Source organism: Aurantimonas marina (assembly GCF_017183135.1).
Taxonomy (GTDB): Bacteria; Pseudomonadota; Alphaproteobacteria; order Rhizobiales; family Rhizobiaceae; genus Aurantimonas; species Aurantimonas marina.
On the sequence record NZ_JADDXW010000010.1, the window covers coordinates 56,386 to 114,056 of the forward strand.

The following is a 57,671-nucleotide window of genomic DNA, read 5'->3' on the forward strand; positions in this document are numbered from 1 at the left end:
GCTGTAGCCGGTCGTCCGTTGGCCCGGCCGCGCCCCCACGTTGAAGGAACGCGCCGCCATGGCCTACGATCTTTACTACTGGCCAACGATTCCGGGGCGCGGCGAATATGTCCGCCTCGTCCTGGAAACGGCTGAAGTGCCCTATCGCGACCTGGCGCGGCTGCCCGACAGCGAGGGCGGCGGCATTGGCGCCATGATGGCGTTCATGGCCGGAGGTCGGGGCCATCGCTTCCCATTCGCGCCGCCCTTCCTCGTGGACGGAGATCTGTTGATCTCACAGACCGCCGAGATCTGCGCCGTCCTCGGCGAGCGTCACGGTCTGGCGCCGAAAAGTGAAGCGGATCGCCTGTTTGCCCGCTCGATCGCGCTGTCCACCGCCGATTTCGTCAGCGAGGCGCACGATACCCACCATCCGATCGGCGTGGGGGACTATTACGAGGACCAGAAGAACGAGGCGAAGCGGCGTGCGGCCCGTTTCCGCGACGAACGCATGCCGAAATATCTCGGTTGGTACGAGCGCCTTCTCGCCACCAACCCCGCCGGGTCGGGCCATCTCGTCGGCGTGCACCTATCCTATGCCGATCTCGGCCTGTTCCAGACGCTTGCCGGCGTCGCTTACGCGTTTCCCAGGCGGATGGCGGATATCGTGGGAGACTATCCGAAAACCGAAGCGCTGGCGGCGCGTGTCGCGGAGCATCCGGCGGTTGCGGCGTATCTGGCGAGCGAGCGGCGCATCGCCTTCAACGAGGACGGCATCTTCCGCCACTATCCAGAGCTCGACGGGGCGTAAGTGCAGCGCAAAACGCCAACGCCCCGGCCGTAGCCGGGGCGCGGAACGCAAGGACGGCGGAGCGCAACGCCCCGCCCTGTTACGTCATCAGTTGGCGAGCTTGGAGGCGAACAGCGCCAGCGCCTTCTGATAGACACCGGCCCGGTTCCAGTCACGCAACACCGAGAAATTCGGCTGGCCTTCCTGATATCCGGCGCCCGGCCGCCAGCCATGCTGACGTAGGAAGTTGGCGGTCGAGGCAAGGACGTCGGCCTTGGAATTGATCAGATCGCGCCGGCCGTTGCCGTCGCCATCGACGGCGAAGCGCAGATAGTTCTTGGCCAGAAACTGGGTCTGGCCGATCTCGCCGGCCCAGGCGCCGCGCATCTTCTCCGGTCGCATGTCGCCGCGATCGACGATGGCCAGCGCCGCTAGCAACTCTTCGGTGAAGAAGGCCGAACGGCGGCAGTCATAAGCCAGTGTCGCCAAGGAGTTGAAGATGTTCATATTGCCGGAATTGGCGCCGAAGCCGGTCTCCATGCCCCAGATCGCGACGATGACTTCCTTCTGAACGCCATAGCGCTGTTCGATCGAGTTCAACAGGCCGGCATTCTGCTGGATGATGCGCTTGCCCTTCTTGACGAAGGAGGCCGGCGCCCGGCGCTGCATGAAGGCATCGAGCGACAGCTTCATCGAATGCTGGTTGCGGTCAAGGCTGATCACCTTGCTGCTGTATTTCGTCGGCATCAGCGCGGAATTGATCGTGCCTCCCGAAATGCCTGCCCTCTGCGCCTCCTGGGCGAACTGCTGCTTCCATTGGTTGAAGCCGCCGGGACCATTGCCGCACTGGGCGGCGAGCGCGGGAGCGGTGGTCACGCCAAGCGCCAGCGCCACCGTTGCCGCAAGCCCCCGGATGGATGTCAGTCGAGCCTTCATGGGGTTTTCCTTGTTCAGATAGATGGATAGCGACCGCCTGGGCTGGCCGCGTGTCGAAGTTACAGGATCAGGCAGACATCGATCCGCCGATAATACAGGCGTAACGCTGACCGGGTTGCCGCCGCTTTCGTCGCCAGGCAACGAAACCATTCAGCTTTTCTTATCCTATTCGGCTATCCTTGCGTAGTGCAGGGAAGCGACAACGTCCTGTGGCGTAACACATCGGACGAACGGAACGTTCCTGCGACGGCCGTGCGGGTCACGCGGCAGCGCGTGGCTGTGGCTATGCGAGGGAACCACCGAAGCGCTAATCCGGCGCCGGCTGCGGAATGGCCGCAACGATCCTCGGGCACACCGGATCGGCCCCTCGCCCTTAACGATTTTTTGCCGGGCCATCTTGCAGATTGCCGGCATGAACGATGCCGACTCAAACGCTCTATCCCATTCACTCAGCGCGCTATCCGACGGCAGGGAGGCGGAACGCTGGCGCTTCGCACTGGAAAGCGCCGACTCCGGGGTCTGGGATGCCGACCTTGTCGCGGGGACATGCTACTACTCGCCCAGTTGGAAGCGGATGCTGGGCTACGCGGCCGACGAGCTCGACGATGATCCCGATTTGTGGCTCGCTTTCGTGCATCCGGCCGACCGGCAATCGGCCATCACCAGCGGCGATCGTCACGTCGCTGGCGAAACGGTACGGATCGAGACCGAGTTCCGATTGCGGCACAAGGACGGCCGCTGGATCTGGGTTCTCGACCGCGGGCAGGTGGTGGAACGCGATTCGAGCGGCCGGCCGACGCGCATGATCGGCGCGCAGACCGACATCACCGCTCAAAAGAATGTGGAGCGCCAGCTGGCGCTGCTCAACGAGCGTATTCAACTGGCGCTCGATGCGGGCCAGGTCGGCCTGTGGCAGTTCGAGACCGAGAGCGGCCGCCTCGTCTGGGATCAACGCATACGCGACATCTATGGCATCGGCCCTGGTCCCGCCGAGGTGCCACGTTCGACCTGGCACGAGCACCTTCACCCGGACGATGCCGCCGCGGCCGAGCGTGCCATCGCGATCACGGCCGAAACCGGCGAGCCAATGAAGACCTCCTACCGGATCGTCAAGCCGAACGGCGAAATCCGGCATCTGCAGGCGCTCGCCCGGCGGGTCCACTATAGCGACGCGCCGCCGCTGCTTGTCGGCAGCGTCTGGGACATCACCGAGCAGGTGCAAAACGCCGCGGCACTCGCCGCCGAAAAGGAATGTCTGCGCATCACGCTTCAGTCGATCGGCGACGCGGTCATCAGCACCGATGTCGGCAACCGCATCACCTTCGCCAATCCCGCCGCGGCGCGCCTGCTGTTCAGAATCGAGTCGACGCTGGTCGGAGCCAATATCGACGATGTCTTTCCCCTGATCGACGAAGAGACCGAGGCGCCGCTCGCCTCCTCGACCCGCCGGGCTGTCCTGTCGCGCCGCACTATCGACCGCGAAGAAAATGCGATTTTTGTGCGAGACGACGGCAACCGGCGGGCGGTCCGCGATCTTGCCTCGCCGATCATCGATCCAGACGGCCAGGTCATCGGCGCAGTTCTGGTGATCCAGGACATCACCAATGCCCGTGCGCTGCAGCGCCAACTCGCCTACGCTGCGCGGCACGACCCCTTGACCGGTCTTTTGAACAGAGGGGCGTTTGAGGAAAACTTGCAGGCCGCCATTGGCAGTCGGGACTGCGCACTTCTCTATCTGGATCTCGATCGCTTCAAGATGATCAACGATACGGTTGGCCACGCGGCGGGCGACGCATTGCTGAAGATGGTCGCGCGCACGCTGACGGGATTTCTGCCGCGCGAGACCGTCGTGGGACGTCTGGGCGGCGACGAATTCGCCGCCGTGGTTCCGGTCGCCGATATGGACGACGCGACCACGATCGCCTCGGGGCTGCTCGCCGAAATTCGTACCCGCCGGCTACATTGGGGCGGCAAACACCACGAGATCGGAGCCAGCATCGGTATCGCGGCGATCGATGATCCGGGGTTGGATCTCGAAACCGCCACCGCGCGCGCCGATGCCGCCTGCTACGCCGCGAAATCCGCGGGGCGCAACCGCGTGTCCGCCTACTCGGCCGGCGTCGGGGCCGCGCAACGCAATCTGGCTCAGATCCAGGTCGCATCTGGCTTGGCCGACGCTCTGGCCGAGCGGCGCCTGGTGGTCTTCGGGCAGGAGGTTCGCGATCTCGACGCCCCTTCCCGACCGGGCCACCATATCGAGATCCTTTGTCGAATGATGGCCGCGGACGGCTCGATCATTCCGCCCGGGCAGTTCATTCCGGCCGCGGAGCGATTTGGCCTGATGGGCTCTGTCGACCGCTGGATCATCGAGCATACGCTTGAAACCCATGCCGCCAGCCTGAGGGCGAACGGCTTGTCGGTCGCCATCAATCTGTCGGCCAATACCCTGAGCGACCCCGAGCTTTGGCCGTTCGTCAAGACAGTCATCGAACGCACCAAGGTCGAGCCGGCCTGTCTCGTCTTCGAGATCACCGAGACGGCGGCGGTCGACAATTTCGCCGCGGCCGAACGTTTCGTCCGCGACGCCCGCAGGGCCGGTTGCCGCATCAGTCTCGACGATTTCGGCGCGGGCTTGAGTTCCTTCGCCTATCTCAAACGCTTCCGGGTCGACAGCATCAAGATCGACGGCGCCTTTGTCCGAAACTTGGCGAAAAGCCGCTTCGATCGAGCGGTCGTCGCCTCGATCGGTACGATCGCCCACGAGTTGGGCGTCGATGTCATCGCCGAGCGGATCGAGGATGCCGAATCCGTCACCATTCTGCGATCGCTCGGCATCGGCTATGGTCAGGGATTTCTCTTCCACCAGCCGCAGCCGCTCGACGAGCTGTTGCAGGCGCGACAACAGAACGCGGATATTCGCAGAGCGAGTTGACGGCCCATCCTGGAGCTGTGATGCGAGCAAGGTGGGCGGACCAGTACGGTGGAATAACCAACGAGCGAATCCAAGCATCGCGCGACCGCGTTCAGTGTCGTTTGATGCTCTAGTGCGCGGTCAGAACCGGCACCGTGGCTTTGGCGATGATGTGGCGCGTCGTGCCCCCGAATATCATCTGTCGCAGGCGACTTTGGGTGTAGGCGCCCTTGATCAGGAGATCGCCGCCCAGCGCCTGCACGTGCTCCAGCACAGCTTGGCCGGGCGAGGCCTCGCCGGCGCGCGTGGTCGCTTCGGCTGGGATGCCCGAGCGTGCCAGATTGCGCGCCAAGCTCTCGCCGGGCGGCCCGTCGACGTCCCAACCTTCCACCGTCAGAACGATCACGCGCTGCGCCTTTCGCAGGATCGGCATGGCCAGCGCTACGGTTCTGGCGGTTTCCGTGCTGCCATTCCAGGCGATCACGACGGTCTTGCCGATCGTCTTCGCTCCCGACGGAGGCACCAGCAGCAGCGGCCGGCCACTTTCGAAGAGCGCCGCCTCGACGGTTGCGACCCGCGTCGGCTCGCCGGCCGCGTTCGGGCGACCCAGCACGATCAGGTCGAACAGCCGACCGTAACTGCCGATATGCATGTCCGTCGCCAGTCGCCCGCCGGCCCAGCCGGAGGAGGGTGCGGTCGAACCGTCACTAGCGGTCGAACCGTCACTATAGGAAGGCACGCCGGCCTGGCTCATGAACTCATCGAAGGCGCGACGAGCCGTGTCCATGAGTTCGTGTTGCGAATCGAGGTCGAGCGGCGGCGAGGCGACGATGAATTCCGCCGAAACGACCTCCGGTACTTCGGGGCGCAGCGCGATGCCCTCAATGTAGCTACCGAACATGTCGGCCACGAGACGCGCCGTCCCCAGCACCGGCCACATCCGGCCATCCGAATTGACCGGAACGAGAATGTTCCTCATGGCACTTGTCATTCAACGCTGGAGCATCGGACCAAAAAGCGGAATCCGGTTTTTGGATAACTCCGATGCTCAATCAAAGTGTTAGCGCATCCTTTGTGCGTCCCGATGGACGCACGGCGCGCTAGAGAGCAGGCTTGAAATCCGCAGACCACGGGCGCCGTCCCGAGTGTCATTGTCCGCATGTGAAATATACAGGCAATACGAAATCCAGGAGTGGCTAGGGAGAGCCTTCTACGACTTTAGCGGCTCATCAGCCACTCCCGGAAACCTGTCAGTGAGAAGCCGCTACGCGGGGACCCGAACATCAGCCCCGGCGGTTGTCGCGGCATCGTACATAGGTGGTTCCATGGAGACCTCCCGGCGTCTGATACGCAAGGAAAAGACTACGCCCGCACCTCGCGGCGTCAAGGGAATTTTTCGCCGTTTTGCGCCGATTCGCGACGGCCGGTCGTGATCGCACCGCCACGGAGCCTGGAGCGACCTGTGATCGGCACCCGTTCGCAGGGCCCGCGACCGCATCGCCGGGGCGTCCGAAATTTTGAGGGTCTACCCCGTTTGAGGGATGCGGGACGGACGTTTTAATGCTGGAATAGCATAGTTCTTCGGGAGGCATCAGCCTCGCGAAAGCTCATCGCTCGCCGTCAACTGCCCCAAGAAACGGCGAGCGATGATTTTGATTCGCGCGTCCGCTCCCAACGGCTGCGGCGCTGTGGGCGCGCCCGCCCTCGCCACCCGCCGGCAACCCCGTCGCCTTGGAACGAGGCCGAAATCGGCTGCGCCATCCGATGGACGATGGCGAGCCGGATCGGTTCACCCGCTTCAGATCGTGAGACCGTGAATTGCCCGTCCTCAGGCTAGCGCGTATGTTCGACCCACCGGATTGTCCGGCACGGGCCCGGGCCAGCTCGTCGCGTTGCGCCTGGCCCCTCCGACAGGGAGGTCCTTCGAAATGAAATTCCTCGTTCTTGCGGCGGCGGCGGCAGTGGGCTTTGTCAGCCCGGCCTTCGCTTTCCAGTGTCCCGCCGACATCGCAACCATCGATCAGGCAATGGCGGCCAGGCAATTGAGCGATGCCGACCGCGCCAAGGTCAACGCTCTTCGTGAAGAGGGCGCGCGACTGCACGCGGCCGGCTCGCACGCACAATCGGTGCAAAAACTCGCCGAAGCGAAACGGATGCTGGGCGTCCAGTAGCGACGCTCCCGCCTGCAAGCGGGCGGACGGGGGAAAAACGCCCGCGACCGTTCGACAATCAGGCGATCAGCCGCCGAACAAGCGCCGGAAGATGGAACGGTCGCTCGCCCGCCCGGACCCGACCCGTCCCTCCACCGTCACACCCGGCGGGGGTGGGCCATCGGAAATCACGACGCCCTCGCCGCCAACGGCAGCGGGCGGAACGGGCGCACCGGCCTGATTGTAATACTGATCCTCGCGGACCGGCATCTCGGAATCGTAATAGCGATCGTCGCCGTAACCGCTATCGGCGGTGAGCGGCGCCTCCGCCTCGCCGATCCGATAGTCGCCGGGCAGCGGTACGGCCGGCAAGCCTTTATGGGCGGCGGTCATGAAGTCGTGCCAGGCCTGCGCAGGCAACGAGCCGCCGGTGACCTTCTGCATCTTGGCGCCATTGTCGTTGCCGAGCCAGACGCCGGTGGTCAGATTGGCGGTGTAGCCGAGGAACCATGCGTCCTTGTAGTCCTGGGTCGTGCCGGTCTTGCCGGCCGCCTGCCACCCCTCGATCGCCGCCTTACGGCCGGTGCCGCCGGTGACGACGCGGGTGAGCATGGCGTTCATCATGCCGACGATGTCCTCGGAAACGATGATCGGCGGGACCTCGGCGCCGCGCTCCCACAGCACCTTCCCGCTCTCGGTCGTGATGCGGTTGACCAAGTGCGGCGTTGCCCGGTAGCCGCCATTGGCGAAGGGAGCGAAGGCGCCGGTGAGTTCCAGCAGCGAAACTTCCGAGGTTCCGAGCGCGATCGATGCATTGTCGACCATCGGTGACTTGATGCCCATCCGCTGGGCGGTCTCGATCACCGCCGGAGCGCCGACATTATCCACCAACCGCGCCGCGACCGTGTTCAGCGATTGGCGGAGCGCATCGGCGACGGTGACCGGACCCCGATAGCGATTGTCGTAGTTCTGGGGTGTCCAATTGCCGATCTGGACCGGCGCGTCGTCGATCACCGTCTCGGGACGCCAGCCGTTTTCGAGCGCCGTTTCGTAGACGAAGGGCTTGAACGAGGAGCCCGGCTGCCGTTTGGCGTCGACAGCACGATTGAACTGGCTCTGGGCGTAGTCGCGCCCACCGACCATGGCGCGGATCGCGCCAGTGCCGTCGATGGCGACCAGCGCGCCTTGCGAGACATTCTGCTTGGCGCCGTCAACGGTCTGCCGGATGACCTTCTCGGCGGTCTTCTCGAGGCCGAGATCGATCGTCGTCTCGGCAATGACATCCTCTGCCACGTCACCGATGAGATCGCGGATGTCGCGCATGACGAGGTCGGCGGCATAGTGCTCGGCGCCGGTCCAGTAGCTCTTGGCGGTGGTCGGCTTCTGCGCCTTGGCGTCGGCGTATTCGGCTTCGCCGATGAACCCGGAGTCGCGCATCGCGGCCAGCACAACTTCGGCGCGGGCCTTGGCCGCCGCCGGATCACGGGCGGGCGACAGACGCGAAGGCGCCTTCAGCAGCCCGGCCAGAAGCGCCGCCTCGCCCAGATCCACCTCGGCCGCGGATTTGTTGAAATAGCGCCGCGCCGCCGCCTCGACGCCGGTCGCGCCCGAGCCGAAATAGACCCGGTTGAGATACATTTCGAGGATCTGGTCCTTGGTGAATTTGGTCTCCAGCCACAGCGCCAGGATCGCCTCTTGGATCTTGCGCTGGATGGTCTGTTCCGGATTCAGAAAGATGTTCTTGGCGAGCTGCTGAGTCAGCGTCGAGCCACCCTGCACCGTCTCGCCCGCCGCCATGTTCTCGCTGAAAGCACGGACGATGCCGACCGGATCGATGCCCCAATGTTCGTAGAAGCGCCGATCCTCGATGGCGATTACCGCCTGCGGGATGTAGGGGCTCACTTCATCGAGCGAGACCGCCTTGCCGCCGGTCAGGCCGCGATTGGCCATCAGTTCGCCGGCGACCGACACGATCTTGACGTTGGGGGGGCGATCGGGGATCGCCCAGGCTTCCTGCGGCAGCTTGACGGCGAAATAGCCGACCACCGCGGCGACGGCCAGGCCGCCGACGAGGCCGAGCATCAGGAACAGCCGGAAGACGTGGCCAAGGAAGCCGCGTCGGCGTCGTCCGCCTCCCGATCCGCTGGAGCCGCCGCCTTTCGACCGCCGCGCGGTAGAAGCCGGCTTGGCCGAACGGGTTTTAGTGGGTGCGGCCTTGTTGCGAAGTTTACGGCGGGCGTCGTTGGAAGCCGTCGGAACGGCCCGGTCGTCGGCGCTGACGTGGAAGTCGTCCACCTCCGGCCCGTCGAAGGTCGGTTCGATGCGCTCGTGCCGTCGTGCCATTCAGCCCAAAGCCCCTTCGGCGAAGATCATGCCGCCACGGCGACGGCCCACCCTCAATCATCCCCTTGCTCGCGGGAATGCAGTCTAATTGCGGCGATTTAACGGGGCGTTAAGCAATTCGAGCCGCCGCCTTGCGGCGTGCGCGCCTAGAACAGGTCGAGCGAGAAGCGGCGCGAGATGCCGAGGCCGAACGTGTACTGGTCCTCGTCGCCGGCCTTGACGATCGGCGAATCCTTGGCGTCGCCGACGAGGCGCTCATAGGAGGCGTCGGCGTTGAGGAACCAGCCGGTAACGACCTCGTAGCGGGCCGAGGCAGCGACGCCGACGCTCTTGAAGCCGCCTTTGGGCGCGTAGGTAGTGAAGCGGCCGCCGGAGGCGAATGCCTCCGAGGTGGTGACGCCGAAATAGGCGTCCATATAGTCGCTGGAGGCAAAACTCGCGGTCGGACCGGCCTTGAGGATGAGGCGCTCGCTCGGCCGCGCGATCACATTGGCGCCGATGTCGCCGACGAGACCCTCGCCGCCACCGAAGGCATAGCGCGCCGCGCCGTAAATCTCGGCATTCTCCCATTCATAGCTGGCCTTGAGGCCGACCTCATAGGTCGCGTCGACATTGTTCAGGCCGGTGAGGGCGGGAAAGTCCGAGGCTTTGCGCTCGCTGGTGTAGCCGAAGGAGGGGCCGATCGAGAAGCCGCGACCGTCCTTGCCGCCGAAGGCGCCGATGCCGGGAATGCTCAGATATTCGACGCTGACGATCGGCACCGGGGTGATTTCGTAGTGCTCCGAGCCCTCGTATTCCGGCGAGACGAAACCGGAAATGCCGAGCTCGAAGACGAAATCCGCGTCGCCGTAATCATAGGCGGCCGGGGCAATTGGCGCCGGGTTGGGATCGTAGGGGCCGGCGACGTGGTCGGCGGCCGTGGCGGCGAGGCTCGAGCCGAAAACGAGGGCAATCGCCAGGGCGCCGGTACGCACGATCATGTCCTGATACTCCAGCCATTCGCGCCTCATTTTGCCGTGGTGGCACCGGGCACGTTATGCCTTTCTTTCATACCGGATATCCGGCGATCGACAATGCCGTCCGACGCGGTTTTCGGCTTCCGGCGCTATTTCCGTTCCCGCCGTTGCGCGGCGACCACAGCGGCGGTTTGTCGCGCAGTCGCATCTTTGCTGGGAGCGGCAATCCGTGCCCTGTCAACGAAAAGGGCGCGGCAGCCCCCTCGGCGCCGCGCCCTTCGCTGGTCCCCCGCTCGTCATTCGAAGCGCATGCGCTCCGCGAGTGCGGTATCCCCGTGATCACTAAAATTACGCGCGATCCGTTAACGACTCGTTAACCCGCCGCCCCGCCGAGCGCCGCAAGCACCCGCGCCCAGGAACGCTGGCCCTTGTGGAAGGAGGTCATCTCGTACTTCTCGTTCGGCGAATGGATGCGGTCGTCGCCGCAGCCAAAGCCGATCAGGAGCGATTCCATGCCGAGCCGGTCCTTGAACTCGCCGACCACCGGGATCGAGCCGCCCATGGAGATCATCACCGCCGGGTTCGGCCATTCGTCCGACAGTGCACCCCGCGCCTTTTCGAGCCAGGGCGAATCGAACGGCAGCTGGATCGCCGGCGAGCCGCCATGCGGCGCAAATTCCGCCGTGCAGTCGGCCGGAAGACGGGAGGTGACGAACTCGCGGAAGGCGGCGCGGATCCTGGCCGGATCCTGGCGGAAGACCAGACGGAACGAGACTTTCGCGAAGGCCTCCGCCGCGATCACGGTCTTGAAGCCCTCGCCGGTGTAGCCCCCGGAAATGCCGTTGAATTCGGCGGTCGGCCGCGCCCAGACCTGCTCCAGCACCGAGCGGCCCTTTTCGCCGGCCGGCACCGACAGGCCGACCTGACCGAGGAAGTCGGCCTCCGAGAAGTTCAGACCGTCCCAGATCGCGCGAACGTCATCCGGCAATTCGTCGACGCCGTCATAAAAACCGGGGATCGTCACCCGGCCGTTTTCATCGTGGATCTCGGCAAGGATCTTCGCCAGCACGCGGATCGGGTTCTGCGCGGCGCCGCCGAAATAGCCCGAATGCAGATCCCGGCTCGCCGCGTTGATCGTCACCTCCTCGCCGACGAGGCCGCGCAGGCCGGTCGAAATCGCTGGAGTCTGGCGGTCCCACATATTGGTATCGCAGACGAGCGCGACGTCGGCCGACAACTCCGCCCGGTTGGTGTCGAGAAAGGGTTGCAGCGAGGGCGAGCCGGACTCCTCCTCGCCCTCTAGGAAGATCGTCACCTTGCAGGGCAGTCCGCCGGTCTCGGCCTTATAGGCCCGGCAGGCCTCGATGAAGGTCATCAACTGGCCCTTGTCGTCGGCCGCCCCGCGCGCCACGATCCGCTTCGTGCCGTCGGGCATTTCCCGGACCGTCGGCTCGAAGGGCTCGCTCTCCCACAATGCCAACGGATCGACCGGCTGCACGTCGTAATGGCCGTAGAACAACACATGCGGCGCGCCGGAAGGCCCATCGTGATGGGCGACGACCATCGGATGTCCGTCGGTATCGCGCACCGAGGCGTCGAAGCCGATCGCGTCGAGATCGCCGGCCAGATACTCGGCCGCGCGCCGGCAATCGGCCGCATAGGCCGGATCGGTGGAGATCGACGGGATTTTCAAAAGCTCGGTGAGCCGGCCGAGCGCCCGGTCGAGATTGAGGTCGAGGCAGGCGAGCACGCTGTCGAGATTGGCCATGGATATCCCGTCGTTGGAGAAAGCGCCGAACGAAAACGGCCGCTACCCCTCTCGGGTCACAGCCGGTCGCCGGACGCGGTCGTCAGGACGCTATCGTTACGGGAGCGGGACGGTCGGGATCAAGGCCTCAGACGAACGCCGTGCCTCTGTCACTCCACCATCGCGCCGGGGCCAGGCGTCGCGCCGGGCGGGCACTTGCCGAGGATGATCATGCCGAGCACCTCGTCCTTGGTGACGTCGCCGGTCTTGGCGCCGCCGACAATCTGGCCGTTCTTCATGACGATCACCCGGTCGGCGAGATCGAAGACGTCGTGGATGTCGTGGCTGATCAGGAAGATGCCGATGCCGTCCTTCTTCAACTCCTTGATCAGTTCGCCGACCTGCGCGGTCTCCTGCGGCCCGAGCGCGGCGGTCGGCTCGTCCATGATCAGGATCTTGGCGTTGAACAGGATCGCCCTGGCGATCGCGACCGACTGGCGCTGGCCGCCGGACAGCGCCTTCACCGGTTCCTTGAAGCGGCGGAAATTCGGGTTCAGCCGGCCCATCACCTTGCGGGCCTCGGCCTCCATCGCCGCGTCGTCGAGCGTGCCCCAAGCCGTCAGGATCTCGCGGCCGAGGAAGAGGTTGGCGGCCGCGTCGACATTGTCGGCCAGCGCCAGCGTCTGGTAGATCGTCTCGATGCCGTAGGCCTTGGCGTCGCGCGGGTTGGAGATCGCCGCCTCCTCGCCGCGCACATGGATCGTCCCGGCATCGCGCTTGTAGGCGCCGGAGAGGATCTTGATCAGGGTCGACTTGCCGGCGCCGTTGTGGCCTAGCAGCGCCACCACCTCGCCGGGATAAAGGTCGACCGAGGCGCCTTCGACCGCGTGAATGCCGCCGAAGGCGATCGAGACGTCGCGCATGTCGATCAGCGCCGGCCCGCTGCGGTCGACGGCGCCGGGGTGGCCGGGGCCGTGATCGGTGATGGCCTCCATCGTCGTGCTCATGCGGCCCTCCTGCGGTAGGTGGTGTCGATCCAGACGGCGATGACGAGGACGATGCCGACGACGATCGACTGCAGCGGCGAATCGACACCCAGAAGCACCATGCCCGATTGCAGCGACTGCATGACGAGGGCGCCGAGCATCGCGCCGATGATCGTGCCGGCGCCGCCGGCGAGCGAGGTGCCGCCGATCACCGCGGCGGCGATGACATAGAGTTCGTCGAGCGTGCCGAGGGCGTTGGTGGCGGCGTTGAGGCGAGCGGTGGAGATCGCCGCGCCGAGAGCCGCGAGCGCGCCCATCAGCATGAACACTTTCATCAGTACCCAGCGGGTGTTGATGCCGGCGAGTTCCGCCGCCTCCGGATTGCCGCCGATGGCGAAGACGTACCGGCCGAAGCGGGTGCGGCGGGCGACGAAGGTCATGACGATGCCGACGACGATGGCGAGCAACACCGGCACGGCGACGCCGTAGCCGATCTGCAGGCCGCCCTCGGGGATCTCGATGCCGTTGGCTGTGGCGTAACGCCGGGCGATCGCCGACGGCCATTTATAGGCATTGACGATGGCGGCGGCGCCGAGGATCGCCACGAAGGCAATCGCGCCGATCGTCGCCTCCGCCCAGATCGGCCGGAGCGGGAAGCCGAAGCTGAGGCGTCGGCGCCGCGCGACGACGAGCGAGAGGGCGACCGCGACGCAGGCGACGAGCGCCAGCACCCAGGTCCATGTCTCGCCGAGCGAGCCGGTGGCGCCGCCGCCCATCAGCCGGAAGGTATCGTCGAGCGGCGCGACCGTTCGGCCGGAGGTCAGCCACCAGGCGCCGCCGCGCCAGACCAGAAGGCCGCCGAGCGTGACGATGAAGGCGGGGACACCGAGATAGGCGATGACGTAGCCTTGCAGGCCACCGATCGCGACGCCGACGAGAACGCCGCCGAGAAGCGTGATGAACCAGACGAAGGGGCTGTCGAAACCGAGGAGACCTGGCAGGATCTGGGCCTGCAGCGCCGCCATCGCCATGCCGGTAAAGCCCAGGATGGAGCCCACCGACAGGTCGATGTTGCGGGTGACGATGACCAGCACCATGCCGGTCGCCATCACCGCGATCGACGAGGTCTGGACCGTGAGATTCCACAAGTTGCGGGGGGTCAGGAAGATGCCGCCGGACAGGACGTGGAAGACCAGCCAGATGACCAGCAGCGCGCCGACCATGCCGAGCATGCGCGTGTCCACCTCGGTGGCGCGGATAAAGCCCTTGAGGCCGCCGCCGCCCGGCGTTGCCGCCGCTCCGGCTGTCGTCCCCGATGCCGCTTGACTCATGGCCGCCTCCCTCGCCTAGCAGCTCATCGACCCGTCAGGGCACGTCGAGTGCTCGGCTCCGCCAAACTGTGCAACGAATTGCGCTGGATAGAAAGCCGCCGGCGGCCTCGCCGCGCGCCTTCACGATCGGTGGCCGCCGCCCTCGCGGACGGCGACCATGTCGCGTTTTAGCCGCAGGCCGGAGTGGAGCCCGCTTCGACACCCTGGCAGACGACGTCCTTCGACACCCAGCCGGCGTCGATGATCGTGTCGAGATTATCCTTGGTGATCGCGACCGGCTTGAGGAAGATCGACTGCATCTCGACCCCCTTCGGTCCGCCGCTGAACGCTTCCACGTCCGCGACCTCGTTCATGGCCGTGCCCCCGGCGAGGTCGAGTGCGATTTCCGCCGCCCGCTTGCCGAGTTCGCGGGAGTCCTTCCAGACCGAGACGGTCTGGGTGCCGCGGGCGATTCGATTCAATGCGGCATGGTCGGCGTCCTGGCCGGAGACCGGAACCGAGCCGGCCAGACCTTGCGCCTCGAGCGCCGCGATGGCGCCGCCGGCGGTGCCGTCATTGGAGGCGACGACCGCGTCGACCTCGTTGTTATTGGCGGTCAGGATCTGTTCCATGTTCTGCTGGGCGTTGGCCGGCAGCCAGGCGTCGGTATAAGCCTCCCCGACATTCTTGATCTTGCCGGAGTCGATGGCTTCCTGGAGCACTTCCATCTGGCCGGAGAACAGGAAGTCGGCGTTCGGATCGGCCGAGGAGCCCTTGATGAAGGCGTAATTGCCTTCCGGCTGCACCTTCTGCACCTCGCGGGCCTGGATACGGCCGACCTCCTTGTTGTCGAAGGTAATGTAGAAGGCGTCCTGATTTTCGATCAGGCGGTCATAGCCGACCACCGGAATGCCGTTGTTGACGGCGCTTTCGACAGCGGGGCCGATGGCGTCGGAATCCTGCGCGAGGATGATCAGGGCATCGGCGCCCTGCGAAATCAGCGATTCCACGTCGGTAAGCTGTTTGGAAGCCGACGACTGGGCGTCAGCCGAGATGTAGCTGGCGCCGGCCGCTTCCAGCGCTGCCTTGATCGCCGCCTCGTCGGTCTTCCAGCGCTCTTCCTGGAAGTTCGACCAGGACACGCCGACGGTCTTGCCTTCCTGGGCGGAAACCCCGCCCACGGCAGCCATCGAGAACACCGCGCCAGCTAGCGCGAGCTTCAGAATTTTCATGAAATCCTCCCGGCGCATTGGCGCCCCACGATCAGACCGACCGGACCGTTCTCCCGACCGGTCGAGACTTTTTCCAAGCCTCGTAAAAAATCGTGACAGCAAATCTCATCCGTGTCAACGTGCCAGTCGAGGAACCGCGCGATCCCACTAGGAGAGCGGAGGCGCGGCTGGGAGGACAGGCAGGAATATGCTCGCGAAAACCGATGCGGACGACGTGCGCGCGCACAATCGCCGCGCCGTCCTCGACCATCTGCGACGGACCCCGGTCTCGACACGCAAGGCGATGAGCGCGGCCACCGGCCTGTCGGTCTCGGCCGCCTCCGCCATTGCAACGGCGCTGCTGCGGGCCGGGCTGATCGTCGAAGTCGACGAGGATGAGCGCGCGGCGCGGCGCGGCCGCCCGGGTCGGAGCCTTGCACTCGACGGCTCGGCCGCCAGCGTCGCGGTTGCGAAAATCGCCGTCGGCGAGGTGGCCGTCCGCGTTTGCAACTATCGCGGCGACCTGCTCGGAGAAGCCCAACGGGAGTGCGACATCTCCGGTTTCGGCGAGGACGATATCGTGCGGCTATTGGCCATGCTGCTCGGCGAAGCAATGCTCGGATTGGCGGGAAACACGATGCCGCGAAACCTCATCGTCGCCGTCCAGGGAAAAACCGACAGCAACGCCCGGCGCATACTCTGGTCGCCCGCCTTGAAAGCCCGCGACCTCGACATTGCCGGCCCACTCACTGCCCTGACCGGGGTGCCCGTCGGCGTCTTCAACGATTGTTCGCTGATGCCCGAGGCGTTCCGCTGGAAACCGGATTTCGCCCATCGCGATTTCGCCACGCTGTTCATCGGCGTCGGCGTCGGCATGGGGCTGCGGCTCGGCGGCACGACCTTTCGGGGTCAACGCTCCTCGGCGGTCGAATTCGGCCATATCAACCACATTCCCGGCGGCGCCCTCTGTCGCTGCGGCAATCGCGGCTGTATCGAGGCCTATGCCGGCGACTACGCGATCTGGCGGCGGGCGAATGGTCGCACGGACGAAATCTCGGCGGGCCGGGTCAGCGATGCCGATATGCACGATCTCGCCGCCAAGGCCCGATCGGGCGAGCCCGCCGCGGCGCGTGCCTTCGCCGAGGCCGGCACCGCGATCGGTTACGGTCTCGGGCGCATGTTCACGCTGGTCGATCCCTTGCCGGTCGTCTTCACCGGCTCCGGCGCCCACGCGATGGACTTGCTGGAGCCGGTGATCCGCGCCGGCATTCGCGACAGCGCCATCGACGGGGTCGGCGCCGACATGCCCTTCACCCTGGCCGACAACGTGGACGAACTGATCTTCGGAGCCGCCACCGCCAAGGGGCTGGCGGCGTGCGACGATGAATTCGCCCGAGCCGGCAACGTCGAAACGAGGGAGGCCGCCTGATGAAGCCCGTCACCCTCGCGACGCTCGGCCTCGCCCTGGCGCTCCCGGCCGCGGCGCAAGAGCCCGCCTGGAGTGAAAACGCCATCAAGCAGCGGATCGACCCGGCGAGCCTGACCGGCTCCCTCTCCGCCGAAGCCCTGCGCGAACTGGCGCAGCAAGGCCGCGCGCTGTTCGAAGCGCGGTTCACCATCCTCGATGGCGCCGGCCGGCCGAACGCCACCCAGGCGATCGTCCCGACAGCCTCCCGCCGACCCGCCGAGCAGGCATTCCAGCGGCTAGCCGGGCCGGACGCCAACGCCTGCGCCTCCTGCCACAACGAACCCGTCACCGGCGGCGCCGGTGGATTCGTCACCAATGTCTTTGTCTCCGAAGGCTTCGAAAGCGCCGATTTCGACACGCTCGATCCGCAATTTTCCAACGAACGCGGCACCAATCATCTGTTCGGCGCGGGCCTCGTCGAGCTACTCGCCCGTGAGATGACCGCCGACCTCGTCGCCACGCGGGCGGAGGCGCTGCAACAGGCGCGCGCCTCGGGCGAGCCGGTGCGCATGGACCTCGCCTCGAAGGGCGTTGCCTTCGGCCGGATCACGGCGCTTCCCGATGGCTCAGTCGACCTCGCGGGACTCGACGGCGTCGACGCCGACCTCGTCGTGCGACCTTTTACCCAGAAAGGCGTGATGACGTCGCTCCGCCAGTTCACCGTCAACGCGCTCAACCATCATCATGGCATGCAGCCGGACGAGCGCTGGGGCGCCCGCTGGACCGGGACGGCGGATTTCGACGGCGACGGCGTCGCCGACGAAATCGGCACGGGCGAGGTTTCGGCACTGGTCGCCTTTCAGGCGAGCCTGCCGCCGCCGCGCGAGACCGCACCGGACGATCCGGCGTGGCGCGAGGCCGCCGCCACCGGGCGTCAGCGCTTCGCCGATCTCGGCTGCGAAAGCTGCCACCGCCCGTCACTACCGCTGCAGAGCCTCGCCTTCGCCGACCCCGGCCCGGTGGATATGGCCGGCACCCTGCGCCAAGGCGATGTGGCAACCCCGGCGGTCTACGACCTCGCGCTGTTCGATTGGGCCAAGACGCTGCCCCGCAACGACAAGGGAGAGATTCTGGTGCCGCTGTTCGGCGATCTCAAACGCCACCGCATCGCGGACACCAGAACCGCGGCGCTCGGCAACGAGACGCTCGCCCAGCGCTTCGTCGAACGCGACGTGTTCATGACGGCCGAGCTTTGGGGGATCGCCGATACGGCCCCCTACGGGCATCGCGGCGACATGACGACGCTGGACGAGGTGATCCGCGCCCATGGCGGCGCGGCGAGCGGCAGCGCCAAAGCCTATCGCGACCTGCCCGAGGCCGAGCGCTCGGCGCTGATCGCCTGGCTGAAGACGCTGAGGATCGAACCGTGAGCCGCCGCCTCGCTCACAGGGGACGGGGCCTTGCAATCGGTCTCGCCGGGCTGCTCGCCGCCGTCTCCGCCCGTGCCCAGGAAAATCCGACGCCGTCCTTCGCCGGCGATACGCCGGTGTTTCAGGAAGAGGCGAAGGCGGCCGGCATCGACCATGTCTATGGCGGGCCGTGGGAGTTCTTCGTTGGCGGCGGCGGCGCGGCCTTCGACTGCAATGGCGACCGCTTTCCCGACCTCTTCCTCGCCGGCGGCAAGGGCGAAGGCGCGTTCTACGTCAACCGGTCGAAGGCCGGGGGCGCGCTCGCCTTCGAAACGGTCGCCCAGAATCTCAACCCGAAGGATCTCGCCAACGTCACCGGCGCCTATCCGCTCGACATCGACCAGGACGGCCGCGAGGATCTCGTGCTCTTGCGGGTCGGCGGCAACATCCTCTTGAAGGGCGGCCCCGACTGCCGCTTCGACAAGGCGAATTTCGACTGGAAGTTCGATGGCGGCCGCGCCTGGACGACGGCGTTCTCGGCGATCGTCGAGCCGGGCGCGCGGTTTCCGACCCTCGCCTTCGGCAACTATGTCGACCGCTCAGCGCCGGGCTCCCCCTGGGGCACCTGCGCCGACAACGTCCTCACGCGTCCCAGGGAGGGCGAAGCACCGGACTATTCGGAGCCAACGGCGTTGACGCCCGGCTATTGCGCCCTGTCGATGCTGTTCACCGACTGGAACCGCTCGGGCCAGCCGGCGCTCAGGATCACCAACGACCGGCAGTATTATCGCGGCGGCGAGGAGCAGCTGTGGCGCGTCGAGCCCGGCCGGGCGCCACGCCCCTATCGCAGGGCCGACGGCTGGCAACATTTGACCATCTGGGGCATGGGCATCGCCGAGGGCGACATCGACGGCGACGGCACCCCGGAATACGCCCTGACCTCGATGGGCGACACCAAGCTGCAATTCCTCGACCGCGAATTCGAGGACGCACCGACCTATCGCGACGAGGCCTATGAGCGCGGCGCGACCGCCCACCGGCCCTACAAGGACGACGCGGGCAAGCCGTCGACCGGCTGGCACGCGGGCTTTGCCGATTTCAACAACGACACCGCGCTCGATCTCGTCATCGCCAAGGGCAATGTCGAGGCGATGCCGGATTTCGCCGCCTATGACCCGGACAATCTCCTGATGGGCGGCTTCGACGGCCGCTTCACCGAGCGCGGCAGCGAGGCGGGCCTCGCCCTGCCGACCAAGGGGCGTGGGGCGCTGCTCAGCGATTTCAACCTCGACGGCGCGCTGGATCTTCTGGTGATCAATCGCGGCGATCCCGTGAGCCTGTTCCGCAATCTCGGCGCCAAGGCCGATTTCGGCCAACGCCCGCCGGGCAATTTCCTCCAGATCGCGCTCGGCCAGAAGGACGCCAACCGGGCAGCGCTCGGCGCGAAGCTCGCGATCCGCGTCGGAACGAAAACCATCAACCGCACGATTCAGGTCGGCGGCGGCCATGCCTCAGGCACGTCCGGCTTCGTCCATGTCGGCCTCGGCACCGCCGAGCGCGCCGAAGTGCGGGTGCAATGGCCGGACGGCGAATGGAGCCATCCCTACCGGGTCTTCGCCAACAATTTCGTGCTGATCGACCGCGGCGCGGCGGACGCCCGCTACTGGTATCCCGACGCCGACCGTCCGGCGCCGCCGCGCCATGCGACCGCTGCCGCCCGCCGGGAGTAGCCCTCACCCGCCGAGCGGCGGGGCGGTGGCCAGCGACACCGACTTGATCTGGGCAAAGAGCCGGTCGCCGACGGCGAGGCCCAGCCGCGCCGCCGAGCGCCGCGTCACCTTGGCGACGAAACTCAGCTCCGGCGCCCCGTCGAGGGCGAGCACGAAGGCCAGGCTGGCGGCTGCGGCGGTCGGTTCGACCGCGACGATCCGCACGGCGAGCGTGTTGAGGATGGTCGAAAGGGTCGGGATTTCCCGCGACAGGCTGACGTCGCTGGCCTCGATGCGCAGGCGCCGCAGCCCGCCGATGTCGTCGGGCCCGCAGCCGTCGACGAAGACCCGTTGGCCGCCGAGATCGAGTTCGGCCAGCGCGTCCGCCGCGTCAAACGCCACTACGCGCGCCGGCAGCACCGAGGCCGCGTGCGGATCGCGCACGAAGCCGAGACCGGCGTCGGTCAGCGCCATGTTGAGCGGGCCGCTGGCGCGGACCCGGCCGGCTTCGAGCACCACGATCCGGTCGGCGAGACGTTCGACCTCCGCAATGTCGTGGCTGATATAGAGGATCGGGATCCGCAGCCGGTCGTGCAGCGCCTCGAAATACGGCAGGATCTCGTCCTTCGCCATGCGGTCGAGAGCCGCCAGCGGCTCGTCCATCAACAACAGGCGTGGCCGCGACAGGATCGCGCGGCCGAGCGCGACGCGCTGGCGTTCGCCGCCGGACAGCGTCGTCGGTGAGCGGTCGAGCAGCGGACGCAGGCCGAGCAGGCCGACGATCTCGGAAAACTGCCCTTCATCGAGGCCGCCGACGCTGCGCCGCGCCCCATAGACGAGGTTTCTGGCGACCGTCAGATGGGCAAACAGGCTCGCTTCCTGGAAGACGTAGCCGATCTCGCGCCGGTGCGGCGGGCGAAAGGTCCGTGCATCCTGCCAAGTCTCGGAGCCGACCACGACACGGCCCGTAAGCCGGGTGAGCCCGGCAACGGCCCGGAGCACCGAGGTCTTGCCCGAGCCGGACGGGCCGAACAGGGCGGTGACGCCGGAGGCCGGCAGATCGAAGGCGACGTCGAGCGCGAACCGCCCCAGCCGGCCCGCCAGCGCGATGTCGATGCGGGCCGTGTCCGCTTTGGAGCCATCATGGGTCGTCACGGCTGCGGCTGCCCCATCCGCCGGCCGATCAGCGTCATGGTCAGGATGACGAGGAAGGAAAACACCAGCATGCCGCCGGCGAGGATATGCGCCTCGGTCCAGCGCAGGGTCTCGACGTAGTCATAGATCGCGACCGACAGCACCTTGGTCTCTCCCGGAATACTGCCGCCGATCATCAACACGACGCCGAACTCGCCGACGGTGTGGGCGAAGCCGAGCACCGCGCCGGTAAGGAAACCCGGCCGTGCCAACGGCAACGCCACTGTCAGGAACCGGTCGAGCGGCGCGGCGCGCAGCGTCGCCGCGACCTCCAGCGGTCGCTCGCCGATCGCCTCGAAGGCGTTGCGGATCGGCTGCACGACGAAGGGCATGGAATAGACGACCGAGCCGATCACCAGCCCCTCGAAGCTGAAGGCGAGCGTTCTCACGCCGAGAAGACCACCGAGACCGTCCGGCCCGAGCGCGATCAGAAGATAGAAGCCGAGGACGGTCGGCGGCAGCACCAACGGCAGCGCCACGAGCGTGCCGACGATCTCCTTCCACCGCGCCCGGGATCGCGCCAGCCACCAGGCGAGCGGCGTGCCGATCAGCAACAGGATCAGCGTCGTCGCGGTCGCGAGTTCAAGGGTCAGGACGACCGCGCTGAGGATTTCACCGCCTTCGAACACTGCGTCAATCGCCCGTATCGTAGCCGAACCGGCGAATGATCGCAGCCGCTTCCGGCCCATTCAGGAAAGCGACAAACGCCTTCGCGGTTTTACTGTCCCGGCCATTTTCCAGCAGCACCGCATCCTGCCGGATCGGCGGGTAGAGATCGGCCGGCACCTCGAAGAGCGAACCGCTCTCGTTGCCGGCGACCTGCGCCAGCGCGACGAAGCCGAGTTCGGCATTGCCGGTCTGAACGAACTGGAATGTCTGCGCGATATTTGTGCCACGGACGAGTTTCGGCTCCAGCGCGTCGTAGACGCCGAGTGCCCGCATCGCCGCGACGGCGGCGGCGCCATAGGGAGCGGTCAGAGGATTGGCGATGGCGATCCTGTCGAAATTCCCGGCCTTCAGCGTCTCGGCGCCGGTGATCCGGTCCGGATCGGCGCTGTAGAGGACGATCTTGCCGATGGCGTAGGTGAAGACCGTACCCGGAACGGCGAGCTTCTCCGCCACCGCCTTTTTCGGGCGCTCCACGTCGGCGGCCAGAAACACCGCGAACGGCGCGTTCTGGGAAATCTGCGTGTAGAGCGTGCCGGTCGAACCGAAGCTGAGTTCGGCCGTGTCGCCGGTCTTCGCCGCGAAGGCGGCGGCGATCGCCTTGGCCGCTTCGGTGAAGTTCGCCGCCACCGCGACCCGCACCGTCGCGGCATGGGCGAAGGACGGCACGCACAGCGCGACGAAAAGACCGGCGACGGCCAAAGAGCGGTTCCAGCGACGCAAGCGACATCCTTTGCTTGGGCATGAGGGTGAGCGGACCATAAACGCCCGAACCGCGGCCCGCCAGAGCGCCCACGCCCTCAGCGAGCGGCGAGCGCCTGTTCGATCTCGGTCGCCGTCGGCATCGCCGATTGGGCACCGACGCGGCGACAGGCGAACGATGCCGCCACGACGGCCTGTTCGGCCGCCTGCCCCGCCGCCAGCTTGTTGCAAAGGCCGGCCGCGAAGACCCCGACGAAGGTGTCGCCGGCGCCGGTGGTATCGACCGGCTCCACCGCCAGCGCCGAAATCGCATGAACGCCCTCGCCGCCGGCGACCAGCGCGCCCTTGGCTCCCAGCGTCGCGATAACCACAAGCCCGAAGCGGGCGGCGAGAGCCATCGCCAGCGCGCCGGGCTCGTCCCCGCCGATTCCAGACAGTCCGGCGGCGGCGGCAAGTTCGCTCTCGTTGACGATGAGATAGTCGGCCAGCGGCAGCAGCCGCGCCAGATCGTCGGCATCGAGTTGGGCCGGCACCGGGGCCAGATTGACCACCACGCACCCCCTTATGGCTCTGGCTCGCTCCGCCGCCGCGAGGCTGGCGGCGAGCGGCGTTTCCATTTGCAGCACGAGCACGCTGGACGGGCCAAGCAGACCGTCAGGCAGCGCCGCGGCGTCGAGACGGGCATTGGCGCCGCTCGCCACCGTGATGGCATTCTCGCCGCCGCTGTCGATGCTGATGAAGGCGCAGCCGGTTCGCGCCGGCGCCGTCTGCAGGCCGCTGATGTCGATGCCCTCATTGGCCAGATTGCCGGTGACCGCCCTGCCCAGTTCGTCGTCTCCGACCGCGCCGACCATCGCGACACGGTCGGCCCCGCCCAGAACGCGCGCGGCGGCGACTGCCTGGTTGGCGCCCTTGCCGCCGAACAACTGTTCGTAATCCGGGGCAAGCACGGTCTCGCCCGGACGCGCGATCGCCGCGACCCGGCAGACCAGATCGACGTTCAGCGAGCCGAAGACGACGACGGACGCGGCTTGCGCCGCCCGGTCAGCTTTATCGGCCATAGCCTGTTCCTTCGCTCGCATCGTTCGGGGAAACGCCGCAGGTAGCGGACACGTGGTGCTTCGGCGACCGGCTCCAGCCGCACCGGAAAATCCACCGCGTCATGCCGGGCTCAGGCCCCGTCGCCGGGATGCCGGTGGATCGGATCGACCCAATAGACCTCCTCCGGCCGCTCGACCGGTTCGACGTCGGTGATATTGACGACCACCGCCTCGTTGTCGGAGCGCACGAGCACGCATTCGAGCGGATTTTCGGGATCGGCATTGATCTCCTGATGCGGCACGTAGGGCGGCACGAAGATGAAGTCGCCGGCTTCGGCCTCGGCCACGAATTCCAGCCGCTCGCCCCAGCGCATCCGGGCCTTGCCGCGCAACACGAAGATGACGCTTTCCAGCGCGCCGTGATGATGGACGCCGGTCTTGGCGTCGGGCTCGATGGTGACCGTACCGGCCCAGATCTTCTGCGCCCCGACGCGGGCGTGATTGATCGCCGCCTGGCGAAACATGCCGGGCGTCTGGGCCGTGTTGGAATCGAGCTGATCGCCCTTGATGACGCGGACCCCGTCATGCTTCCAGCGGGACGGGCTCGGGGTTGGGGGACTGTCGCTCATGCTGCCCTCGTCGGCGTGGTTGCTCGGCCGAACGGGACGCTATCTGGAAAACCCCCGGGGCAAAAGCCTCGCCCCGGGGTCCTCTTCGCTGCAAGCCGACCGATTTCGCCGGCGGCCTTCGCCGCTCAGGCGGCGAGCTTGCCGCGGATCGGATAGTCGTTTTCGAGGATGAAGCCGAGCCCCTTCTTCAAACCCTCCAGCGTCGGCCGGGCAAAGGGGATGCTCTGGAAATGCAGGGCATAGATCGTGCCATCCGGGTAGATCATCGCGATACCGGGCTCGGCGAAACGTGCCGGCTCGGAATCCTTCTCCTGGCCGGAAATGAACAGCCCCCATTCGCGGGCGCTTTCCTCGCTGAAGCCATAGCCGATCGGCAGATCGCCGATCGTCCACTCCTGCTTCTGGCGCTCGGCCCGCTGCTTCGAATCCATCGACACGGCATGGACCGAGACGCCCATTGCCTCGAACTCGGCGCGCCTGTCGTTCAGTTCTTCCAGCTGCGTCTTGCAGATCGGGCAATGGACGCCGCGATAGAAGAAGATCACGGACATCTTCTCGGGCGTCGTGGCGGCCAGATCGAGGGCGGGGCCGCCGAGAACCTCCACAGCCAGCTTCGGAGCCTTGTCGCCTGGAATAGGGGTCGAGTGTCGCATGAGAACGTCCTTCTGTTTCAGATGAATCTTGGGTTCGTCGTCCCCAGGAATGCCGACGAAGCGCTGGGGTTGCGCGTCACTTTTTCGTGCGGTCCGGATCAAGCCCCACGACGCTCCGCCCTCGCAAGGTTCGACTGCGGCATCGCAAGCGGCCGTCCACCCCGCAAAAGGGGGCGGCGCATAATTTTTCCGCCTCGGCCGTTACAAATCCCGCCCCCGCCGCGAATAGCCATAGAGTGTGCAGGTTTCTTGCCGCGTCGAAGACGTCGGCGCGGTGAGCCGGGCTGGCACTGCTCGCACGATTTTTCGGGGATCGGCCTCGGAGTCGGAAGAAGGTGGAGGAAATCATGAAATTTCGTTCAAAGCTGGTCGGAAGCCTCGTCGTCGCCTCGGCGCTGACCATGGCCGTGGCCCAGGCGCAGACCCCGCCCTTCGGTCAGGAAGAGGACACCGCCTATGCCCAGAAGGTCTGGGCGGCGATGGAAGAGCTGAAACTTGCCGGCGACGGCGCCATTCACGCCTTTCCCTATGCCGGCACCGACCCGCACGGCATGATGCTCGAGACCTTCTATCTCAACGCCGAGATCGACGGTCAGGCCGGCTCGCTGGTGGTCAAGAACAATTACGGGCCGGAAGGCGTCACCGCCGACCAGGTTTTGGCCGATCCAGGCGGACATCTCGGCGCGGTCACGGTCATGTTCAAGCGCGAGGCCGGTTACGACGCGGAGAACAAGGACTGGTTCTACGCCAAATATCTGCCGGACGGTTCGCTCGACAAGAATCCGAAGGGGACGGAACTTGCCGGCCGGGTCGCCAAGGGCAATGCCGAGGCCGGCTGCATCGCCTGCCATTCGGCGGCTCCGGGCGAGGATTTCCTGTTCACCACCGACCGCGCCGACTGGTAACAAGCTGATCCCGAAGCGCGATCATCACCTACCGGATGTTTCGCGCTCCGGCTCACTCCGTCAGCCCTTTGCGGACGCAGGTTCGGCCAGCCCGAACTCGGCGAGAACCCGTTTCGTGTCCTCGCCGAGAGCCGGCACCTTGCCGAATTCGGGAAGCCGTCCATCGATCAAAAAGCCCGGCGCCAGCATCGTGACCGGGCCTGACGGCGTATCGACCGTCACCGTCCGGTTCTGGGCGTGGTTCTTCAAATCTTCCATATCGGACAGTCGGCCATAGGCGATCTGCGCCGCCTCGAGGCGCGCCGCCATGGCGTCGCGATCATGGCGCGCGAAGATGTCCTGGATGATCGCCTCCAGCGCCGGCCGGTTGGCGACGCGCCGGTTGTTCGATGAGAAGCGCTCGTCGGTGGCCAGTTCCGGTTGCTCCAGCGCCTTGGCGCAAAGATTGACCCATTCGCGCTCGTTCTGGATCGACAACAGGATCGCGCGGCCGTCGGAGCATTCGTAGACCCCGTAGGGGGCGATGGTGGGGTGGCTGAGCCCGTTGCGCGGCGGCGTCAGGCCGCCATAGACATATTGCAGATAGGGAACGTTCATCCAGTCGGAGAGTGCGTGGAACAGCGACAGTGCGATGTGCCGCCCGGCCCCGGTCCGCTCGCGGGCGTAAAGCGCCTGCATGATGCTGGATAGCGCGGTCATGCCGGCGGCGATGTCGCAGACCGAAACGCCGACGCGCGCCGGCCCGTGTTCGTTGCCGGTGACGGAAGAAAGCCCCGTCTCCGCCTGCACCAGAAGGTCATAGGCCTTCAGATGTGCGAGCGGGCCGTCGTCGCCGTAGCCGGAGATCGAGCAGGTGATCAGCCGCGGATAGCGCGCCCGCAGTTCGTCGGGATCGAAGCCGAGCCGCGAAATGACGCCGGGTGCGAGATTCTGGATGAAGATATCTGCCTTGCCGATCAGCCCGGCGAGTCGTTCGCGATCCTCGGCATTCTTGAGGTCCAGCCGGACCGATTCCTTGCCACGATTGAGCCAGACGAAATAGGCGCTCTCGCCATGCACGAAGCTGTCGTAACCGCGGGCGAAGTCGCCCTCCGGGCGTTCGATCTTCAGGACCCGCGCGCCGGCGTCGGCGAGCCGCCCCGAGACATAGGGCGCGGCGACGGCCTGCTCGACGGAAACGACGAGAACGCCGGCGAGATCATTGTTCATTCAGGAGCTCCGCTTCGCTGCGTGATGGCCAGGGGTGATCGATCTCGGCCGATCGTCGCGCCGGGTTCTATTCGAGCCGACCGGCGTAAACCAGAGCCGACGGTCGCCAGCGGCAGCGGGTCGCGACGTCGATCCGGCAACAAGACTTGACCCGCGCGACAATGCCAATAAACCGACAGGCTTACGATTGTCGCGCCGGAACGGGACGAGCGGGCCACGCAACGCTGCTTGGGAGGGCACGAGCATGAGCGACGAAACCACGATCCTCGCGACATTCGTCGCCAGGCTGTCCTTCGACGCGATTCCGCCCGAGGTCGCCCTGCGCGCCCGCCATCTGGCGCTCGATCTGACCGGCAGCATCGTGCGGGCCCATGCCGAATCGGAATCCACCCCGAGCCTCTATGCGACGCTGGACGAACTCGGCCTCGGCGGGCCGGGCGCCGCCAGCGTCATCGGCACCGGACGCCGGCTGGCGCCGCCGGTCGCGGCGCTGGTCAACGGCATGCTCGGCCATTCCCTCGATTTCGACGACACCCACGCCGATTCCTCGCTGCATCCCTCCGCCCCGGTGGTGCCGGCGGCGCTAGCGGTCGGCGAGATGGTCGGCGCGAGCGGCGCCGAGATCGTCACGGCGATCGTCGCCGGCTACGAGGTCTGCTGCCGGCTCGGCAATGCGCTCGACCCGACCAGCCATTACGCGCGCGGCTTCCACCCCACCGCGACCGCCGGCACCTTCGGCGCGGCGGCGGCAGCCGCGCGGCTCTTCGGCCTCGACGCGGACGGTGTCGCCAGCGCTTTCGGCGTCTCCGGCAGTCAGGCGGCCGGTTCGCTGCAATTTCTCGTCAACGGTGCCTGGAACAAGCGCTGGCAGGTCGGCGCGGCGGCGATGAACGGCGTCTTCGCCGCGACATTGGCCAAGAACGGCTTCAAGGCCGCGTCCGCCCCGATCGAGGGCCGGCACGGACTGCTCGTCGGCTATACCGACGCCGCCGATCCGGCCAAGGCAGTGGCCGATCTCGGCACCGTGTGGGAAACCATGAAGATCGGCATGAAGCCCTACCCTGCCTGCCGCTACACCCATGCCGCCCTCGACGGGCTGCTCGCGCTGCGGCGCGAGCAGCGGCTTACCGCAGCCGACGTCCGCTCCGTGACCATCGGCCTGCACCGCAACGGCATCACGCTGACCGGCGATCCCCTGCCGGAAAAGCGCCGGGTGCGCACCATCGTCGACGGCCAGTTCTCCATGCCCTTCGTCGCCAGCGTCGCCCTCGACCAGGGCTCGTTCGGCTGGGACGACTACAGGCGGATCGGCGATCCAGCACTCGACGCATTGTCGGATCGGATCGACGTCGTGCGCGACGAGAGCCTGGAAGGGCTGGGGCATCCCTTCGGCGCGACGCTCCGCGTCGAGACCAGATCGGGCGCGATGGAGCGACGCATCCCCGACCCGTCCGGCGAGCCGGCGACCTTCCCGGACGCGGCCGCCATCCGCGCCAAGTTCATGGCGCTGGCCGAACCGGTTCTCGGCGACGACGCCCGACGTCTGGCCGACAGCATCGAAGGGCTCGATCGCCTCCCAGCCTTCGGCGCGATGCCGCCTTCCAGCGAGGCAGCGGCGTGAGCGCTTCTCCCATCACCGAGGAGGATTTCATCCGCTCGGTCGCGGACGCGCTGCAATACATCGCGGTCTATCACCCGCCGGATTTCATCGCCCATCTCGCCGAGGCGTATCACCGCGAGGAAAGCCCGTCGGCTAAGAACGCCATGGCGCAGATCCTGGTCAATTCCCGCATGGCCGCGCTCGGCGGGCGGCCGATGTGCCAGGACACCGGTACGGTCAACGTCTTCGTCAAATTCGGCATGGAGGCGCGCCTGGCCACCACGCGCCCGCTCGCCGAGCTGGTCAACGAGGCGGTGGCGATCGCCTATACCGACGCGGCGAACCCCTTGCGCCCGTCGATCCTCGACGACCCGATCTTCGAGCGCAAGAACACCGGGACCAATGCCCCCGCCGTCACCCATGTGGAGCTGGTAGCCGGAAGCGAAATCGCGGTGACGGTGGCGGCCAAGGGCGGCGGCTCGGAAAACAAGGCGCGTTTCGCCGCGCTCAACCCGGGCGACTCGGTCGTCGACTGGGTGCTGAAGACGGTAGAGGGGCTCGGCGCCGGCTGGTGTCCACCAGGCATTCTCGGCATCGGCGTCGGCGGCACCGCCGAAAAGGCGATGCTGCTCGCCAAGCAATCGCTGATGGCGCCGATCGACATGACGGCGCTGATCGCCCGCGGCCCGGCCTCGAAGCTCGAGGAACTGCGCATCGAACTCTATGAGAAGGTCAACGCGCTCGGCATCGGCGCGCAGGGGCTCGGCGGCCTGACCACGGTGCTCGACGTCAAGATCGCGACCTATCCCGTTCATGCCGCGTCGAAGCCGGTCGGGCTGGTCCCGCAATGCGCCGCCGACCGGCATCTGAGCTTCACGCTCGACGGCACCGGCCCGGCGGAATTCACGCCGCCGGCGATCGATCGGTGGCCCGACATCGCCCTCGGCCAAGGGGACGCGGCCGTGCCCCGTGTCGACCTTGATGATCTGACCCGCGAGGATGTCGCCAGCTGGCAGGCCGGCGAGACGCTGCTCCTGTCGGGCCGGCTGCTGACCGGGCGCGACGCCGCCCACAAGCGGATGATCGCGATGCTCGATCGCGGCGAGGCACTCCCCGTCGATCTCGATGGCCGCGCGATCTACTATGTCGGGCCCGTCGATGCGGTGCGCGACGAGGCGGTGGGACCGGCCGGCCCGACCACGTCGACGCGCATGGACCCGTACACCGACCAATTGCTGGAGGCGACCGGCCTCTTGGTGATGATCGGCAAGGCCGAGCGCGGTCCGTCGGCGATCGACAGCATAAGGCGGCACGGCGCGGCCTATCTCATCGCCGTCGGCGGCGCGGCCTATCTGGTCTCCAAGGCAATCCGCTCCTCGCGCGTCCTCGCCTTCGACGATCTCGGCATGGAGGCGATCCGCGAATTCGTGGTCGAGGACATGCCGGTCACCGTCGCGGTCGACGCCAGAGGCACCTCCATCCACACCACCGGTCCGGCGCGCTGGAAGCGGCCGGAGATTCGTGTTTCAGGCCGAACGGTCTAGCCGCGCGGTTCGGAACAGCTCAAACCTCCCCAAAAACCACAAGCAATTCGATGAACAGGATGTCTCCAATGAATGCCACGGCGATCGAGAACGAGCACCAGGACATCCGCGAGGCGGTCGCCAGGCTCTGCGCCGACTTCCCCGGCGAATACTGGCGCAAGCTCGATCGCGAGATGGCCTATCCGGCCGAGTTCGTCGCGGCGCTGACTGATGCCGGCTATCTCGCCGCGCTGATTCCGGAGGAATATGGCGGCTCCGGCCTGCCGCTTTCGGCCGCCGCGGCGATCCTCGAGGAAGTGCAACGAACCGGGTGCAACGGCGCCGCCTGTCACGCTCAGATGTATATCATGGGCGCGCTGCTGCGGCATGGCAACGAGGCCCAGAAGCGAGCCTACCTGCCAAAGATCGCGACCGGCGAATTGCGGCTGCAGGCCTTCGGCGTGACCGAGCCGACCAGCGGCACCGACACGAGTTCGATCAAGACCTTCGCCGAGAAGCGCGGCGACCATTACGTCGTCAATGGCCAGAAAATCTGGACCTCACGCGCCGAATATTCCGACCTGATGCTGCTGCTCGCCCGCACGACGCCGAAGGACCAGGTCCAGAAGCGCACGGACGGCCTGTCGGTGTTCATCCTCGACATGCAAGAAGCCAGGAAAGGCGGCATGACCATCCGGCCGATCCGCACGATGATGAACCACGCGACCACCGAGATCTTCTTCGACAACGTCACCGTCCCGGCCGAGAATCTGATCGGCGAAGAAGGCAAGGGCTTTCGCTATATTCTCTCGGGCATGAACGCCGAGCGCATCCTGATCGCCGCCGAATGCATCGGCGACGCCAAATGGTTCACCGCCAAGTCCACCGCCTACGCCAAGGAACGCTCGGTCTTCGGCCGCCCGATCGGCCAGAACCAGGGGATTCAATTCCCGATCGCGCGGGCCTATGCGCAGATGCGCGCGGCCGAGCTGATGGTCCATCGCGCGGCGCAGATGTTCGAGGCGGGCGAGAATTGCGGCGCAGAAGCCAACATGGCCAAGATGCTGGCCGCCGAGGCCTCCTGGGCGGCGGCCGAAGCCTGCGTCCAGACCCATGGCGGCTTCGGTTTCGCCGAGGAATACGACGTCGAACGCAAGTTCCGCGAGGCGCGGCTCTATCAGGTGGCGCCGATCTCGACCAATCTGATTCTATCCTATCTCGCCGAGCATGTGCTCGGCCTGCCGCGATCATACTAGCGGAACGAAAAGGATTGGGGGCAGTATTCCGCCGGCATCCCGCGCCAACTGACTGGAATCGAACATTTCGAGACATCATCATCCAGGGAGACGCAAGCCGATGAGCGAGACGATCGATATCGGCCATCTGAAACGCTGGATCGGCCGCACCGAAGAGGCCGACGACCAGATCGACATAAGACTCGTCCGCTCGTTTCTGGCGACGCTCGACCGCGATCCGGGCGACGTGTCCGAGGGCGATCCGGCACCGCTCTGCCTGCATTGGTGCCTTGCGCCGCCGGTGGTACCCAACTCTGCCACCGGACCGGACGGACACCCGGCGCGCGGCGGTTTCCTGCCGCCGGTGCCGCTGCCCCGGCGCATGTGGGCCGGTGGCGAACTGCGTTTTCTGGCCCCGCTCGTCGTTGGCGACCGGGTGACGCGGCGCTCGCGCATCGAAGCCGTCGAACTCAAGCAGGGCCGCTCCGGACCCTTGTGCTTCGTGACGGTCCGGCATGACATTCTCGCATCCGCTGTCGTCGCCATCGAGGAGCGCCAGGACGTCGTCTACCGCGCCGCCGAGACCGGCGGCGCCACGCCCGCAGGGCGGCGGCCCGAGGCACTCGAGACGCCGAAAGCCGACGCGACCCACAGCTTCGAGCCGAGCCCCCTCGCCCTGTTCCGTTATTCGGCCCTGACCTTCAACGGCCATCGCATCCATTACGATCGATCCTATTGCCTCGAGGAAGAGAACTATCCCGGCCTCGTCGTGCACGGGCCGCTGCAGGCGACGCTGCTGGCACATCTCGCGGCCGAGACGCTTGGTCGGACGCCGGCGGTGTTTTCCTATCGTGGCGTCAAGCCGCTGTTCGACGGCGAAACGATGGGCCTCAACGCGCGGCGCAACGGCAACGGCTGCGAACTCTGGTCGAACGGCGCCGATGGCGCGGCGCGGATGCAGGCGACGGCGTGGGTCTGAACCGCCGAGCGCCCGTCCCTGCGCGGCGTCTCAGTCCGCCATCGTCTCCTGCTCGATCTCCAACGCCGGCTTCGCCCGCCGCCGCTTGCGGAACGCGAAATAGACGGCGGCGAGAAGGAAGAACGCCGTCACCGTGTAGAGTCCGATCGAAATCCCGCTGCCGATGAGGATTGCCGGATCGCCGCCCGAGATCGACAGCGCCCGCCGCAGCATGCTTTCCATCTCGCCGCCGAGCAAAAGCCCGAGTACGACCGGGACCACGGAGATGTCGAGCTTGCGCAGGATGAAACCGAGGACGCCGAACCCGACCATGACGTGCAGGTCGAAGGTGGAGTGGCTGATCGAATAGATGCCGACGAAGGAAATCATCACCACGAACGGCATCAGCGCCCACATCGGGATCGACAGCATCCGGGTGAACAGGCCGACCAGCGGCAGATTGAGGATCAGCAGGAACACGTTCGCCATGAACAGCGCCGCGATCAGGCCCCAGACGATATCCGGCTGGTTCTGGAATAACAGCGGCCCCGGGGTGATATTGAGCGAGATCAGCAGCGCCAGCAGCACCGCCGTCGTGCCCGAGCCCGGCACGCCGAGCGCTAGCATCGGCACCAGCGCCCCGCCGGCGGCGGCATTGTTGCCGGCCTCGGGCGCCGCGACCCCGCGCGGATCGCCTTTGCCGAAGGTGTTGTTGCTGTTCGAATAGCGCTTTTCCAGCGTATAGGCGATGAACGAACCGAGCGAAGCACCCGCCCCCGGCAGGATGCCGGCGACGAAGCCGAGCCCCGAGCCGCGAAACATCGCGCCGAGCGCCTTGCGGATATCCGCCCAGCGGGCGAAGGCGCGTTTGACCGGGATTGCGCCGGCATGACCGCCAGCACCGTGTTCCAAAAGGATCAGCGCCTCGGAGATAGCGAAGAGGCCGACAATCGCGACGATCGCGTGAAAACCGTCATAAAGATGGAAGTTGTCGAAGGTGTAGCGCGGCACGCCGCTTTGTGGGTCGATCCCCACCGTTCCCAGCGCCAGGCCGATCCCAGCCGCCAGCAGCGTCTTGGCGGGATTGGCGCCGGTGATGCCGCCGATCGTGGCGAAGGCCATGACGTAGAGCGCGAAATATTCGGCCGGGCCGAAGCGGATGGCGAACTGGACCAGAAGCGGCGCAAACAGCACGAGGCCGATGGTCGAAGCCACCGCGCCGACGAAGGAGGCGATGCCGGAAATCGCCAGGGCTTCCGGTGCCTTGCCCTGCTGGGCCATCGGATAGCCGTCGAGACAGGTCATCATCGCCGGTTCGTCGCCGGGGATGTTCAGCATGATCGAAGAGATGCGGCCGCCATACATGCAGCCGTAATAGACACAGGCGAGCAGAATCAGCGCCGAGCCCGCCGGCAGTTGCAGCGAGAACGCCAGCGGGATCAGGATGGCGACGCCGTTGACCGGGCCGAGGCCGGGGAGCGCCCCGATGATCGTGCCGATGAAGCAACCGAACAGGGCGAGCCCGATATTCGTCGGGGTGAGGGCTGTGGCGAAGCCGTCGGCGAGAAAACCAAGAATTTCCACGTGATCTCCTTGGCACCGGTCAAGCGGTGACTAGCCGAACAGCGGTCCCATCGGCAGCGGCAGACCGAAAATGCCGTCGAACAGAAAGAACAGCCCGAAACCGATCACCAGTCCGGTGAGAACGGATTGCAACCAGCTTCCGCCGAGAATCCGGGCCAGAAAAACCGCCGCGACGCTTGTCGACAGCGGAAAGCCCGCCGGTTCGAGGACAAACGGATAGGCGATGAGGACCGCCAGCATGGCGAACTGGCCCCAGACATGGGGCCAGCGGAACCAGACCGGGTCGGGATCCGGCTTAACGATCAGAAAGGCGGCGAACAGACCGAGCGGCACGGCGACCATGCGGGGAAACAGGCTGGGACCGGCCGGATCGCCATAGGCTACGACATAGTCGCTGGCGGCGATCCAGTACCAGATCGCGAGGGCGAGCAGTAACGCCCCCGCAATCCGGTCGCTGAGACGAAGGCTCATGGCGGTCCTACTGGATGACACCGATAGCCTTCGAGATCTCGGCGGCCTTGTCCTTGGACTCGCGGACGAAGGCGTCGAATTCCTTACCGCCGCGCCAGATCGGGGTCAGGCCGGACTCGGTCGCCGCCGTCTGCCAGCCTTCCGAATCGTAGAGCGTCTTCATCTTCTCGACCCAGAAATCATAGGCGTCGTCGGGAACCCCGCCGCCCATGTAGAAGCCGCGCCAGTTGTAGCCGACCGCTTCGATGCCCTGCTCCTTGGCGGTGGCGATATCCGGATAGGCCGGAAGCCTGTCGTCGGACATGACCGCGAGCGCCTTGGCGTCGCCCGACTGGATGAAGCCGCCGATTTCACCGATGTCGGTGAGGACGACGCCAATATGGCCGCCGAGCAACTGGGTGACGGCGTCACCGCCGCCGGAGAACTCCACCCAACGGATGTCCTTCAGCTTGTCGGTCGGAACGCCCGCTTCCTGCGCCAGGATCAGGAACCGCAGATGGTCCCAGCCGCCGATCGAGGACGATCCGCCGACCACGATTCCGGCCGGGTCTTCCTTGACGGCGGCGAGCACGGCTTCCAGCGAGTCGTATTCGGAATCCTTGTTGACCAGCACCGTGCCGACATCTGCTCCGAGCATGCCTAGCCACCGCATCTGATCGATGCCGGCCGGGTACTTGTCCTGGGCGATCTGGGTGATGCCGACGGTCGACGTCGCCACGATCAGGTTCGGGTCGTCATTGCGCTTCGATGCTACATTGGCGAAGGCCACCGCGCCGACGGCGCCCGGCATGTTGGTGACCTGGACGGCACCCGGCACGAGACCCTCTTCCTGCAGAATCCGCCCGACCGTCCGGCAGGTGAAATCCCAGCCTCCGCCGGGATTGGCCGGCGCGATGCATTCGACATTCGACGGCTCGAACGCCGCCGCCGGCAAGGCGATCGACGCGACGGCCGCGGCCATCAACAAACGTTTCAAAAACATGACTTCCCTCCCTCAGGCGGCAGCTCTTGCGTCCCCCGCCATGTTGTCGGCTGCATGAGATCATGCCGTCAGCGGCATTTTTACTGCGGGCCTTCCTAGTGGATGACACCGAAGCAAACGACTGGTCAAGGCCGAAGTCGCAACCTTCTATGCTGCGTCGCACATAGAATTTATGCTGCGACGCGGGGCATCAATTGGAAATTTACTTTCCAGCGCACCTTCAGGTATGGAAACCGTCACACCACCGAAACAAAATAGGAGCGGGACGATGGCCGAAACCGGCAATGTGCTTCCCATGCCGGTGCGCGCGGGGAGCCGGGTTGAAATCTGCGAGGTGGGCCCGCGCGACGGCTTCCAGATCGAGAAACAATTCATCCCGACGCAACGCAAGATCGAAATCGTCAACAGTCTGATCGATGCCGGCTTGCGCAAGGTCCAGGTGACCTCCTTCGTCTCGCCCCGCGCCGTGCCACAACTCGCCGACGCTGCTGAGGTTCTGGCCGGGATCGAAAAGAAGCCAGGCGTGATCCTGACGGCGCTGGTGCCGAACGCCCGCGGCGCCGAGCGGGCGGCCGCGACGCAACTCGACATCATGGGCCTGTTCTGCTCGGCCTCCGAAGCGCACAGCCGCAAGAACGTCAACGCCTCTATCGACGAGACGCTGGCCCGCTTCCCGCCAGTGGTTGAGATCGCCAAAGCGGCCGGCAAGCGAGTCCAGGGAGGCGTTGCCACCGCCTTCGGCTGCCCCTTCGAGGGCGACGTGCCGCCGGAATCCGTCGTAAGGATCGCGCGCTTCTACCGTGATCTCGGCATCGTCGATCTTAATCTTGGCGACACGACCGGCATGGCAACGCCAACGACGGTCAAGGCGTTGCTGGCGGCCCTGCGGGAGGGCGTGCCGGAAATGAAAATCACGCTGCATTTCCACAACACGCGCGGCGTCGGCCTCGCCAACGTCATGGTCGGGCTCGCCGAGGGCGTCAACCGCTATGATTCCTCGATCGGCGGTCTTGGCGGCTGCCCCTTCGCGGCGGGGGCGACGGGCAATATCTGCACCGAGGATCTCGTCTATCTGCTCGAGGAAAGCGGTTATGAGACCGGCGTCGATCTCGAACGCCTGATCGATGTGGCCAAGCGAACCGAGACGATCCTTGGCCGCGAGTTGCCGGGCCAGGTGATCAAGGCCGGGCCGCGTCTGACCCGGCACGGCGTCGACGATGTCTCGACGGCGGCGGGTTGAGCGGCATGGAGCAGCCGCTCGCCGGCATTCGCGTCGTCGATCTGACGCGGATTCTTTCCGGCCCGTTCTGTTCGATGATCCTCGGCGATCTCGGCGCCGATGTCGTCAAGATCGAAACGCCTGGGACGGGCGATCACGTGCGCGGCCAGGGAGCCATCATCGACGGCATGTCTTGGTACTTTGCCAGCTTCAACCGCAACAAGCGCTCGATGACGCTCGACCTGAAGCGCGAGGAGGGAAAAGCCGTCCTGCGTAAACTCTTGGCCGAGGCCGACGTGCTGGTCGAGAATTTCCGGCCCGGCGTCCTCGCCGCGATGGGGCTCGACCGCGCCGGCCTCGACGCCATCAATCCGCGGCTCGTCGTCGGCTCGGTCAATGGCTACGGCACCACCGGCCCCTATAGCGAGCGGCCGGCCTTCGATTTTATCACCCAGGCGATGTCCGGCTTCATGGCGGTGAACGGGACGATGGAAAGCGGTCCGATCCGCGCCGCACCACCACTGACCGATCTCATCGCCGGTCTCTATACGGCGCTCGGCATCGTCGCGGCGTTGAGGACACGCGATCGCGACGGCCACGGCCAAGCGGTCGAATCGTCCATGATGAACGGCATGATCTCGATGATGGCCTATCTGTCGGCCGCCCAGCTCGCCACCGGCCAGACGCCGCCGCCGACCGGCAACGATCACCCGATCGCCTCGCCCTATGGGCTGTTCCAGGCGTCCGACGGTCCGGTGGCGGTCGCCGCGTCGACCACGCCGATCCTGCGCCGGTTCCTGGAGACGACCGGGCTGTTGGCGATGCTGGAGGATGAGCGCTTCGATACCAACGCCAAGCGGGTCGAACGCCGCGCCGAGGTCAATGCGATGATCGACGATGCCATGCGTCACGAAAGTCAAGCGGTCTGGATCGCGCGGCTGAACGCCGCTGGCGTTCCCTGCGGCCGGGTCCAGACGCTCGCGGAGGTGTTCGAGGACCCGCAGGTGCGGGATCAGGAGATGGTCCTCGACATCGATCATCCGGGCCACGGCACGGTTCGGATGACCGGCTTTCCGATCAAATTCTCCGACACGCCCTGCGTCATCCGCCATCCAGCGCCGGATCTCGGTGCCGACACCGACACGGTTCTTACCGAGGCGGGCTATTCGTCCGCCGAGATCGCGGCGTTACGGGACGACGGCGTGATCTGACCGCCGTGCAAATGAAAACGGCCGCGTGCCCTTTCGGACACGCGGCCGATTCACGTGAAACAACGGCTACCCTTTAGAGCAGGCCAGCTTCCTTGTAGTAGCGCTCGGCGCCGGGATGCAGCGCGACCGGCAGGTTCTTGGCCGCCTTGGCCGGATCGATGGACTTCGCCGCATTGTGGGCAGCGACCAGCTCCGGCAGGTTTTCGATCAGCTGCTTGGTCATCTGGTAGACCAGCTCCTCGTCGACGTCGCTCGATGTGACCAAGATATTGGTGATCGCCAGCGTCGGAACGGCTTCCGTCTGGCCATCATAGGTGCCGGCCGGAATTTCCGCTGCCTGGAATGGCGCGCCGAGCTTTTCGGCGATGTCGGCTGGAACCGCGACGACCGTGATTGGCAGCGACGAGGCGAGATCGCGGATCGAGGCGACACCGAGGCCGGCCGACTGAAGCGTCGCGTCGAGCTGGCGGTTCTTGATCAGCTCGACCGACTCGGCGAAGGGCAGATATTCGGTCTTGCCGAGATCCTCATAGCTCATGCCCGCGGCCGAGAAGATCGCCCGCGCGTTGAGTTCGGTACCCGAGGCCGGTGCGCCGACCGATAGCGCCTTGCCCTTCAGACCGGCCAGATCGGTGATGCCGGAATCCTTGGAGGCGACGATCTGGACGTAGTTGGGATAGATCGCGGCGATGGCGCGCAGCTTCTCGACCGGCTGCTGGAAGCCGGCGTCGGCGTTGCCTTCGGCGGCGGCCTTGACCGAGTCGCCGAGGGCGAAGGCGATCTCGCCGCGTCCCTGGGCGATCAGATTGATGTTCTCGACCGAGGCCTTGGTCGACTGGACCTGGGTCTTCACTCCCTCGATCTTGTCGCCATAAACCTTGGCCAGCGCGACACCGAGCGGATAGTAGACGCCGGACGTGCCGCCGGTGAGCACATTGATGAACTGCTGGGCCGAGGCCGCGGCCGGCGCCATGGCAAGGCCCGCGACGAGTGCCGAAGCGGCGAGACGGTTGAATAGCTTCATGAAGTGTCCTCCCAAAAAGGGCCACGGCGGCCCGATCGCCGATTTGTAACAGCCGGCGGCAAAACCTCAAGGGCAGTGCCATCCAGGGGCTTCGGCGCCGGGTAGCGCCGCCGCGCGTGGCGTGCCTGCGTCCTCCGCCGAATTGACTTCACGCGCGCCATGTCGGATGTCCTCCCGCAACGCAATATCGGAGAACCCGCATGTCCGACATGATCGACGTCCACGACCTCAAAGTTGCGACCATCCTGAAGACTTTCATCGACTCCGAAGCCTTGCCGGATACCGGGATCGCGCCGGATGTCTTCTGGAAAGGGACCTCGGACATCCTCAACGGGCTGGCGCCGCGCAACCGCGAGTTGCTGCGGGTCCGCGAGGACATGCAGGCCAGGATCGACGACTGGCACCGCGAGCGCCGCGGCAAGCCGATCGACATGAAGGAATACAAGGCGTTCCTGAGCGATCTCGGCTATCTTGTGCCGGAGGGTCCGGACTTTGTCATCGAGACCGACAATGTCGATCCGGAGATCGCGTTGATCCCCGGTCCGCAGCTCGTCGTGCCGCTGATGAACGCGCGCTACACGCTGAACGCGGCCAATGCCCGCTGGGCCTCGCTCTACGACGCGCTCTACGGTACCGACGCGATGGGCGACCTTCCCGAGGGCAAGGGCTACGACCGGGCGCGAGGAGCGCGCGTCGTCACCTGGGCGAAGAGCTTCCTCGACGGCTTGGCCCCGCTCGATCGCATCTCGCATATCGACGTGAAGGCCTATTCGGTCGAGGAGGGCACGCTCGCCGCCACCTTCAACGGTGGCAAGCAGGCGCGGCTGAAGAACCCGGGAGCCTTCGCCGGCTATCGCGGCGACGCGGCGGCGCCGACGGCCTTGCTGTTCAAGCATAACGGTCTGCATCTGGAAGTGACCATCGATGCGACCAGCCGCATCGGCAAGAACGACCCGGCGAACGTCGCCGACATGGTGATGGAATCGGCGATCACCACGATCTGCGACTGCGAGGATTCGATCGCCGCGGTCGACGCGGAGGACAAGACCGCCGTCTATCGCAACTGGCTCGGCCTGATGAAGGGCGACCTTGAGGACAGCTTCGAAAAGGGCGGCGAGACGGTGACGCGGCGGCTGAACCCGGATCGCGACTATGTCGGCGCCGACGGCGCGCCCCTCGCCCTGCCGGGCCGCTCGCTGCTCCTGATCCGCAATGTCGGCCACCTGATGACCAACCCGGCCATCCAGCTCAAGGACGGGAGCGAGGTGCCGGAGGGCATCATGGACGCGGTGATCACGGCGATGATCGCGATGCACGACCTCAAGAAGACCGGCGGCCTCCGCAATTCGCGTTCCGGCTCGATCTACATCGTCAAGCCGAAGATGCACGGACCGGACGAGGTCGCCTTCTCCGACGAGATCTTCGGCCGCGTCGAGGATCTTCTCGGCCTGCCTCGCTACACGTTGAAGATGGGCATCATGGACGAGGAGCGCCGCACCACGGTCAATCTCAAGGAGTGCATCCGCGCGGCCAAGCACCGGGTGTTCTTCATCAACACCGGCTTCCTCGATCGCACCGGCGACGAGATCCACACCTCGATGGAAGCCGGTCCGATGGTCCGCAAGACGGTGATGAAGGACCGCACCTGGATCAAGGCCTATGAGGACTGGAACGTCGATGTCGGCCTCGCCTGCGGCCTCACGGGCAAGGCGCAGATCGGCAAGGGCATGTGGGCGATGCCGGCCAGGATGCACGACATGCTGGCACAGAAGATCGGCCATCCCCAGGCCGGCGCCAACACTGCCTGGGTGCCGAGTCCGACAGCGGCAACGCTGCACGCGACGCATTATCACAAGGTCGACGTGCTCGCCTGGCAGCAGGCGATCGCCCAGAAGGGCCGGCGGGCGATCCTTTCCGACATCCTGACCATTCCGCTGGCCAACCGCGCCAACTGGCCGGAGGAGCAGGTGAAAGGCGAGGTCGAGAACAACGCGCAGGGCATCCTCGGCTATGTGGTGCGCTGGATCGATCAGGGCGTCGGCTGCTCGACCGTGCCCGACATCAACGATGTCGGCCTGATGGAGGACCGCGCCACCTGCCGGATTTCCTCCCAGCACATCGCCAACTGGCTGCATCACGGCGTCGTCTCCAGGGACGAGGTGATGGAAGCCATGAAGAAGATGGCCAGGAAGGTCGACGAGCAGAACGCCGGCGATCCGAACTACCAGCCGATGGCCGAAAATTTCGACGGCTCGATCGCCTTCAAGGCGGCCTGCGATCTGGTCTTCGAGGGACGTGAACAGCCCTCCGGCTATACCGAGCCGGTTCTGCATCGCCGCCGGCTGGAGAAGAAGGCGCGGACGGCGTCCTGACGCTTTCATCGCGACGTGACGGCGCGGGGCGCAAACTTGGCCGGCTCGACTGGGATGTTTGAATGGAAAAAAGGCCCGTCGCGCGGCGACGGGCCTTCGATCTTCGTTGGCAGCGCGATTACTGCTGCGACTTCATCTGCTTCTGCACTACCTGGGTCAGCGCCTGTGACGAGGAAGAAGCGTCGCAGGTAGCGCCTTCGTCGGTCTTCTTGTCCGACGCCAGGACGTTGGCCGTCACGTCACAGACATTTGCCGCGACGCCTACGGGCACTTCGACGGTCACCGGAATCTGCGAGACATCGACGTTCAAGTCCTGGGCGATCTGGCTGACGACCACGTCCCCCAGCGTGACATTGACGAGTCCCTCCGACTGACTGTTGTTGCCGCCGCCGCTATTGCTCTGGGCGAAGGCGGAGCCACCCATGGCGAGCGCGAAGGTGGCGGCGAGTGCTGTGGTCTTGAACATGGAAAGTTCCTTTTTCTCGAATCGAGTTGTCCCTGTCGCCACCTCTAACCCGCTGATAACGAGAGTGTTCCGGCGTCGGAGCATAAATATCACGGCGCCGTGATATGGCCCCCTTACGGACACCGACGCGGCGTATTTCCTTCACACATGCGGCCTCCGATCCTACTTGCGGACGGTCGACGCCGGAGCGTCCGAGATGGCCTTACCGGGACCAGGGTCGGCGATGCATCAACGGACCTCTCTCTGCCTCCAGCCGGAATGAAGCTCCAGCTGACGCGCATGAGAAAGCCGCCGGAGGCACGTCCCTCGAGCGGCTTCGCTGGATGGAATTTAACGGGAGCGGCACGCGCTCCGCCCAGAACTACCGGCGGGTTCGCGGCTTGGCGGCGGCACTGGCGGCCCGGCGAGCACGGCGATTGAGACGCGCCGTCGTCGTCGGAGCGTCCGAATTGGCCGCCGGCTGCACCGGCTCGCTCTTTCGCGATGTGGAAACGCGTTGAGCCGCGGTCTTGGTCGCGGCCGGCTTCACCGCCGCAGCGGACTTGCCCGACTCGCCTCCACTCTTCTTCGCCGCCTCCTGCTGGAGCTTCGGCTCGGCGTTGGAAGCGGCCTTTTTCGGCTCGGCATCCGCGGACTTGGCCGACGGCGCCGCGACGGCGCGCTTGGCCGGCGCCGATTCCGCGAACAGGTTCGGCGCCGCATCGTTCGCCGCACGTCTGGCCTTGGCTTTACGCGCTTTCGGCTTGTCGCTTTTCGGTTGAGCGACCCGGGTCGGCTCGGCGACGGGCTTGGCTTTGCCACGTTTCGCCGGAGCGGCCTTGGCTTTCAATGCCGTGCTCTTCGCGCCGTTGGCGGAAGCAGCCCCGCTTTTGGCCTTCGGGGTCTTTGCGGTGCTGACCTTGGCTTTCGTCGCGGGCTCCGTCGCCGCAAGCGCTGCATCGGCGGCGGCCAGCTTGGCGACCTCGGCCTCTCCGACGATAGCCTTGCCGAGCTTTTCGGCCTTTGCCTCCCGCTCGGCGACGGCGCCCTCGCGCCGCGGCGCCACATCCTTGTGCGGCTGGGTCGCGTTGGCGTGGGTGGTCCCGTGTGTCAGGGCGAAGTCGACGATGCGCGGGCAAATCTCGGCGCGGAAGCGTGAGCCGTTGAAGACGCCGTAATGACCGACCTTCGGCTGCACGTAGTGGACGCGCATGTCGGCCGGGATGTTCGAGCAGAGCCGCTGCGCCGCCTCGGTCTGGCCGACGCCGGAGATGTCGTCGTTCTCGCCCTCCACGGTCAAGAGCGCCGTGCGCCTGATCTTGGTCAGGTCGATCCGCTTGCCGCGATGCATCATCTCGCCTTTCGGCAGCGAGTGCTTGATGAACACCTCCTCGACGGTCTGGAGATAGAACTCGGCGGTCAGATCCATCACCGCGTTGTATTCGTCGTAGAACTCGCGGTGCTTGTCGGCCGAGTCGCCGTCATCCTTCACCATATGCCAGAAGAATTCCTTGTGCGCCGTCATGTGCCGATCGAGGTTCATCGACATGAAGCCGGTCAGCTGCAGGAAGCCGGGATAGACCGGCCGCATGAAGCCCGGCTGCGGGAAGGGCACGGTCATGATGACGTTGTCGCGGAACCAGTCGATGCCCTTTTCCTCGGCCATCTGGTTGACCGCCGTGGGATTGACCCTTGTGTCGATCGGACCGCCCATCAGCGTCATCGTCGCGGGCGTGCAATCGTCCTCGTCCGCTTCCATCAGTGCCACCGCCATCATCACCGGGACGGCCGGCTGGCAGACGCCGATGATGTGGGTGTCAGGTCCAAGGAACTGGAGCATCTCGATGAGATAGTCGACATAGTCGTCGAGGTCGAAGCGACCGTCGGTCACCGGCACCTTGCGGGCGTCGGTCCAGTCGGTGATGTAGACCTCGCCATAGGGAAGCAGCGCTTCCACCGTGCCGCGCAGCAGCGTGGCGTAATGGCCGGACATCGGCGCGACCAGAAGAAACCGCGGGTCCGGTCCGTGCCGCTTGGGCAGTTCCCGGTCGAAATGCAGCATTCGGCCGAAGGGCTTCTCCCAGACCACCCGGTCCTGGACGGGAACCCGCTGGCCGGCGACGAAGGTCTCCTCGATACCGAATTCCGGTTTGCCGTAGACCCGCGTGGTCCGCTCGAACAGCTCGGCCGCCGCCGCGATGGAGCGCCCGGCCGTGGTCTGCGACAGCGGATTGAGCGGGTTCTGGTAGAACAGCCGGGTGACGTCGGCCATGGCCCGAAGCGGAGTGAGCGCCGCGTGATTCCATTCGTAAAAGTGGTACAACATCAACTCCCGCCATGCCTTCCGATTGAATCTAGCAGAATTTGCTGCAACGCACAAATTTAGGGACGTTGCGAGGATTTTTCCAGCTGATTCGCTTCATGAGAGCCATTTGACCCATATCATCGGGGTGTCGAGATCACCGACCTCGCTCGCTCCGGTCGCCTTCCGATGCGGCAGTCTATCCTCAAGTTCCTTACGCGAGACCGTCACGAATCCGTCACGTTCATTGGACGCCGCATTGCGGGGGTTGTCGACAGTAGCAGGTATGCCAACCGTCAAAAGGCCGAACCAGCGTGCCCTTTGGGTCACAGCCGCGATCAGCGCCTCGCCGACAGGGGCGGCCGGCGGCGTTGCAATACAGTGCTCCACAAGCAGGCAGACGTCGCCGTGCTCCCGCGCGGCGGCAAAACCGACCGGTCGGCCGTCGCGCTTGGACGCGAGGACGAAAATCTCATGCGACAATAAGAAGCGGATGAATTCCGGCAACGCCGGCGCCGCCGGCCGTGCCTTGCGCCGGATCGCCAGCAAGGCCTCGGCCTCGCCGGGCTCCATCATCCGAATGCGGTAGCCTTTCGGCGCCAGACTCTTGAAAGCCTTACGGCCAGGCTTCTTCGCCATCGCGACACCATGCGGTGGGCGGCGGCTTGGCAAACCACCCACCTGTTCTCATGCCCAAGGGCGCTTCGCGCATCGCATCGCCTGCGGATCGGCGCCCTTGTATCAATGCGATCCGCTACCCCTCATAGCCCCCGACGATGATCATGTCGGCATCGGCATAGCGCTGCCGGATCTCCTTGGCCTTCTGGTATTGGTCGCTGTGGTAGCAGGCCTTGGCGGTCTCGACGCTGTCGAACTCGATGACGACGTTGCGGCCGCGCGCGGTTCCTTCCAGCGCCTCGAACTCGCCGCCACGGGCGAGAAACTTTGCGCCATATTCGCGGAATGCCGGCGCGGCGGTCTCGACATAGCCCTTGTATCCCTCGGGGTCGCGCACGTCGACGCGTGCGATCCAGTAACCTTTAGCCATGCGTCCTTGCTCCCATTCAGCGCCTGGCCCCTCCGGTCGGCGCTTTGCTGCAATGCGTCCCTACGCTGTGGAGGCGAGCGCCGCCGCCATCTCGTCGAGGATTCCCGTCGCGGCCTGGCGCGGGTTCCCGGCCGCGACGATCGGCCGGGCGACGACGAGATGCGATGCCCCTGATCCAAGCGCGTCGGCCGGTGTCGACACCCGTTTCTGATCGCCGGCGGGCGCCCCGGCCGGCCGGATGCCAGGCGTGACGATCGCCATCTCAGACCCGATCAGCGCGCGCATCGGCGCCGCCTCGTGCGCTGCCGAGACAATCCCGCTCATGCCGATGTCGCGTGCCTGCTCCGCCCGCATCCGCACCAGATCCGAAACACCATGGGCATAGCCGGCCGCCTTCAGATCGCCGTCGTCGAGCGAGGTCAGCACCGTGACGCCGAGCAGCGACAGCTCCGAACCTTTGGCGGCGTCGACGGCGGCCCGCATGGCGTGCGGATAGGCGTGGATGGTCAGCATCGACGCGCCGAGCGCAAGCGCGCTGTCGACGCCCTTGGCGACCGTGTTGGGAATGTCGAGGAGCTTCAGGTCGAGGAACACCCGCTTGCCGGCATTCGCAAGCTCCGTGACCAGCGGCAGCCCGCCCGCATAGGCGAGTTGATAGCCGATCTTGTACCAGGACACGGCATCGCCGAGCGTCTCGACGATCGTCTCTGCCTCGGCGCGGGTCGACACGTCGAGCCCGACGATCAGCCTGTCGCGCGCGGCGTTGCCGGCGTTCGCGTCGCTCAATGGGCTTCCTCCCAATTGTCGGCGGCCTTGGCCTCGACCTCGATCGGCACGGTGAGTTCGACGCGCGGCAGCGCCGCCCCTTCCATCACCTGCTTGATCACCGGCAGGCTTGCCTCGACCTCCTCCTCGTCAACCTCGAAGATCAGTTCGTCATGCACCTGCAACAGCATCTGCGCCGACAGGCCGGCGGCGGCGAGCGCCGGCTCCATGCGGATCATGGCGCGGCGGATGATGTCGGCGGCGGTGCCCTGGATCGGCGCGTTGATCGCGGCGCGCTCGCTGAAGGCGCGTACCGACGGATTCGGCCCCCTGATGTCGGGATAATGCGCCCGCCGGCCGAACAGCGTCTCGACGTAGCCATGTTCTTTCGCAAAGGATTTCGTCGCATCCATGTAGTCACGAATGCCCGGAAAGCGCTCGAAATAGCGCTTGATGTAGAGCCCGGCCTCCTCGCGCGGGATCGACAGCTGGTTGGCGAGGCCGAAGGCCGAGATGCCGTAGATGATGCCGAAATTGATCGCCTTGGCCCGGCGTCGCACGTCGGCGGGCATGCCCTCCACCGGCACGCCGAACATTTCCGATGCCGTCATCGCGTGGATGTCGTGCCCCTCGCGAAACGCCTCCTTGAGCTGCGGAATGTCGGCGATATGGGCGAGGATACGCAGTTCGATCTGGCTGTAATCGGCCGAAACCAGCTTCTTGCCCTTGGGCGCGACGAAGGCGGTGCGGATCGCCCGGCCCTCCTCGGTTCGCACCGGGATGTTCTGCAAATTCGGCTCGGAGGAGGAGAGCCGCCCCGTCGTCGTCGAGGCCATGGCGTAGGAGGTGTGGATCCGGCCTTCAGCGTCCATGTGAGCGGGAAGCGTGTCGGTATAGGTGCCCTTCAGCTTGCTGAGCTGGCGCCAGTCGACGATGCGGCGGGGCAGCTCATGTCCCTCGGCCGCCAGATCCTCCAGCACCCGCGCGTCGGTCGACCACTGACCGCTCTTGGTCTTCTTGCCACCCGGCAGGCTCAGTTTGCCGAACAGTATTTCACCGAGCTGCTTGGGCGAACCCGGATTGAACGCCTCGCCGGCGATCTCGGCGATCTCGGCTTCTAGCCCCGCCTGCTTCTGGGCGAAACGGCCCGATAGACGCGACAGGATCTGCCGGTCGGTCTTGATGCCACGCTGTTCCATGCGCGCCAGCACCGGCACTAGCGGCCGTTCCAGCCGCGCATAGACCGAGGCGAGCCCCTCGGCGACGAGGCGCGGCTTCAAAACCTGCCACAGGCGCAGCGTCACGTCGGCGTCCTCGGCCGCGTATTCGGTGACCTTGTCGATCGGGCAGGCGGCGATCGCCTTCACGCCTTTGCCGGAACCACAGAGTTCCTTGTAGGAGACCGGCTTGTGGCCAAGGAAGCGCTCCGACAATTCGTCCATGCCGTGCCCGTCGAGCGAGGCCGAGGCATCGAGGGCATAGGAGATCAGCATGGTGTCGTCGAAGGATTGAACGGTGATTCCGTGCTGGAGCAGGACGAGGTAATCATATTTGAAGTTCTGGCCGATCTTCAGGATCGACGCGTCCTCGAGCACCGGTTTGAGGATCGCCAGCGCCTCATCCAGGGAGAGCTGCGGACCGATCTCGTCCTCCTCCGACTTGTCCGACAGAAGATCCGCCGCGCCGGCGGGCGAGACATGGCCGAGCGGCAGATAGGCGGCGCGGCCCGGACGGGTGGCGAAGGAGACGCCGACGAGGTCGCAATTCATCGCCGACAGCGAACTGGTCTCGGTATCGAAGGCGAGAATGCCGGCCTCGCGCGCTTCCGCCATCCAGGCTTGCAGCGTCGCGGCATCGCGGATCGTGACATAGGCCGAGCGGTCGAACACGGCCGTTGCCGCCGCCTTGCGACTCTCGACAAGCCCGGCCGGCGTGAAGGGCAGCAGCGTCTCGCCGTGGCCATGCGGCTCGGCGGGCGCGGCGGGGTCGAGGTCAGGCCCGCGGGCGGGGCCTTCGACGGTGATGTCGGCGGTTTCCACCTCGGCGGCGTTGGTGTCGAGCCGGGCGGCGACGCGCCGGGTCAACGTGGTGAACTCCATCGCCTTGAGGAATGAAATCAGCTTCTCGCCGTCCGGCTCGTGGATGAACAGATCGTCGAGCGGGGTGTCGAGCGGCGTCGCGCAGTCGAGCGTCACCAACTGCCGCGACAGCCGCGCCTGCTCGGCGAAGGCGATCAGGTTCTCGCGCCGCTTGGTCTGCTTGATTTCCGGCGCGCGGGCGAGCAACGTTTCGAGGTCGCCATATTCATCGAGCAATTGCGCCGCCGTCTTCGGGCCGATGCCCGGCACGCCCGGCACGTTGTCGGAGGTATCGCCGACCAAAGCCTGCAGCTCGATCATCTTGTCGGGATAGACGCCGAACTTCTCCTTCACCTCCTCCGGCCCGAGCCGCTTGTCCTTCATCTGGTCGTAGAGGATGACGCACGGCCCGACGAGCTGCATCAGGTCCTTGTCGGACGACACGATGGTGACGTCACCGCCCGCTTCCAGCGCGTGGCGGGTATAGGTCGCGATCAGGTCGTCGGCCTCAAAACCCTGCTTTTCGATGCAGGGCAGGTCGAAGGCCCGCACCGCCTCCCGGATCAGCGAGAACTGCGGCACAAGGTCTTCCGGCGGCGCCTCGCGATTGGCCTTGTACTGGTCGTAGAGTTCGTTGCGGAAGGTGGTGGAGGAATGGTCGAAGATCACTGCGAAATGCGTCGGCGCGACGCCCACGGACGTGTCGCGCGATTCCTCCACCAGCTTCCACAGCATGTTGCAGAAGCCGGAGACCGCGCCGACCGGCAGGCCGTCGGATTTGCGGGTCAGCGGCGGCAGCGCGTGATAGGCCCGGAAGATGTAGGCCGAGCCGTCGACGAGGAAGAGATGATCGCCTTTTTGCATGCGCCGGAGATAGCTTGGCGCCCGCCCCAAGTCCATCGCTCAGGCGCCGGGGCGTGCGTTGGGAGCGTTGGCCGGACGGACGACCAAGATCGCGCGGCGGGAGGATTGCTGGCCGCAAGAAATCTGCCGCTTGCATTGTGCGACCGCGCCCTGTTCATTACCGCGAATTAAGCTTTCCATCACGGGTATGTGACGCGCGCGCGGATGCGCTCCCTTGATTTATTTCCACCCGAGTCGCATTTTAGCTTAGGCGATGCCTCAAGGCGTCGCGTTCGGCCGAAGCACGTCCCCCGCTTAAGCCGAATTGAGAGCGATGCGGCCCTCTTCCCCCTCTCCAGGGCCCTCGTTCGATAGAAGCGAGAGAGTCGTTGCGGTGTATCCCCCTCCAGGCCGCGGCGGCTCTCTTTGCGTTCGGGGTTAACCTTCATTGTGACGCTGCGGTCCGCGTCGCAAATCCGTCGGTGCCGCCATCCCTTTACCCTGCCGTCGCCGCCTTCACAGCCGGATAGAGCGCGCGATATCGGCGCCAGGCGGCGTCATAGGCGTCGGCCTTGTCGCGCTCCGGCGCGAAACGCCGCGAGATCGGCGGCTCGCGCATGACCGATGCGGGATCGGCACCGGTCGCCGCGCACAGGCCGAGCCGCGCCGCGCCAAAGGCCGCGCCGAAATCGCCCGCTTCCGGCAGCGCGATCTCGCAGCCGAGCACCGTTGCCATCAGTTTCAGCCAATAGGCCGAGCGCGAGCCCGCGCCGACGGCGATCAGCCGTTCCGGCCGGGCTTCCGCGCCGCCGGCCTCCAGACAATCGCGCATGGAAAAGGCGACGCCTTCTAGCACCGCCCGCGTCATCGCCGCACGGTTGGTACCCGCCTCCAGACCCGCGAAGACGCCTCTGATCTCGGAATCGTTGTGCGGCGTGCGCTCCCCCGACAGATACGGCAGAAACACCAGCCGCCCCGGATCGGCGAGTTCCTCGCCGAGCGCGCCGGTCAGCGCCTCCGGCTTTTCCCGCAGGAGTTGTGACAGCCACTCAACCGAGCCCGCCGCCGACAGCGTCACGCCCATCTGGTGCCAGAGGCCGGGGATGGCGTGGCAAAAGGTGTGCAGCGCCGTCTCCGGCGCCGGTGCGTAGCCTGCAGTCGCGGTGAACAGGACGCCGGAGGTTCCGAGCGACAGAAAGCCGGTGCCGGGTTCGGCGACGCCGACACCGCAGGCCGACGCCGCGTTATCGCCGCCTCCGCCGGCGACAACCGTTCCCGCCTTCATCCCGAAGGCGGCGGCGAGTTCCGGCCTGAGACCGCCCGAAACCGCGGTGCCCTCGACAAGGCGCGGCATGTGCGAGAGCGACAGGCCAGTCTTCTCCAGCATGCGGATCGACCAGTCGCGCTTACCGGTGTCGAGCCACGACGTGCCGGCGGCGTCCGACATCTCCGACACCGCCTCGCCGGTGAGCCAGAGCCGCAGAGTGTCCTTCGGCAGCAGCACTTTTCGAACCTTGGCGAAAATCTCCGGCTCGTTACGCGCGACCCAGACCAGTTTCGGTGCGGTGAACCCCGGAAAGACGATATTGCCGGTGATCGCGCGCGATTCTGCGTCGTCGAGTTCGCGCGCCTCTTCGTGGCTGCGCGTGTCGTTCCACAGGATCGAGGGGCGCAGCACCTGATCGTCCGCCCCCAGCAGCGTCGCCCCGTGCATATGGCCCGACAGGCCGATGCCGGCGACGGCGGCAAGCTCCTCCGGGTGCTCGGCCCTCAGCTTCGCCAGGACGTTTTCGCAGGCGGCGATCCAGCTTGCCGGGTCCTGCTCCGACCAGCCGAAGCGCGGCCGCTCGACGTCGAGCGGCACGGAGACGGACGCGATGGCGCGCTGTTTATCGTCGATCAAAAGCGCCTTCAGCGAGGATGTACCGAGGTCGAGGCCGAGAAAGGTGGTCATCGGTCTGCTACACCCTTGCGGGGCTTGTCGCTTCGACCAAGCGTCCGTCGCGCAGCGGCGGCGAGAAAACCAGACCGCGTCAGGCCGTGGTCGCGGGCATAGGCATCGATCGCCTCCAGATCCGCCTCCGGCAGCGTGACATTGACGCGTATCGAGCGCTTGGTCCGCGCCGGCGCTTCGACGAGCACGGCGACGCCATCCCGGAACCGCCGATCCCGCATGATGGTTTCGAGCGAGGAAGGCAGCGGTAATTGCGCCCCGTCCTCGATCAGCCCCTCGATATGAAGGGCGAGCGCCTCTTCGGCCATGGCGCGCGCCTCGTCCAGATCGCGCCCCGCCGTCACGCAGCCGGGCAGATCGGGGAAGGAGACCCCGAAATCGCTCTCCGCCTCCTTGTGAAGGATCGCGATGTATTCGGTCATGGGTTGCGCCTCAAATCGATTCCGGCCTGTTTTTCGATGCTCCGCAGCGTTCCGACAGGGAGGTCGCGTTTGGGATGCGGAAGCGTGACCCGGCCGGGCTTCTCGGGATGTTTCAGCTGCAGGTGACTGCCGCGCTGGCGAACCTCAACCCAGCCGTCGGCCAGAAGCCGCGCAAGAACGCGACGACTATCCATGTGTATAAATACACATCCTAGTCATGCTCTTACAAGTCCCCTCACACATACCGGTTCACCACGCGCTCCAGATATTCCTGCCGGCCGCAGCGCGGCTACCCGCCGCCGCTCGTCATCAGAAACGATACCAGAGGGCGGTGATCAAGCCCCGTTCCTTGATCGCGTTGGTCCCGGCCACGGTGGCGAAGCCGCCCGCCTGCAGCGACCAACGTTCGTTGACATCGTAGACCATCGAGAGTTGTGCCTTGTGGTAGGCATAGGTCTCGACATCCTCGCCGCCGCCGGCCGAGAAGGTTGCAAAGCCCTGGGCGAGCAGCAGGATATTCGACCACGGCCGGACGCCGAAGGTGAGGTCGAGCTTCACTTCGTCCGGCCCGTCGCCGACCCGGTAGCGATAGGCCGCTTGCGCGTCGACGAAGGCAGGATAGTCACCGACCCTGAAGCCGTAGCCGGCCAGCGCCCGCGCCTCGATTTGCGGCGCGTCCCAACCAAAGGTGTCGACCGCCGCGTCGGCCGCGCCGAAGGCATCCTCGACCCGCGCCGAAATCTGGCCGGAGGCGACGAAGCCGTCCGCTTCGAACAGGCGGAGACGGCCGCCGATCCCCACATGCGACAACGCCGGCCGCGCGAAGGGCAGATCGCCCTCGCGCTCGGCTCCGAACTCGCCCTCGCCGAGCAGCGTGAAGGTTTCCGTGAGGCCGTATTCGACGAGGATTGCGACCGCGCCTTTCTCGAAATCCGGTCGCGGGGCGGGAGCGCCATCCGCATCGAAGGCCGTGTCGGCTTGCGAATAGAGGCCGGTGACGATCGCCTGGACGGCGCCTTTTTCTCGCGGCCAGGCGCCGGCATAGGCGGCGTCGCCCATGCCAAAGCCAACCCAAACGAGGCCCGCAATGACCGCAGGCGCCGCACGCATCGCGCGGAACTTGCCGACGCAGAGCGGCATACGCCAGAATCGCCCTACGACCCATTTATCCTGTCGCGCAAGTGTCTTCCTCACCGCCGACATCGGCGCCCCTCCTCCGAGACGCCGCATCCGCTTGCGAGCTTAGAAAGAAACGCCAAAGGGCCGCAACTCGATTCTAAGGTCCGCGAACAATGGGGCCGAAAGCAGCATTTCCGTTCCGGACGCCGCCAAGTAGACTGCCGCCCGAGGAAAAGCGTCACGGCCGCGGCAACGCAAGCCACGACGCGATCGGGAGAAACGGACATGGCGAGCCGCTACCACGAGGTTTATGATTCCTGGCGCAAGGATCCTGAAGGCTTCTGGATGCAAGCCGCGCGGGATCTCGCCTGGACGAAGGAGCCGACCCGCGCGCTCGACGCCGATGCCGGGGTCTATGGCCGCTGGTTTCCCGATGGCGAATGCAACACCTGCTTCAACGCCCTCGACCGCCATGTCGACGCCGGCCGCGGCGACCAGGCGGCGATCATCCACGACAGCCCGGTCACCGGCACCAAGCGGCGCATCACCTATGGCGAGCTCCTGCGCGAGGTGAAGGCCCTGGCGGCGAGCCTGACCGATCTCGGCGTCGAGAAGGGCGACCGGGTGATCATCTACATGCCGATGATCCCGGAAACGATCGTCGCCATGCTGGCCTGCGCCCGGCTCGGCGCGATCCATTCGGTGGTGTTCGGCGGCTTCGCGGCGCGCGAACTCGCCACCCGGATCGATGACGCCACCCCAAAGCTGATCCTGTCGGCCTCCTGCGGCATCGAACCGACCCGGCAGGTCGAATACAAGCCGCTGCTCGACAAGGCGATCGAACTGGCGACGCACAAGCCGCAGGCAACGATCGTCCTGCAGCGGCCTCAACGTGAATGCACCATGGTCGAGGGTCGTGATCACGACTGGGTGGCCTCGCGTGACAACGCCTTCGCCGAGATCGATGCCGGCCGCGACGTGCCCTGCCTCGCCCTCAAGGCGACCGACCCGCTTTATATTCTCTACACCTCGGGCACGACCGGAAAGCCGAAGGGGGTCGTGCGCGACAATGGTGGCCACATGGTCGCGCTCCACTGGTCGATGGACGCGATCTTCGGCGCCAAGGCCGGCGACGTGTTTTGGGCGGCGTCCGACGTCGGCTGGGTCGTCGGCCATTCCTACATCGTCTATGCGCCGCTCCTGAAAGGCTGCACAACGGTGCTCTACGAGGGCAAGCCGATCGGCACGCCCGACGCCGGCGCCTTCTGGCGGGTCGTCGCCGAACACGGCGTCAAGGTGCTGTTCACCGCGCCGACGGCGATCCGCGGCATCCGCAAGGAAGACCCGGAGGGCGCCCTGGCCACGCAATATGATCTGTCGCAATTCGAGGCACTGTTCCTCGCCGGCGAACGCGCCGACCCGGATACGCTGATCTGGGCGGAAAAGACGCTCGACCGCCCGGTGATCGACCATTGGTGGCAGACCGAATCCGGCTGGCCGATCGCGGCGAACCCAAAAGGCCTCGGCCTGCTGCCGATCAAGCGCGGCAGCCCCGGCGTCGCCATGCCCGGCTACGAAATTCATGTGCTCGACGCGGCGGGCAAGGAGGCCGCGCCGACCGAAATGGGCGCCATCGCGGTGAAACTGCCCCTACCGCCGGGCGCGCTGCCCACGTTGTGGAACGCCGAGGACCGTTTCCGGGACGGTTATCTGTCGGCCTTTCCCGGCTATTACTCGACCTCAGACGGCGGCTTCCTCGACGAGGAGGGCTATCTCTACGTCATGGGCCGCACCGACGACGTGATCAATGTCGCCGGCCACCGCCTGTCGACCGGCGAGATGGAGGAGGCCGTCGCCGGCCATCCGGCGGTCGCCGAATGCGCCGTCATCGGCATGCGCGACGATCTGAAGGGCGAGCTTCCCTGCGGCTTCGTCGTCCTCAAGAACACCAACGGGCAGGATCGCGCCGAGATCGAGCGTGAACTCGTCGCCATCGTGCGCGATCGCATCGGCCCTGTCGCCGCCTTCAAGCGCGTCGTCGTCGTCGACAAGCTGCCGAAAACGCGCTCCGGCAAGGTGCTGCGCCGCACGATGAAGGCGATCGTCGACCACGATCCGTTCGACATGCCGGCGACGATCGAGGACGCGAGCGCCATCGACGACGTCAAGCGCGCGGTGGGGTGAGGGATCTGCCGGCCCCGAACAAGCGGCGGACCTTGCAAGGCCTCGCATCTGTATATACTTTTCTGATATGAATATACAGTGCGGAGATTTGATCATGGCGCTTTACATCCGGGACCCTGAAGTCGACGAACTCGCTAGGAAGCTTCGCGCCATGACCGGGGCCAAGAGCAAGACGGACGCCGTCCGACGGGCGCTGCGGAACGAGTTGCGTCGGGCGCGCCGGCCCGAGCGGTTCGACGACCGGAACGCCAAAGTGATGACGATGGCCGATGCCCTTGGCTCGTCGCAAACGCTTCCCTTCGACCTGAAGGCCTTCACCGACGCAATGTGGGACGACGCCTGATGATGATCGACGCCTCGGCGATCGTGGCGATTCTCAACCGCGAGCCCGACGCGGAGAGATTGAAGCGCGCGATCGAAGAGGCGGACTCGCCCCTGTACACCTCGCCCCTTGCGCTGTTCGAGGCGACGCTCGGCCTGGCCCGCGCCAAATGCGATCCGCGCCGCCGCCCGACGACGGAAGAGATCGCCGCGGCGGACATCGTCGTGCTTGAATTTGTCAAAGCCAACACGCTCGAGGTCGTGGCCGTCGGCCCACAAACGGCGGCGCGCGCCCTGCGGGCGGCTGCGACTTATGGCAAGATCGTCGGCCACCCGGCTGATCTGAATTTCGGCGACTGCTTCATCTACGCCAGCGCCAAGGAAATCGGCGCGCGCCTTCTCTACACCGGCAACGACTTCGCGAAGACCGACCTGGCATGATCTTAGCCGAAGACACCGCCGCCGCGCCCCGGTTCCTCTTCGCGCCGTTTCCGGCTAGAAGCCCGGCGCAGCCCATAAGCACGGGTTCCGGAGACCGTTCATGAGTGATGCCGCCCTGCCCCAGGACAATGGCGAGACCCAGGCGCGCCTGCTCGCTCAGGCCCTGCCCTTCATGCAGGCCTATGAGAACAAGACCGTCGTGGTGAAATACGGCGGCCACGCCATGGGCGATCCCGAGCTGGGTCAGGCGTTTGCCCGCGACATCGCGCTCTTGAAGCAGTCCGGCGTCAACCCGATCGTCGTCCATGGCGGCGGCCCGCAGATCGGCCGGATGCTGACCCAGATGGGCATCGAATCGCGCTTCGAGGGCGGCCTGCGCGTCACCGACGAGGAGACGGTAAAGATCGTCGAAATGGTTCTCGCCGGTTCGATCAACAAGGAGATCGTCGCCCTGATCAACGCCGAGGGCGAATGGGCGATCGGCCTCTGCGGCAAGGACGGCAACATGGTCTTCGCCGAAAAGGCCCGTAAGACCGTCGTCGATCCCGACTCGAACATCGAGCGGGTTCTCGATCTCGGCTTTGTCGGCGAACCGGTCGAGGTCGACCGCACGCTGCTCGACCTTTTGGCTCGCTCGGAGATGATCCCGGTGATCGCGCCGGTCGCCCCCGGCCGCGACGGCGCCACCTACAACATCAACGCCGACACCTTCGCCGGCGCCATCGCCGGCGCGCTGGAAGCCTCGCGCCTGTTGTTCCTCACCGACGTGCCCGGCGTCCTCGACAAATCCGGCCAGCTGATCAAGGAGCTGTCGGTGGCGGAGGCGAAAAACCTCATTCGCGACGGCACCATCTCCGGCGGCATGATCCCCAAGGTCGAGACCTGCATCGAGGCGATCGAGCGCGGCGTCGAGGGCGTCGTCATCCTCAACGGCAAGAAGCGCCACGCCGTCCTGCTGGAGCTGTTGACCAAGCACGGGGCGGGCACGCTCATCGTGCGGTGATGGACATCAGGCCTGGGCCCGGAATACTCCGGTCAGCGTCGCCGCTTTGGTCGCACGGCAGCACTTCCTGAAACGCAATTCCTCGCCATCCAGGGACCTGCGTTGTAGACTGGCGATCCAGGCAAACCGACGGATAACCAAAATCGGGGTGTCCATCCGGTCGCCGATCGACCAGAACGCCGTATCCGCCTTCGGCCGGCATGGGTCGCGGGCCGGATCGGCGGCAATATCGACAGAGAAGAAAAGGAGCCACGATGCCGAGAAAGCCCAATTTCGATTTCGAGCGTCAGGAACGCGATAAAGCCAAGGCCGCCAAGAAGGCCGCGAAGGCCGAGGCGAAGGCCGCCGCCAAGGAGCAGGCAGCCGCCACCCCAGAGGCCCCGGAACCGCGGGACTGATCCCTCCGTCCGGCATCCTTCGGGGTACGGATATGCAAGGACGAAGGTCTATCCCATCGCCACGTCGGTTCGGGACGACGCTGAACACCGTCGCGGACATGCGGGTGTGAGCGGTGGAACGGCCGGTAACCTCCAGATCGGGATCAACGCACGGTGCAGCGGAAACAGGCGACGCCTTACCCTTCGCAGGCCTTCCTCGGTTGGTATTTCGAGATCGGTCGCGGACGCCGTCGGGCAGACCGATGATCGATCCCGTCGCGCCTGTCCGGGACGATCCGCTGTCGGATCTGGGCTGGTCCGCGTTCTTTGCAGAACAGCTGACATCGGCTGACGAGGGTCTCCAGCCGGTGCGCGTCTCCAAAATTCATCGCTCGCGCATCACCGCCATGTCACCCAAAGGTCCTGTCGAGCCGGTGCTGCCGGCCGACATCCCGATCAGCCACTTCGCGGTCGGCGACTTCGTGCTGGTCGATCCCGAGACGCTCCTCGTCCATCGCCGCCTCGACCGCCGGTCGATCCTCCAGCGCCGGGTGTCCGGCACGCATGTCCCGCAATGTGCCGGCGCCAACATCGACACGCTGTTCATCGTCACATCGTGCGACGCCGATTTCAATCCGGCACGGCTCGAGCGTTATCTGGCTGTCGCCAACCAGGCCGGAACAGAGCCGGTCATCCTGTTGACGAAGGCGGATCTCGCGACCGACCCGGACGCCTTTCATCGCCAGGCCAGCGCGTTGCAGCGCGGCCTCGACGTGGTGATCGTCAATCCCAAGGCAAGCGAGGCGGCGCTGGCGCTGGCGCCGTGGTGCGCACGCGGACAGACGGTGGCGGTGGTCGGATCATCGGGTGTCGGCAAGTCGACGCTGGTGAATACGCTGGTCGGATCGGCCGCGGCGGCGCCGCAGCTGACCGGCGCCGTGCGCGAACACGATTCCAAGGGGCGGCACACGACCACCGCGCGCTCGCTTCACGCGATCGCGGGCGGCGGCTGGGTGATCGATACGCCGGGGATAAGGACGTTGCAGGTCAGCGATGTGGCCGACGGTCTCGACCGGCTGTTCGCGGAGATCACCGAGCGCGCGCCGCAATGCCGGTTCAGCGACTGCACCCATGCGCACGAGCCGCAATGCGCGGTTCAGGCCGGCGTTATCGCCGGCGACATCGATCCCGAACGGCTGGCACGCTGGCGCAAGCTGAAAGACGAGAACGCCGACAATGACCGCGCCGAGACGGGTTGGGCCGGCCGCTCAGGCGGCGGGCGCAAGAACAGGCGTTGACTCGCCGAAGCCGCGCTCTGTGCCTGTCCCCGCTCGCGCGTCAGGCAGG

General features: G+C 66.1%; 49 protein-coding genes and 1 pseudogene (1 of these 50 running past the window's edge). 20 read left to right on the forward strand and 30 right to left on the reverse strand.

What is annotated here, in order from left to right:
- The first annotated feature begins 58 nt into the window (after window positions 1–58).
- Complete coding sequence (locus ING15_RS12535; RefSeq protein ID WP_206455164.1) at window positions 59–790, forward strand: glutathione S-transferase; 732 nt, start codon at window positions 59–61, stop codon at window positions 788–790.
- Window positions 791–877: 87 nt separating this feature from the next.
- Here ING15_RS12535 and ING15_RS12540 read toward each other — a convergent pair whose 3' ends face one another.
- Entirely contained in the window at window positions 878–1,705 is an 828-nt protein-coding gene (locus tag ING15_RS12540) for a lytic murein transglycosylase (RefSeq protein WP_206455165.1), read from the reverse strand.
- Between the two features lie 412 nt (window positions 1,706–2,117).
- Here ING15_RS12540 and ING15_RS12545 point away from each other — a divergent pair, with 412 nt between their 5' ends.
- Window positions 2,118–4,637, forward strand: coding sequence for an EAL domain-containing protein (locus tag ING15_RS12545; RefSeq protein ID WP_206455166.1), 2,520 nt, complete (start codon window positions 2,118–2,120; stop codon window positions 4,635–4,637).
- Window positions 4,638–4,746: 109 nt separating this feature from the next.
- On the opposite strand, the gene ING15_RS12550 is transcribed toward ING15_RS12545, so the two are convergent.
- A complete protein-coding gene (locus tag ING15_RS12550) occupies window positions 4,747–5,595 on the reverse strand; it encodes a universal stress protein (protein ID WP_206455167.1) in 849 nt (282 codons plus the stop codon).
- 949 nt (window positions 5,596–6,544) lie between these two features.
- On the opposite strand from ING15_RS12550, the gene ING15_RS12555 reads away from it, so the two are divergent.
- Entirely contained in the window at window positions 6,545–6,787 is a 243-nt protein-coding gene (locus ING15_RS12555) for a hypothetical protein (RefSeq protein ID WP_206455168.1), read from the forward strand.
- 66 nt (window positions 6,788–6,853) lie between these two features.
- On the opposite strand, the gene ING15_RS12560 is transcribed toward ING15_RS12555, so the two are convergent.
- The 6 genes from ING15_RS12560 to xylF form a co-directional block, all read right to left on the reverse strand.
- Window positions 6,854–9,109, reverse strand: coding sequence for a transglycosylase domain-containing protein (locus ING15_RS12560; RefSeq protein ID WP_206455169.1), 2,256 nt, complete (start codon window positions 9,107–9,109; stop codon window positions 6,854–6,856).
- A 146-nt stretch (window positions 9,110–9,255) separates the two neighbouring features.
- Entirely contained in the window at window positions 9,256–10,089 is an 834-nt protein-coding gene (locus ING15_RS12565; RefSeq protein ID WP_206455170.1) for a MipA/OmpV family protein, read from the reverse strand.
- Window positions 10,090–10,438: 349 nt separating this feature from the next.
- Window positions 10,439–11,839 carry a M20/M25/M40 family metallo-hydrolase gene (locus ING15_RS12570; RefSeq protein ID WP_206455251.1) on the reverse strand — a complete coding sequence of 467 codons (1,401 nt, stop codon included), beginning with the start codon at window positions 11,837–11,839 and terminating at the stop codon, window positions 10,439–10,441.
- Window positions 11,840–11,982: 143 nt separating this feature from the next.
- Complete coding sequence (locus ING15_RS12575) at window positions 11,983–12,807, reverse strand: ATP-binding cassette domain-containing protein (RefSeq protein WP_408628694.1); 825 nt, start codon at window positions 12,805–12,807, stop codon at window positions 11,983–11,985.
- A gap of 8 nt (window positions 12,808–12,815) precedes the next feature.
- Window positions 12,816–14,129, reverse strand: a complete 1,314-nt coding sequence (locus ING15_RS12580) for a sugar ABC transporter permease (RefSeq protein ID WP_206455172.1) — start codon at window positions 14,127–14,129, stop codon at window positions 12,816–12,818.
- 167 nt (window positions 14,130–14,296) lie between these two features.
- Window positions 14,297–15,298: a D-xylose ABC transporter substrate-binding protein gene (gene xylF / locus ING15_RS12585; RefSeq protein WP_408628695.1), complete on the reverse strand. Its 1,002-nt coding sequence runs from the start codon at window positions 15,296–15,298 to the stop codon at window positions 14,297–14,299.
- Between the two features lie 229 nt (window positions 15,299–15,527).
- On the opposite strand from xylF, the gene ING15_RS12590 reads away from it, so the two are divergent.
- The 3 genes from ING15_RS12590 to ING15_RS12600 are packed head-to-tail and all read left to right on the forward strand — an operon-like array spanning window position 15,528 to window position 19,866.
- Window positions 15,528–16,748, forward strand: a complete 1,221-nt coding sequence (locus ING15_RS12590) for an ROK family protein (protein ID WP_206455174.1) — start codon at window positions 15,528–15,530, stop codon at window positions 16,746–16,748.
- Entirely contained in the window at window positions 16,748–18,157 is a 1,410-nt protein-coding gene (locus ING15_RS12595; protein ID WP_206455175.1) for a di-heme oxidoredictase family protein, read from the forward strand. Before ING15_RS12590 ends, ING15_RS12595 begins: the two co-directional genes overlap by 1 nt.
- Window positions 18,154–19,866 (forward strand): CRTAC1 family protein, encoded by a 1,713-nt coding sequence (locus ING15_RS12600; RefSeq protein ID WP_332873819.1) that lies wholly within the window; start codon window positions 18,154–18,156, stop codon window positions 19,864–19,866. Before ING15_RS12595 ends, ING15_RS12600 begins: the two co-directional genes overlap by 4 nt.
- A 3-nt stretch (window positions 19,867–19,869) precedes the next feature.
- Here ING15_RS12600 and modC read toward each other — a convergent pair whose 3' ends face one another.
- The 6 genes from modC to ING15_RS12630 form a co-directional block, all read right to left on the reverse strand.
- On the reverse strand, window positions 19,870–21,000 hold the full coding sequence (gene modC, locus ING15_RS12605) for a molybdenum ABC transporter ATP-binding protein (RefSeq protein WP_206455176.1): 1,131 nt from the start codon (window positions 20,998–21,000) through the stop codon (window positions 19,870–19,872).
- Window positions 20,997–21,668, reverse strand: a complete 672-nt coding sequence (gene modB, locus ING15_RS12610) for a molybdate ABC transporter permease subunit (protein ID WP_327623685.1) — start codon at window positions 21,666–21,668, stop codon at window positions 20,997–20,999. Before modB ends, modC begins: the two co-directional genes overlap by 4 nt.
- Before the next feature lie 4 nt (window positions 21,669–21,672).
- On the reverse strand, window positions 21,673–22,428 hold the full coding sequence (gene modA, locus ING15_RS12615; protein ID WP_232845737.1) for a molybdate ABC transporter substrate-binding protein: 756 nt from the start codon (window positions 22,426–22,428) through the stop codon (window positions 21,673–21,675).
- A 77-nt stretch (window positions 22,429–22,505) separates the two neighbouring features.
- Window positions 22,506–23,468, reverse strand: coding sequence for a ribokinase (locus ING15_RS12620; protein WP_206455179.1), 963 nt, complete (start codon window positions 23,466–23,468; stop codon window positions 22,506–22,508).
- A gap of 110 nt (window positions 23,469–23,578) precedes the next feature.
- The gene (locus ING15_RS12625; protein ID WP_206455180.1) at window positions 23,579–24,076 is read right to left on the reverse strand and encodes a cupin domain-containing protein; all 498 of its coding nucleotides are present in this window, start codon (window positions 24,074–24,076) and stop codon (window positions 23,579–23,581) included.
- Window positions 24,077–24,201: 125 nt separating this feature from the next.
- Window positions 24,202–24,729, reverse strand: a complete 528-nt coding sequence (locus ING15_RS12630) for a redoxin domain-containing protein (RefSeq protein WP_206455181.1) — start codon at window positions 24,727–24,729, stop codon at window positions 24,202–24,204.
- Between the two features lie 347 nt (window positions 24,730–25,076).
- On the opposite strand from ING15_RS12630, the gene ING15_RS12635 reads away from it, so the two are divergent.
- A complete protein-coding gene (locus tag ING15_RS12635) occupies window positions 25,077–25,634 on the forward strand; it encodes a cytochrome P460 family protein (protein WP_232845738.1) in 558 nt (185 codons plus the stop codon).
- 60 nt (window positions 25,635–25,694) lie between these two features.
- Here the strand turns inward: ING15_RS12635 and ING15_RS12640 are convergent, their stop codons facing one another.
- Complete coding sequence (locus ING15_RS12640) at window positions 25,695–26,843, reverse strand: CaiB/BaiF CoA transferase family protein (RefSeq protein ID WP_206455182.1); 1,149 nt, start codon at window positions 26,841–26,843, stop codon at window positions 25,695–25,697.
- Window positions 26,844–27,087: 244 nt separating this feature from the next.
- Here ING15_RS12640 and ING15_RS12645 point away from each other — a divergent pair, with 244 nt between their 5' ends.
- The 4 genes from ING15_RS12645 to ING15_RS12660 all read left to right on the forward strand — a co-directional run bounded on the left by ING15_RS12645 (window position 27,088) and on the right by ING15_RS12660 (window position 32,180).
- Complete coding sequence (locus ING15_RS12645) at window positions 27,088–28,464, forward strand: MmgE/PrpD family protein (protein WP_206455183.1); 1,377 nt, start codon at window positions 27,088–27,090, stop codon at window positions 28,462–28,464.
- Entirely contained in the window at window positions 28,461–29,987 is a 1,527-nt protein-coding gene (locus tag ING15_RS12650; RefSeq protein ID WP_206455184.1) for a fumarate hydratase, read from the forward strand. Before ING15_RS12645 ends, ING15_RS12650 begins: the two co-directional genes overlap by 4 nt.
- Before the next feature lie 68 nt (window positions 29,988–30,055).
- The gene (locus tag ING15_RS12655) at window positions 30,056–31,222 is read left to right on the forward strand and encodes an acyl-CoA dehydrogenase family protein (RefSeq protein WP_206455185.1); all 1,167 of its coding nucleotides are present in this window, start codon (window positions 30,056–30,058) and stop codon (window positions 31,220–31,222) included.
- Between the two features lie 100 nt (window positions 31,223–31,322).
- The gene (locus ING15_RS12660) at window positions 31,323–32,180 is read left to right on the forward strand and encodes an FAS1-like dehydratase domain-containing protein (protein ID WP_206455186.1); all 858 of its coding nucleotides are present in this window, start codon (window positions 31,323–31,325) and stop codon (window positions 32,178–32,180) included.
- Window positions 32,181–32,210: 30 nt separating this feature from the next.
- On the opposite strand, the gene ING15_RS12665 is transcribed toward ING15_RS12660, so the two are convergent.
- Genes ING15_RS12665 through ING15_RS12675 form a run of 3 tightly spaced genes read right to left on the reverse strand, consistent with a single transcriptional unit; the run spans window position 32,211 to window position 35,196 of the window.
- The gene (locus ING15_RS12665) at window positions 32,211–33,743 is read right to left on the reverse strand and encodes a tripartite tricarboxylate transporter permease (RefSeq protein WP_206455187.1); all 1,533 of its coding nucleotides are present in this window, start codon (window positions 33,741–33,743) and stop codon (window positions 32,211–32,213) included.
- Window positions 33,744–33,773: 30 nt separating this feature from the next.
- Complete coding sequence (locus ING15_RS12670) at window positions 33,774–34,214, reverse strand: tripartite tricarboxylate transporter TctB family protein (protein WP_206455188.1); 441 nt, start codon at window positions 34,212–34,214, stop codon at window positions 33,774–33,776.
- A gap of 7 nt (window positions 34,215–34,221) precedes the next feature.
- Window positions 34,222–35,196, reverse strand: a complete 975-nt coding sequence (locus ING15_RS12675) for a Bug family tripartite tricarboxylate transporter substrate binding protein (protein WP_206455189.1) — start codon at window positions 35,194–35,196, stop codon at window positions 34,222–34,224.
- Window positions 35,197–35,464: 268 nt separating this feature from the next.
- Between ING15_RS12675 and ING15_RS12680 the strand changes: the two genes are divergently transcribed.
- Entirely contained in the window at window positions 35,465–36,436 is a 972-nt protein-coding gene (locus ING15_RS12680) for a hydroxymethylglutaryl-CoA lyase (RefSeq protein ID WP_232845739.1), read from the forward strand.
- A 5-nt stretch (window positions 36,437–36,441) separates the two neighbouring features.
- Window positions 36,442–37,626: a CaiB/BaiF CoA transferase family protein gene (locus tag ING15_RS12685; RefSeq protein ID WP_206455254.1), complete on the forward strand. Its 1,185-nt coding sequence runs from the start codon at window positions 36,442–36,444 to the stop codon at window positions 37,624–37,626.
- 73 nt (window positions 37,627–37,699) lie between these two features.
- Here the strand turns inward: ING15_RS12685 and ING15_RS12690 are convergent, their stop codons facing one another.
- Window positions 37,700–38,650, reverse strand: coding sequence for a TAXI family TRAP transporter solute-binding subunit (locus ING15_RS12690; protein WP_206455191.1), 951 nt, complete (start codon window positions 38,648–38,650; stop codon window positions 37,700–37,702).
- Between the two features lie 200 nt (window positions 38,651–38,850).
- On the opposite strand from ING15_RS12690, the gene ING15_RS12695 reads away from it, so the two are divergent.
- Entirely contained in the window at window positions 38,851–41,022 is a 2,172-nt protein-coding gene (locus ING15_RS12695; protein ID WP_206455192.1) for a malate synthase G, read from the forward strand.
- Between the two features lie 118 nt (window positions 41,023–41,140).
- Here ING15_RS12695 and ING15_RS12700 read toward each other — a convergent pair whose 3' ends face one another.
- The 10 genes and pseudogenes from ING15_RS12700 to ING15_RS12745 form a co-directional block, all read right to left on the reverse strand.
- Window positions 41,141–41,488 (reverse strand): hypothetical protein, encoded by a 348-nt coding sequence (locus ING15_RS12700; RefSeq protein ID WP_206455193.1) that lies wholly within the window; start codon window positions 41,486–41,488, stop codon window positions 41,141–41,143.
- A 1,084-nt stretch (window positions 41,489–42,572) separates the two neighbouring features.
- Window positions 42,573–43,793 (reverse strand): annotated as a pseudogene (locus ING15_RS19860) (polyhydroxyalkanoate depolymerase); the annotation flags it as partial.
- A 93-nt stretch (window positions 43,794–43,886) separates the two neighbouring features.
- Window positions 43,887–44,408 carry a GNAT family N-acetyltransferase gene (locus ING15_RS12710; RefSeq protein ID WP_206455195.1) on the reverse strand — a complete coding sequence of 174 codons (522 nt, stop codon included), beginning with the start codon at window positions 44,406–44,408 and terminating at the stop codon, window positions 43,887–43,889.
- A 115-nt stretch (window positions 44,409–44,523) separates the two neighbouring features.
- Window positions 44,524–44,817 (reverse strand): DUF1330 domain-containing protein, encoded by a 294-nt coding sequence (locus ING15_RS12715; RefSeq protein ID WP_206455196.1) that lies wholly within the window; start codon window positions 44,815–44,817, stop codon window positions 44,524–44,526.
- Window positions 44,818–44,877: 60 nt separating this feature from the next.
- The gene (gene pyrF, locus ING15_RS12720) at window positions 44,878–45,603 is read right to left on the reverse strand and encodes an orotidine-5'-phosphate decarboxylase (protein WP_206455197.1); all 726 of its coding nucleotides are present in this window, start codon (window positions 45,601–45,603) and stop codon (window positions 44,878–44,880) included.
- A complete protein-coding gene (gene polA, locus ING15_RS12725) occupies window positions 45,600–48,524 on the reverse strand; it encodes a DNA polymerase I (protein WP_206455198.1) in 2,925 nt (974 codons plus the stop codon). The genes pyrF and polA overlap by 4 nt, the downstream gene beginning before the upstream one ends.
- A gap of 475 nt (window positions 48,525–48,999) precedes the next feature.
- On the reverse strand, window positions 49,000–50,457 hold the full coding sequence (gene xylB / locus ING15_RS12730) for a xylulokinase (RefSeq protein WP_206455199.1): 1,458 nt from the start codon (window positions 50,455–50,457) through the stop codon (window positions 49,000–49,002).
- A complete protein-coding gene (locus tag ING15_RS12735; protein ID WP_206455200.1) occupies window positions 50,454–50,879 on the reverse strand; it encodes a type II toxin-antitoxin system HicB family antitoxin in 426 nt (141 codons plus the stop codon). Before ING15_RS12735 ends, xylB begins: the two co-directional genes overlap by 4 nt.
- Window positions 50,876–51,073 carry a type II toxin-antitoxin system HicA family toxin gene (locus ING15_RS12740; protein WP_206455201.1) on the reverse strand — a complete coding sequence of 66 codons (198 nt, stop codon included), beginning with the start codon at window positions 51,071–51,073 and terminating at the stop codon, window positions 50,876–50,878. Before ING15_RS12740 ends, ING15_RS12735 begins: the two co-directional genes overlap by 4 nt.
- 115 nt (window positions 51,074–51,188) lie before the next feature.
- Window positions 51,189–52,019: a hypothetical protein gene (locus ING15_RS12745; protein ID WP_206455202.1), complete on the reverse strand. Its 831-nt coding sequence runs from the start codon at window positions 52,017–52,019 to the stop codon at window positions 51,189–51,191.
- Window positions 52,020–52,283: 264 nt separating this feature from the next.
- Here ING15_RS12745 and ING15_RS12750 point away from each other — a divergent pair, with 264 nt between their 5' ends.
- The 6 genes from ING15_RS12750 (at window position 52,284) to rsgA (ending at window position 57,622) form a co-directional block, all read left to right on the forward strand.
- Window positions 52,284–54,182: a propionyl-CoA synthetase gene (locus ING15_RS12750; protein WP_206455203.1), complete on the forward strand. Its 1,899-nt coding sequence runs from the start codon at window positions 52,284–52,286 to the stop codon at window positions 54,180–54,182.
- 94 nt (window positions 54,183–54,276) lie between these two features.
- On the forward strand, window positions 54,277–54,525 hold the full coding sequence (locus ING15_RS12755; RefSeq protein WP_206455204.1) for a type II toxin-antitoxin system VapB family antitoxin: 249 nt from the start codon (window positions 54,277–54,279) through the stop codon (window positions 54,523–54,525).
- The gene (locus ING15_RS12760) at window positions 54,525–54,944 is read left to right on the forward strand and encodes a type II toxin-antitoxin system VapC family toxin (RefSeq protein WP_206455205.1); all 420 of its coding nucleotides are present in this window, start codon (window positions 54,525–54,527) and stop codon (window positions 54,942–54,944) included. The genes ING15_RS12755 and ING15_RS12760 overlap by 1 nt, the downstream gene beginning before the upstream one ends.
- Before the next feature lie 100 nt (window positions 54,945–55,044).
- Complete coding sequence (gene argB / locus ING15_RS12765) at window positions 55,045–55,947, forward strand: acetylglutamate kinase (protein WP_206455206.1); 903 nt, start codon at window positions 55,045–55,047, stop codon at window positions 55,945–55,947.
- Window positions 55,948–56,201: 254 nt separating this feature from the next.
- Entirely contained in the window at window positions 56,202–56,345 is a 144-nt protein-coding gene (locus tag ING15_RS12770; protein ID WP_206455207.1) for a hypothetical protein, read from the forward strand.
- A gap of 242 nt (window positions 56,346–56,587) precedes the next feature.
- Window positions 56,588–57,622: a ribosome small subunit-dependent GTPase A gene (rsgA, locus tag ING15_RS12775; RefSeq protein WP_206455208.1), complete on the forward strand. Its 1,035-nt coding sequence runs from the start codon at window positions 56,588–56,590 to the stop codon at window positions 57,620–57,622.
- A 40-nt stretch (window positions 57,623–57,662) separates the two neighbouring features.
- On the opposite strand, the gene ING15_RS12780 is transcribed toward rsgA, so the two are convergent.
- A protein-coding gene (locus ING15_RS12780; protein ID WP_206455209.1) for an MFS transporter crosses the window boundary here: on the reverse strand, window positions 57,663–57,671 show its end. It continues 1,167 nt past the right edge of the window; 9 of the gene's 1,176 nt are visible here — the last part of the coding sequence; its start codon lies beyond the right edge, outside the window — the gene reads right to left on this strand; the stop codon is at window positions 57,663–57,665.

What these genes read in the sequence shown, in the direction of transcription:
- ING15_RS12560 (WP_206455169.1), bottom strand. Translation starts at nt 9,109, where the DNA reads ATGGCACGACGGCACGAGCGCATCGAACCGACCTTCGACGGGCCGGAG.
- ING15_RS12740 (WP_206455201.1), bottom strand. Translation starts at nt 51,073, where the DNA reads ATGGATAGTCGTCGCGTTCTTGCGCGGCTTCTGGCCGACGGCTGGGTT.
- xylF (WP_408628695.1), bottom strand. Translation starts at nt 15,298, where the DNA reads ATGGCTGCCGTGGGCGGGGTTTCCGCCCAGGAAGGCAAGACCGTCGGC.
- ING15_RS12565 (WP_206455170.1), bottom strand. Translation starts at nt 10,089, where the DNA reads ATGATCGTGCGTACCGGCGCCCTGGCGATTGCCCTCGTTTTCGGCTCG.
- ING15_RS12755 (WP_206455204.1), top strand. Translation starts at nt 54,277, where the DNA reads ATGGCGCTTTACATCCGGGACCCTGAAGTCGACGAACTCGCTAGGAAG.
- ING15_RS12660 (WP_206455186.1), top strand. Translation starts at nt 31,323, where the DNA reads ATGAGCGAGACGATCGATATCGGCCATCTGAAACGCTGGATCGGCCGC.
- ING15_RS12545 (WP_206455166.1), top strand. Translation starts at nt 2,118, where the DNA reads ATGAACGATGCCGACTCAAACGCTCTATCCCATTCACTCAGCGCGCTA.
- ING15_RS12595 (WP_206455175.1), top strand. Translation starts at nt 16,748, where the DNA reads ATGAAGCCCGTCACCCTCGCGACGCTCGGCCTCGCCCTGGCGCTCCCG.
- xylB (WP_206455199.1), bottom strand. Translation starts at nt 50,457, where the DNA reads ATGACCACCTTTCTCGGCCTCGACCTCGGTACATCCTCGCTGAAGGCG.
- ING15_RS12700 (WP_206455193.1), bottom strand. Translation starts at nt 41,488, where the DNA reads ATGTTCAAGACCACAGCACTCGCCGCCACCTTCGCGCTCGCCATGGGT.
- ING15_RS12710 (WP_206455195.1), bottom strand. Translation starts at nt 44,408, where the DNA reads ATGGCGAAGAAGCCTGGCCGTAAGGCTTTCAAGAGTCTGGCGCCGAAA.
- ING15_RS12655 (WP_206455185.1), top strand. Translation starts at nt 30,056, where the DNA reads ATGAATGCCACGGCGATCGAGAACGAGCACCAGGACATCCGCGAGGCG.
- ING15_RS12555 (WP_206455168.1), top strand. Translation starts at nt 6,545, where the DNA reads ATGAAATTCCTCGTTCTTGCGGCGGCGGCGGCAGTGGGCTTTGTCAGC.
- ING15_RS12770 (WP_206455207.1), top strand. Translation starts at nt 56,202, where the DNA reads ATGCCGAGAAAGCCCAATTTCGATTTCGAGCGTCAGGAACGCGATAAA.
- ING15_RS12620 (WP_206455179.1), bottom strand. Translation starts at nt 23,468, where the DNA reads ATGGCCGATAAAGCTGACCGGGCGGCGCAAGCCGCGTCCGTCGTCGTC.
- ING15_RS12690 (WP_206455191.1), bottom strand. Translation starts at nt 38,650, where the DNA reads ATGAAGCTATTCAACCGTCTCGCCGCTTCGGCACTCGTCGCGGGCCTT.
- ING15_RS12670 (WP_206455188.1), bottom strand. Translation starts at nt 34,214, where the DNA reads ATGAGCCTTCGTCTCAGCGACCGGATTGCGGGGGCGTTACTGCTCGCC.
- polA (WP_206455198.1), bottom strand. Translation starts at nt 48,524, where the DNA reads ATGCAAAAAGGCGATCATCTCTTCCTCGTCGACGGCTCGGCCTACATC.
- ING15_RS12735 (WP_206455200.1), bottom strand. Translation starts at nt 50,879, where the DNA reads ATGACCGAATACATCGCGATCCTTCACAAGGAGGCGGAGAGCGATTTC.
- ING15_RS12630 (WP_206455181.1), bottom strand. Translation starts at nt 24,729, where the DNA reads ATGCGACACTCGACCCCTATTCCAGGCGACAAGGCTCCGAAGCTGGCT.
- rsgA (WP_206455208.1), top strand. Translation starts at nt 56,588, where the DNA reads ATGATCGATCCCGTCGCGCCTGTCCGGGACGATCCGCTGTCGGATCTG.
- ING15_RS12680 (WP_232845739.1), top strand. Translation starts at nt 35,465, where the DNA reads ATGGCCGAAACCGGCAATGTGCTTCCCATGCCGGTGCGCGCGGGGAGC.
- ING15_RS12750 (WP_206455203.1), top strand. Translation starts at nt 52,284, where the DNA reads ATGGCGAGCCGCTACCACGAGGTTTATGATTCCTGGCGCAAGGATCCT.
- ING15_RS12635 (WP_232845738.1), top strand. Translation starts at nt 25,077, where the DNA reads ATGAAATTTCGTTCAAAGCTGGTCGGAAGCCTCGTCGTCGCCTCGGCG.
- ING15_RS12535 (WP_206455164.1), top strand. Translation starts at nt 59, where the DNA reads ATGGCCTACGATCTTTACTACTGGCCAACGATTCCGGGGCGCGGCGAA.
- ING15_RS12590 (WP_206455174.1), top strand. Translation starts at nt 15,528, where the DNA reads ATGCTCGCGAAAACCGATGCGGACGACGTGCGCGCGCACAATCGCCGC.
- ING15_RS12580 (WP_206455172.1), bottom strand. Translation starts at nt 14,129, where the DNA reads ATGAGTCAAGCGGCATCGGGGACGACAGCCGGAGCGGCGGCAACGCCG.
- ING15_RS12695 (WP_206455192.1), top strand. Translation starts at nt 38,851, where the DNA reads ATGTCCGACATGATCGACGTCCACGACCTCAAAGTTGCGACCATCCTG.
- ING15_RS12540 (WP_206455165.1), bottom strand. Translation starts at nt 1,705, where the DNA reads ATGAAGGCTCGACTGACATCCATCCGGGGGCTTGCGGCAACGGTGGCG.
- ING15_RS12675 (WP_206455189.1), bottom strand. Translation starts at nt 35,196, where the DNA reads ATGTTTTTGAAACGTTTGTTGATGGCCGCGGCCGTCGCGTCGATCGCC.
- ING15_RS12575 (WP_408628694.1), bottom strand. Translation starts at nt 12,807, where the DNA reads ATGGAGGCCATCACCGATCACGGCCCCGGCCACCCCGGCGCCGTCGAC.
- ING15_RS12625 (WP_206455180.1), bottom strand. Translation starts at nt 24,076, where the DNA reads ATGAGCGACAGTCCCCCAACCCCGAGCCCGTCCCGCTGGAAGCATGAC.
- ING15_RS12645 (WP_206455183.1), top strand. Translation starts at nt 27,088, where the DNA reads ATGAGCGACGAAACCACGATCCTCGCGACATTCGTCGCCAGGCTGTCC.
- ING15_RS12745 (WP_206455202.1), bottom strand. Translation starts at nt 52,019, where the DNA reads ATGCCGCTCTGCGTCGGCAAGTTCCGCGCGATGCGTGCGGCGCCTGCG.
- ING15_RS12715 (WP_206455196.1), bottom strand. Translation starts at nt 44,817, where the DNA reads ATGGCTAAAGGTTACTGGATCGCACGCGTCGACGTGCGCGACCCCGAG.
- argB (WP_206455206.1), top strand. Translation starts at nt 55,045, where the DNA reads ATGAGTGATGCCGCCCTGCCCCAGGACAATGGCGAGACCCAGGCGCGC.
- ING15_RS12760 (WP_206455205.1), top strand. Translation starts at nt 54,525, where the DNA reads ATGATGATCGACGCCTCGGCGATCGTGGCGATTCTCAACCGCGAGCCC.
- ING15_RS12550 (WP_206455167.1), bottom strand. Translation starts at nt 5,595, where the DNA reads ATGAGGAACATTCTCGTTCCGGTCAATTCGGATGGCCGGATGTGGCCG.
- ING15_RS12640 (WP_206455182.1), bottom strand. Translation starts at nt 26,843, where the DNA reads ATGAACAATGATCTCGCCGGCGTTCTCGTCGTTTCCGTCGAGCAGGCC.
- ING15_RS12685 (WP_206455254.1), top strand. Translation starts at nt 36,442, where the DNA reads ATGGAGCAGCCGCTCGCCGGCATTCGCGTCGTCGATCTGACGCGGATT.